General features: G+C 62.9%; 49 protein-coding genes, 2 tRNA genes and 1 riboswitch (1 of these 52 cut by a window edge). Of the genes, 31 read left to right on the top strand and 20 right to left on the bottom strand.

Annotation, left to right across the window (positions count from 1 at the left end):
• Window positions 1-199: 199 nt before the first annotated feature.
• From ACI2JX_RS00185 to purM, 3 genes are read right to left on the bottom strand one after another with little or no spacing between them, the layout of a single operon-like run.
• On the bottom strand, window positions 200-910 hold the full coding sequence (locus ACI2JX_RS00185) for a DUF3108 domain-containing protein (RefSeq protein WP_404689102.1): 711 nt from the start codon (window positions 908-910) through the stop codon (window positions 200-202).
• 8 nt (window positions 911-918) lie between these two features.
• Window positions 919-1,572 carry a phosphoribosylglycinamide formyltransferase gene (purN, locus tag ACI2JX_RS00190; protein WP_404689103.1) on the bottom strand — a complete coding sequence of 218 codons (654 nt, stop codon included), beginning with the start codon at window positions 1,570-1,572 and terminating at the stop codon, window positions 919-921.
• A complete protein-coding gene (gene purM, locus ACI2JX_RS00195; RefSeq protein WP_186554651.1) occupies window positions 1,572-2,630 on the bottom strand; it encodes a phosphoribosylformylglycinamidine cyclo-ligase in 1,059 nt (352 codons plus the stop codon). Before purM ends, purN begins: the two co-directional genes overlap by 1 nt.
• Window positions 2,631-2,971: 341 nt before the next feature.
• On the opposite strand from purM, the gene ACI2JX_RS00200 reads away from it, so the two are divergent.
• The 6 genes from ACI2JX_RS00200 (at window position 2,972) to ACI2JX_RS00225 (ending at window position 10,843) form a co-directional block, all read left to right on the top strand.
• Complete coding sequence (locus ACI2JX_RS00200; RefSeq protein ID WP_368972444.1) at window positions 2,972-4,042, top strand: DUF2066 domain-containing protein; 1,071 nt, start codon at window positions 2,972-2,974, stop codon at window positions 4,040-4,042.
• Window positions 4,043-4,057: 15 nt separating this feature from the next.
• Window positions 4,058-5,131 (top strand): AI-2E family transporter, encoded by a 1,074-nt coding sequence (locus ACI2JX_RS00205; protein ID WP_264235828.1) that lies wholly within the window; start codon window positions 4,058-4,060, stop codon window positions 5,129-5,131.
• 167 nt (window positions 5,132-5,298) lie between these two features.
• Complete coding sequence (gene hda / locus ACI2JX_RS00210) at window positions 5,299-6,003, top strand: DnaA regulatory inactivator Hda (protein ID WP_186554653.1); 705 nt, start codon at window positions 5,299-5,301, stop codon at window positions 6,001-6,003.
• Window positions 6,004-6,130: 127 nt separating this feature from the next.
• A complete protein-coding gene (locus ACI2JX_RS00215; protein ID WP_264235741.1) occupies window positions 6,131-6,769 on the top strand; it encodes a C40 family peptidase in 639 nt (212 codons plus the stop codon).
• Between the two features lie 135 nt (window positions 6,770-6,904).
• A complete protein-coding gene (locus ACI2JX_RS00220) occupies window positions 6,905-7,441 on the top strand; it encodes a C40 family peptidase (protein ID WP_368972445.1) in 537 nt (178 codons plus the stop codon).
• Window positions 7,442-8,281: 840 nt separating this feature from the next.
• Entirely contained in the window at window positions 8,282-10,843 is a 2,562-nt protein-coding gene (locus ACI2JX_RS00225) for a dermonecrotic toxin domain-containing protein (RefSeq protein WP_404689104.1), read from the top strand.
• Between the two features lie 6 nt (window positions 10,844-10,849).
• On the opposite strand, the gene ACI2JX_RS00230 is transcribed toward ACI2JX_RS00225, so the two are convergent.
• Entirely contained in the window at window positions 10,850-11,767 is a 918-nt protein-coding gene (locus tag ACI2JX_RS00230) for a LysR family transcriptional regulator (protein ID WP_264235744.1), read from the bottom strand.
• A 124-nt stretch (window positions 11,768-11,891) separates the two neighbouring features.
• On the opposite strand from ACI2JX_RS00230, the gene ACI2JX_RS00235 reads away from it, so the two are divergent.
• Complete coding sequence (locus ACI2JX_RS00235; RefSeq protein WP_186554658.1) at window positions 11,892-12,950, top strand: tartrate dehydrogenase; 1,059 nt, start codon at window positions 11,892-11,894, stop codon at window positions 12,948-12,950.
• An 81-nt stretch (window positions 12,951-13,031) separates the two neighbouring features.
• Window positions 13,032-14,342, top strand: coding sequence for a dicarboxylate/amino acid:cation symporter (locus tag ACI2JX_RS00240; RefSeq protein WP_404689105.1), 1,311 nt, complete (start codon window positions 13,032-13,034; stop codon window positions 14,340-14,342).
• A 39-nt stretch (window positions 14,343-14,381) separates the two neighbouring features.
• Here ACI2JX_RS00240 and ACI2JX_RS00245 read toward each other — a convergent pair whose 3' ends face one another.
• On the bottom strand, window positions 14,382-14,960 hold the full coding sequence (locus ACI2JX_RS00245; RefSeq protein ID WP_368972449.1) for a hypothetical protein: 579 nt from the start codon (window positions 14,958-14,960) through the stop codon (window positions 14,382-14,384).
• A 152-nt stretch (window positions 14,961-15,112) separates the two neighbouring features.
• Window positions 15,113-15,320: riboswitch (cobalamin riboswitch) on the top strand.
• 121 nt (window positions 15,321-15,441) lie between these two features.
• Between ACI2JX_RS00245 and cobO the strand changes: the two genes are divergently transcribed.
• The 15 genes from cobO (at window position 15,442) to ACI2JX_RS00320 (ending at window position 28,001) form a co-directional block, all read left to right on the top strand.
• Window positions 15,442-16,053 carry a cob(I)yrinic acid a,c-diamide adenosyltransferase gene (gene cobO, locus ACI2JX_RS00250; protein ID WP_392466188.1) on the top strand — a complete coding sequence of 204 codons (612 nt, stop codon included), beginning with the start codon at window positions 15,442-15,444 and terminating at the stop codon, window positions 16,051-16,053.
• Complete coding sequence (locus ACI2JX_RS00255) at window positions 16,050-17,345, top strand: cobyrinate a,c-diamide synthase (RefSeq protein WP_404689106.1); 1,296 nt, start codon at window positions 16,050-16,052, stop codon at window positions 17,343-17,345. Before cobO ends, ACI2JX_RS00255 begins: the two co-directional genes overlap by 4 nt.
• Window positions 17,342-17,992, top strand: coding sequence for a 5,6-dimethylbenzimidazole synthase (bluB, locus tag ACI2JX_RS00260; protein WP_264235749.1), 651 nt, complete (start codon window positions 17,342-17,344; stop codon window positions 17,990-17,992). The genes ACI2JX_RS00255 and bluB overlap by 4 nt, the downstream gene beginning before the upstream one ends.
• Complete coding sequence (cbiB, locus tag ACI2JX_RS00265) at window positions 17,989-18,897, top strand: adenosylcobinamide-phosphate synthase CbiB (RefSeq protein WP_404689107.1); 909 nt, start codon at window positions 17,989-17,991, stop codon at window positions 18,895-18,897. The genes bluB and cbiB overlap by 4 nt, the downstream gene beginning before the upstream one ends.
• Complete coding sequence (cobD, locus tag ACI2JX_RS00270; RefSeq protein ID WP_404689108.1) at window positions 18,890-19,882, top strand: threonine-phosphate decarboxylase CobD; 993 nt, start codon at window positions 18,890-18,892, stop codon at window positions 19,880-19,882. The genes cbiB and cobD overlap by 8 nt, the downstream gene beginning before the upstream one ends.
• Window positions 19,879-21,333 carry a cobyric acid synthase gene (locus ACI2JX_RS00275; protein WP_404689109.1) on the top strand — a complete coding sequence of 485 codons (1,455 nt, stop codon included), beginning with the start codon at window positions 19,879-19,881 and terminating at the stop codon, window positions 21,331-21,333. Before cobD ends, ACI2JX_RS00275 begins: the two co-directional genes overlap by 4 nt.
• 1 nt (window position 21,334) lies before the next feature.
• On the top strand, window positions 21,335-21,856 hold the full coding sequence (gene cobU / locus ACI2JX_RS00280; RefSeq protein WP_368972453.1) for a bifunctional adenosylcobinamide kinase/adenosylcobinamide-phosphate guanylyltransferase: 522 nt from the start codon (window positions 21,335-21,337) through the stop codon (window positions 21,854-21,856).
• Window positions 21,853-22,908 carry a nicotinate-nucleotide--dimethylbenzimidazole phosphoribosyltransferase gene (gene cobT, locus ACI2JX_RS00285; protein ID WP_404689110.1) on the top strand — a complete coding sequence of 352 codons (1,056 nt, stop codon included), beginning with the start codon at window positions 21,853-21,855 and terminating at the stop codon, window positions 22,906-22,908. Before cobU ends, cobT begins: the two co-directional genes overlap by 4 nt.
• Window positions 22,905-23,474, top strand: a complete 570-nt coding sequence (gene cobC, locus ACI2JX_RS00290; protein WP_404689111.1) for an alpha-ribazole phosphatase family protein — start codon at window positions 22,905-22,907, stop codon at window positions 23,472-23,474. The genes cobT and cobC overlap by 4 nt, the downstream gene beginning before the upstream one ends.
• Window position 23,475: 1 nt before the next feature.
• On the top strand, window positions 23,476-24,216 hold the full coding sequence (locus tag ACI2JX_RS00295; protein WP_264235757.1) for an adenosylcobinamide-GDP ribazoletransferase: 741 nt from the start codon (window positions 23,476-23,478) through the stop codon (window positions 24,214-24,216).
• Between the two features lie 163 nt (window positions 24,217-24,379).
• Entirely contained in the window at window positions 24,380-25,558 is a 1,179-nt protein-coding gene (locus ACI2JX_RS00300; protein WP_404689112.1) for a glycoside hydrolase family 5 protein, read from the top strand.
• Between the two features lie 53 nt (window positions 25,559-25,611).
• On the top strand, window positions 25,612-26,016 hold the full coding sequence (locus ACI2JX_RS00305) for a MarR family winged helix-turn-helix transcriptional regulator (protein WP_186554672.1): 405 nt from the start codon (window positions 25,612-25,614) through the stop codon (window positions 26,014-26,016).
• A gap of 64 nt (window positions 26,017-26,080) precedes the next feature.
• Window positions 26,081-27,283, top strand: coding sequence for an MFS transporter (locus ACI2JX_RS00310; RefSeq protein WP_264235759.1), 1,203 nt, complete (start codon window positions 26,081-26,083; stop codon window positions 27,281-27,283).
• On the top strand, window positions 27,280-27,402 hold the full coding sequence (locus tag ACI2JX_RS00315; protein WP_264082859.1) for a hypothetical protein: 123 nt from the start codon (window positions 27,280-27,282) through the stop codon (window positions 27,400-27,402). The genes ACI2JX_RS00310 and ACI2JX_RS00315 overlap by 4 nt, the downstream gene beginning before the upstream one ends.
• Before the next feature lie 47 nt (window positions 27,403-27,449).
• Entirely contained in the window at window positions 27,450-28,001 is a 552-nt protein-coding gene (locus ACI2JX_RS00320; RefSeq protein ID WP_264235830.1) for a glutathione peroxidase, read from the top strand.
• A 3-nt stretch (window positions 28,002-28,004) separates the two neighbouring features.
• On the opposite strand, the gene ACI2JX_RS00325 is transcribed toward ACI2JX_RS00320, so the two are convergent.
• Complete coding sequence (locus ACI2JX_RS00325; protein WP_186554674.1) at window positions 28,005-28,265, bottom strand: DUF2798 domain-containing protein; 261 nt, start codon at window positions 28,263-28,265, stop codon at window positions 28,005-28,007.
• Window positions 28,266-28,379: 114 nt separating this feature from the next.
• Between ACI2JX_RS00325 and ACI2JX_RS00330 the strand changes: the two genes are divergently transcribed.
• Window positions 28,380-29,324: a LysR family transcriptional regulator gene (locus tag ACI2JX_RS00330; protein WP_404689113.1), complete on the top strand. Its 945-nt coding sequence runs from the start codon at window positions 28,380-28,382 to the stop codon at window positions 29,322-29,324.
• A gap of 114 nt (window positions 29,325-29,438) precedes the next feature.
• On the opposite strand, the gene ACI2JX_RS00335 is transcribed toward ACI2JX_RS00330, so the two are convergent.
• The 3 genes from ACI2JX_RS00335 to ACI2JX_RS00345 all read right to left on the bottom strand — a co-directional run bounded on the left by ACI2JX_RS00335 (window position 29,439) and on the right by ACI2JX_RS00345 (window position 31,833).
• Complete coding sequence (locus ACI2JX_RS00335) at window positions 29,439-30,731, bottom strand: OmpP1/FadL family transporter (protein WP_186554676.1); 1,293 nt, start codon at window positions 30,729-30,731, stop codon at window positions 29,439-29,441.
• Window positions 30,732-30,877: 146 nt separating this feature from the next.
• Entirely contained in the window at window positions 30,878-31,360 is a 483-nt protein-coding gene (locus tag ACI2JX_RS00340; RefSeq protein ID WP_186554677.1) for a hypothetical protein, read from the bottom strand.
• Window positions 31,361-31,608: 248 nt separating this feature from the next.
• A complete protein-coding gene (locus tag ACI2JX_RS00345) occupies window positions 31,609-31,833 on the bottom strand; it encodes a hypothetical protein (protein WP_264235765.1) in 225 nt (74 codons plus the stop codon).
• Window positions 31,834-32,786: 953 nt separating this feature from the next.
• Here ACI2JX_RS00345 and ACI2JX_RS00350 point away from each other — a divergent pair.
• Complete coding sequence (locus tag ACI2JX_RS00350) at window positions 32,787-33,203, top strand: tetratricopeptide repeat protein (RefSeq protein WP_264235767.1); 417 nt, start codon at window positions 32,787-32,789, stop codon at window positions 33,201-33,203.
• A gap of 271 nt (window positions 33,204-33,474) precedes the next feature.
• Window positions 33,475-34,833 carry a DNA recombination protein RmuC gene (gene rmuC / locus ACI2JX_RS00355; RefSeq protein ID WP_368972466.1) on the top strand — a complete coding sequence of 453 codons (1,359 nt, stop codon included), beginning with the start codon at window positions 33,475-33,477 and terminating at the stop codon, window positions 34,831-34,833.
• Here the strand turns inward: rmuC and ACI2JX_RS00360 are convergent.
• The 5 genes from ACI2JX_RS00360 to bglX form a co-directional block, all read right to left on the bottom strand.
• Window positions 34,805-38,284 (bottom strand): NahK/ErcS family hybrid sensor histidine kinase/response regulator, encoded by a 3,480-nt coding sequence (locus ACI2JX_RS00360; protein ID WP_368972459.1) that lies wholly within the window; start codon window positions 38,282-38,284, stop codon window positions 34,805-34,807. The two genes, rmuC and ACI2JX_RS00360, sit on opposite strands and share 29 nt — an antisense overlap.
• 122 nt (window positions 38,285-38,406) lie before the next feature.
• Window positions 38,407-39,585 (bottom strand): MFS transporter, encoded by a 1,179-nt coding sequence (locus ACI2JX_RS00365; RefSeq protein WP_404689114.1) that lies wholly within the window; start codon window positions 39,583-39,585, stop codon window positions 38,407-38,409.
• Window positions 39,586-39,667: 82 nt separating this feature from the next.
• Complete coding sequence (locus tag ACI2JX_RS00370; RefSeq protein WP_264235770.1) at window positions 39,668-40,237, bottom strand: LemA family protein; 570 nt, start codon at window positions 40,235-40,237, stop codon at window positions 39,668-39,670.
• A 2-nt stretch (window positions 40,238-40,239) separates the two neighbouring features.
• Complete coding sequence (locus ACI2JX_RS00375) at window positions 40,240-41,349, bottom strand: hypothetical protein (protein WP_404689115.1); 1,110 nt, start codon at window positions 41,347-41,349, stop codon at window positions 40,240-40,242.
• Window positions 41,350-41,518: 169 nt separating this feature from the next.
• Window positions 41,519-43,786 (bottom strand): beta-glucosidase BglX, encoded by a 2,268-nt coding sequence (bglX, locus tag ACI2JX_RS00380; RefSeq protein ID WP_404689116.1) that lies wholly within the window; start codon window positions 43,784-43,786, stop codon window positions 41,519-41,521.
• 223 nt (window positions 43,787-44,009) lie between these two features.
• On the opposite strand from bglX, the gene ACI2JX_RS00385 reads away from it, so the two are divergent.
• Window positions 44,010-45,884, top strand: coding sequence for an MFS transporter (locus ACI2JX_RS00385; protein ID WP_404689117.1), 1,875 nt, complete (start codon window positions 44,010-44,012; stop codon window positions 45,882-45,884).
• 18 nt (window positions 45,885-45,902) lie between these two features.
• Here the strand turns inward: ACI2JX_RS00385 and sugE are convergent, their stop codons facing one another.
• From sugE to rdgC, 3 genes are all read right to left on the bottom strand, one after another.
• Window positions 45,903-46,220, bottom strand: coding sequence for a quaternary ammonium compound efflux SMR transporter SugE (sugE, locus tag ACI2JX_RS00390; RefSeq protein ID WP_186554686.1), 318 nt, complete (start codon window positions 46,218-46,220; stop codon window positions 45,903-45,905).
• A 171-nt stretch (window positions 46,221-46,391) separates the two neighbouring features.
• Window positions 46,392-47,357 carry a bile acid:sodium symporter family protein gene (locus ACI2JX_RS00395; RefSeq protein ID WP_264235773.1) on the bottom strand — a complete coding sequence of 322 codons (966 nt, stop codon included), beginning with the start codon at window positions 47,355-47,357 and terminating at the stop codon, window positions 46,392-46,394.
• 172 nt (window positions 47,358-47,529) lie between these two features.
• Window positions 47,530-48,450, bottom strand: coding sequence for a recombination-associated protein RdgC (gene rdgC / locus ACI2JX_RS00400; protein WP_186554688.1), 921 nt, complete (start codon window positions 48,448-48,450; stop codon window positions 47,530-47,532).
• Window positions 48,451-48,656: 206 nt separating this feature from the next.
• Here rdgC and ACI2JX_RS00405 point away from each other — a divergent pair.
• The 3 genes from ACI2JX_RS00405 to ACI2JX_RS00415 all read left to right on the top strand — a co-directional run bounded on the left by ACI2JX_RS00405 (window position 48,657) and on the right by ACI2JX_RS00415 (window position 50,687).
• A tRNA-Val gene (locus ACI2JX_RS00405) sits at window positions 48,657-48,732 on the top strand.
• Between the two features lie 13 nt (window positions 48,733-48,745).
• Window positions 48,746-48,822: transfer RNA gene (locus ACI2JX_RS00410), tRNA-Asp, on the top strand.
• Between the two features lie 158 nt (window positions 48,823-48,980).
• Window positions 48,981-50,687: an Hsp70 family protein gene (locus ACI2JX_RS00415; RefSeq protein WP_404689118.1), complete on the top strand. Its 1,707-nt coding sequence runs from the start codon at window positions 48,981-48,983 to the stop codon at window positions 50,685-50,687.
• Between the two features lie 39 nt (window positions 50,688-50,726).
• Here ACI2JX_RS00415 and ACI2JX_RS00420 read toward each other — a convergent pair whose 3' ends face one another.
• The 3 genes from ACI2JX_RS00420 to map all read right to left on the bottom strand — a co-directional run bounded on the left by ACI2JX_RS00420 (window position 50,727) and on the right by map (window position 55,116).
• Entirely contained in the window at window positions 50,727-53,384 is a 2,658-nt protein-coding gene (locus tag ACI2JX_RS00420) for a molecular chaperone DnaJ (protein ID WP_404689119.1), read from the bottom strand.
• The gene (locus ACI2JX_RS00425) at window positions 53,381-54,073 is read right to left on the bottom strand and encodes a DUF1266 domain-containing protein (RefSeq protein WP_186554691.1); all 693 of its coding nucleotides are present in this window, start codon (window positions 54,071-54,073) and stop codon (window positions 53,381-53,383) included. The genes ACI2JX_RS00420 and ACI2JX_RS00425 overlap by 4 nt, the downstream gene beginning before the upstream one ends.
• 242 nt (window positions 54,074-54,315) lie before the next feature.
• Window positions 54,316-55,116 (bottom strand): type I methionyl aminopeptidase, encoded by an 801-nt coding sequence (gene map / locus ACI2JX_RS00430; RefSeq protein WP_264235776.1) that lies wholly within the window; start codon window positions 55,114-55,116, stop codon window positions 54,316-54,318.
• Between the two features lie 343 nt (window positions 55,117-55,459).
• Between map and ACI2JX_RS00435 the strand changes: the two genes are divergently transcribed.
• A protein-coding gene (locus ACI2JX_RS00435; protein WP_404689120.1) for a molybdopterin-dependent oxidoreductase crosses the window boundary here: on the top strand, window positions 55,460-56,625 show its 5' end (the start). The gene runs 2,863 nt beyond the window's last position; 1,166 of the gene's 4,029 nt are visible here — the first part of the coding sequence; it begins with the start codon at window positions 55,460-55,462; its stop codon lies beyond the right edge, outside the window.

Here is a 56,625-nt window from a genome sequence, read left to right on the forward strand (position 1 = left end):
AAAAATTCGATTTTTTTTTTTTTTTTTTCGGGGTGGTTGTTGTTGGGGGGGGGGGGGTTGGCCCGGGTTTTGGATTACCACAATAACCCTTTGGGGGGGGCCACCCCCGCTCCCACGCGCCATGTATCACCCAATACCAAAGGCAAAAAAGAAACCCCGCGCGCGGCGGGGTTTGTGTGTCAGCAACAAGCCCAGGCGATCAGTTACCCTTCACCGACTTGCCATCGACCGTGCCATCCTGCAGCACGATCACGTACTCTTTGCCATCAGTTTCGACCTGACGCAGTTGCACCAGCAGGTAGTCCCAGTCCTTGGCGAACCACAACTCGGTGATGCGCTTGCTTTGGCTCGGGTCGCGCACGCGCTCGACCTTGACTGCATCGACCTGGCCGGTCTTGGTGCTGACTTTCTCAGTGCCCAGCACGCGGAAGTCGTAGGTGTCGATCTCGTCACCGTCGACCACCTGATAGGTCATGCTCTTCTTGCCAGCGGCCACATCATGCTGCAGCGCCAACTGATAGGACGACTTGTCCAGCACGCCGCGGTTGAGCGGCAGGCTGATGGCATCGCCACGGTCGCTACCGGTGACCTTCTTCGCGGTCCAGTCGAAGTCCAGATCGACTTTCTTCGCTTTGCCCAGGCCGCCACGCTCGAAGTGGTACTTCTGTGGCAGCAGGGTGTCGTTGTCCAGGCGCAGGGTGCTTTGCTCGGTGAGGCTGGCAATCATCATGGAAGCCATGAAATTAAGGTCCCAGGTACCATTGGCATTCTTCACCAGGCTACGTTCAGCGGTGCCGCTCATGGGCAGCTGCTTCCAGTCGGCGGTGTAGCTGGCCGAGAACGGCTTCAGATCGGCTGCCTGGAGGGGCAGGGCAAGCACGGCGAGAGCCAAGAGCAGGGCGCGACGCATAAATTCTCCTAGGGTCGAATCAAGTGACCGCTGGCCGCCAGCGGCTGGCCATCCAGTAATGCACCGTGTTCGCCAAGACGCAAGCGCCCTTGAGCGAACCAGCGCACCGCCAGCGGGTAGATCTGGTGTTCCTGATGGTGAACCCGGTTGGCCAGGCTTTGCACGGTGTCGTCTGGCGCTACCGCAACCACTGCCTGTACGACCAGTGGCCCGCCATCGAGTTCCTCGGTGACAAAGTGCACGCTGCAGCCGTGCTCGGTATCACCCGCCTCCAGCGCACGCTGGTGGGTATGCAGGCCCTTGTATTTGGGCAGCAACGAGGGGTGGATGTTGAGCAGGCGGCCCTGGTAGTGGCGCACGAAGTCGCCACTGAGGATGCGCATGAAGCCAGCCAGGACCACCAGGTCAGGCTGCATGCCGTCGATCAGCGCCATCAGCGCTGCATCGAAGGCTTGGCGCCCATCGAAACCCTGGTGTTGCAGCACTGCGGTGTCGATCCCGGCGGCCTTGGCCCGTTCCAGGCCATAGGCGTCGGCGCGGTTGGAGATCACCCCGCGAATCTGCACCGGGCTGTCTTGACCCAGGCTGCTGTCGATCAGCGCTTGCAGGTTGCTGCCGGAACCCGACAGCAGTACCACGACGTTGCAGGTCTTGCTCGGCATCAGTGTGCCTTGAGGTTTTGCAGCTCGACCTGGGCAGCGCCTTCGGCGGCATCGGCGATCTGGCCGATGACCCATGGCTGCTCACCCGCTGCGCGCAGCACGTTCAGGGCGTTGTCGACCTGATCCTGAGCGACGCAGATGACCATGCCAACGCCGCAGTTCAGTACGCGGTGCATTTCGTGCTCGTCGACGTTGCCTTTTTCCTGGAGGAAATCGAATACGGCCGGACGCTGCCAGCTGGCCACGTCGATGATCGCCTGGGCGTTCTTCGGCAGCACGCGTGGGATGTTGTCGAGCAGGCCACCACCGGTGATGTGGGCCATGGCTTTTACCGCGCCGGTGTCTTTGATCAGCTTGAGCAGCGGCTTGACGTAGATGCGGGTCGGGGCCATCAGCAGGTCAGCCAGCGGCTTGCCGTCGAGCTGGGTGCTGTCGATGTCGGTGTTGGACACTTCGAGGATCTTGCGGATCAGCGAGTAGCCATTGGAATGCGGGCCGGAGGAGGGCAGGGCGATCAGCGCATCGCCGCTGGCGACTTTCGAGCCGTCGATGATCTCGGCCTTTTCCACCACGCCGACGCAGAAGCCGGCCAGGTCGTAGTCTTCACCTTCGTACATGCCTGGCATTTCGGCGGTTTCACCACCGACCAGGGAGCAGCCAGCCAGTTCACAGCCAGCGCCGATGCCGGTGACCACGGTCGCGGCGACGTCGACATTGAGCTTGCCGGTGGCGTAGTAGTCGAGGAAGAACAGCGGCTCGGCACCACAGACCACCAGGTCGTTGACGCACATGGCGACCAGGTCCTGGCCGATACTGTCGTGCTTGTTCAGGTTCAGCGCCAGGCGCAGTTTGGTGCCGACGCCATCGGTGCCGGAGACCAGAACCGGCTGCTTGTAGCCGGCCGGGATCTCGCAGAGGGCGCCGAAGCCGCCCAGGCCACCCATGACTTCAGGGCGTGCGGTGCGCTTGGCCACGCCCTTGATGCGTTCGACCAGTGCTTCGCCGGCGTCGATGTCTACACCGGCGTCCTTGTAGCTCAGGGAGGGTTGCTTGCTCATTGATCCAGGCCTTTAGGAGGGAGGGATTCAGGAAAACGACCGCGACGGCCAAGGCCGGCTGTTGAAGCGGCGGCTGCCTGTTCGTCACTGGTCTGCGAAGGCGCGCGATTTTATCAGGGTTGCCGGGCAGCGGCCATCCTCAGGCCGACCGACTGGCCGGGAATCGATTAAAAAACCTTGTTTAGGCGTGCGCGACTGGTTGCCACGCCAGCGCCTGTATAAGGTATAGAAAAGGCGGCGGACTCTGATTGCTGGCGTGAAGGAGCGATTTTCTCACGCGGTGGTCTGAGCCGGCAGGCGCGATGTTCGCCGTCACTTAGCTCACTGGACAGGAATCCTCCATGCGTTTTCTCAACTACCTGGCCGCCGGTTGCCTGGCCCTGGTCGGCACTGCCGCCCAGGCCGAGGCGGTATCCGGGCTGTATCAAGTTCGCGAACCGCTGCAAGGGCAGGGCAGCGAAGCGCGTACCCAGGCCACTCGCCAAGCCCTGGATACCTTGGTACTGCGCTTGACCGGCGACCCCAAGGCGCCGCAGAGCCCGGCCCTGGCCGCGCTGCGTAGCGACCCGCAGCAGATCATCAATCAGGTCGGTAGCGATGCTGGCCCGCCGGAGAGCGTGCTGGTGGAGTTCGACCCCGGCAGCACCGAGCGCGCCCTGCGCAAGGCGGGCCTGGCCCTGTGGGGCAATAACCGGCCCGCGATTCTCGGCTGGTGGTTGAATGACAGTGTCGATGGCAGCAGCCTGGTCGGCGACGGCCAAAGCGCTGCCGAACCGCTGCGCCGCGCCGCCCAGCACCGTGGCCTGCCGCTGCGCCTGCCATTGGCTGATTTGCAAGAGCAACTGGTCGCCACCCCCAAGCAGCTGGAAGGCAAGGACCCGGCGCCGCTGCGCGAGGCCTCCGAGCGCTATGGCGCCGATGCCCTGCTGGCGGTGCACGCCCATGAAGCCGACGGCAAGTGGCAGGGCAAATGGCAGCTGTGGCTGGGGGATCAGCGCGAACAAGGCGATGCCGAAGGCACTGATCAGGCCGCGTTGGCCGATGCGGTCATGCTCGCAGTCAGCAACCGCCTGGCACCGCGCTATGTCACCCGCCCGGGAGCCAGCAGTGAGCTGCAAGTGCAAGTGCAGGGCATGAACCTGCAGCGCTACGCTGAACTCAGCCGTGTGCTCGAGCCCTATGGCCCGCGCTTGCAGATGGTCGATGGCGCCACGCTGACCTATGCCGTCACCGGCAATCGTGAGCAGCTGCGCGCCCAATTGGGCCTGGCCAAGCTTCAGGAACTGCCAGCCGAACAACCGGCCAGCCCGGCTAATCCGCCAGCGCCCGCAGCACAGCCTGGGGCCGAGCAGCCTGCGGCGGTTCAGGCCGCTGCGCCCAAGCCGTTCGACGGCCTGCGTTTTGCCTGGTAAGGATGCGTGCAAATGATGACTGACCCGCGTCGCTGGGTATGGCTGGGCGTGGCCCTGCTGATCGCCGTGCTGCTATATAGCCTGCACAACATTCTTTCTCCGTTTCTGGTCGGCATTCTCCTGGCGTATCTGGCCGACCCGCTGGTCGATCGCCTGGAACGCCTGGGCCTGTCGCGTACCTGGGGCGTGGTGGTGGTGTTCAGCCTGTTCACCTTGATCTTCATGGCCATGTTGCTGGTGCTGATCCCGATGCTGGCCAAGCAGTTGGTGCGCCTGTACGAACTGACGCCGCAAATGCTCGACTGGCTGCAGCATGTTGCGCTGCCTTGGGTACAGAGCCGCCTGGGCCTGGCCGACGGCTTCTGGAAGTTCGACAAGATCAAGGCCGCGGTCGGCGCGCACATGGGCCAGACCACCGACATCGTCGGCATGCTGCTGTCGCAGGCCACTGCTTCGAGCCTGGCGCTGATGGCGTGGCTGGCCAACCTGGTGCTGATTCCGGTGGTGGGCTTCTACTTGCTACGCGACTGGGACGTGATGATGGCCAAGCTGCGCAGTCTGCTGCCACGCCAGCGTGAGTCGCAGGTGATGGGCCTGGCGGGCGAATGCCATGAAGTACTCGGCGCCTTCGTGCGTGGCCAGTTGCTGGTGATGCTGGCGCTGGGCGTGATCTATTCCAGCGGCTTGATGCTGGTAGGCCTGGAACTGGGTCTGTTGATCGGTCTGTTGGCCGGGCTTGCGGCGATCGTGCCGTACATGGGCTTCATCATTGGCATCGGCGCCGCTTTGATTGCCGGGTTGTTCCAGTTTGGCGGCGATCCGTATCCGCTGCTGGGCATCGTCGCGGTGTTCATGATCGGCCAGGTGCTCGAGGGCATGGTGCTGACACCGATGCTGGTGGGCGATCGCATTGGCCTGCATCCGGTGGCGGTGATCTTCGCGATTCTGGCCGGGGGCGAGCTGTTTGGCTTTACCGGGGTGCTGCTGGCCTTGCCCGTGGCGGCAGTGATCATGGTGCTGCTGCGTCATGTGCATGACCTGTACAAGGAGTCGGACATGTACGGCGGCGAGGTCGATCCGGACCTGTGACACCGTCAGGGGCCGTGCAAAAGGCCCCTTTTTTTGCATTTTTACCGCGCAACTCATTGATTTTACTTGCGCTCTTGCGCTCGCCGATTGTGCCGCCCGCGCTGCGGGTATAGACTTTGCACACTGTTCACCAAAGGCCCCCGTGGTCCTCGCGACCGTCAGCCAGCATGAAACCGATCCAGTTGCCCCTGGGTGTGCGTCTGCGCGATGACGCTACCTTCATCAACTACTATCCGGGCGCCAATGCCGCGGCATTAGGCTACGTCGAGCGGCTATGTGAAGCCGACGCCGGCTGGACCGAGAGCCTCATTTATTTATGGGGCAAACAGGGTGTGGGCCGAACTCACCTGTTGCAGGCCGCCACCCACCGTTTCCAGCAACGCGGCGAACCTGCCGTGTACCTGCCGCTGGCGCAATTGCTCGAGCGCGGCGTAGAGCTGCTCGACCACCTCGAACAATACGAGCTGGTGTGCATCGACGACTTGCATGTGATCGCTGGCAAAGCCGATTGGGAAGAGGCCATGTTCCACCTCTTCAACCGCCTGCGCGACAGTGGCCGGCGCCTGCTCTTGGCGGCCTCCAGCTCGCCGCGGGAGCTGCCGATCAAACTGCCTGACCTCAAGTCGCGCCTGACCTTGGCGCTGATCTTCCAGATGCGTGGCCTGTCCGATGAAGACAAGCTGCGCGCCTTGCAACTGCGGGCTTCGCGCCGTGGCTTGCACCTGACCGATGAGGTCGGCCATTTCATCCTCACCCGTGGCGCGCGCAGCATGAGTGCACTGTTCGATCTGCTCGAACGCCTCGATCAGGCCTCGCTGCAGGCCCAGCGCAAACTGACCATCCCGTTCCTCAAGGAAACCCTCGGCTGGTAAGTCCTTGAAAACAGCGGGCCAGAGCGTTGCGTAGGAAAAGTCACATCTTTTTCGATAAAATTTGCAAATGGCCATGATAGAGGGCATAGTCTCACCCTTCTAAAGGATTACAGACACGGTCGTGCCCATGCTCAAGCGCTTCGCACCCCTCGTGCCACTCGCACTCGTGACCCTGCTTTTTGGCTGCGCGGCTCATGGCCCGGTTTCCCAGCCTCAGGATCAACCCCAGGTCGCCGCCCATTCCGCGGTCATGGCCAATGCTTCGGCCTCTTCGGTTTTCGCTGAAGAGCCAGTGGCCACTGAAGAAGACCTCGACGCCTTTTCCAGCACCAGCAAGCCGTACCAGTTGCCAGTCCTTGCCGACAGCATCCTGGAACGTGGCATGTCGCTGATCGGCACTCGCTATCGCTTTGGCGGTACCTCGGAGAAATCCGGTTTCGACTGCAGCGGTTTCATCGGTTATCTGTTCCGTGAGGAAGCCGGCATGACCCTGCCGCGCTCGACCCGCGAGATGATCAACGTCGATGCGCCCAAGGTTGCCCGGAACAAACTCAAGCCAGGTGATCTGCTGTTCTTCAGCACCAATGGCCGTGGCCGCGTCAGCCATGCAGGCATCTACCTGGGTGACAATCAATTCATCCACTCCAGCAGCCGCCGCAGCGGTGGTGTGCGCATCGACAACCTCGGTGACCGCTACTGGAGCAAGACCTTCATCGAGGCCAAGCGCGCCCTGGCCATGGCGCCGACCACGATCTCGCGCAACTGATAGCGAATTGCTATATTCTCTCGCGGCGGCGATGCTGAAAAGCTCGCCGCCGTGCGCATTTACAGAAAGCGTCTAATCTAATTTCTCAACTCTTTTCGGCTACGGTCGATCGGTCTCTGACAGGAAGTTTTGGCCATGGTGATGATGGCGCGCTTCGCATTACTTTCCCTGGTGGCGTTGCTGGCTGCCTGCTCCAGCCGCGCGCCTGCACCGGCGCCGGTGGTCAAGCCACAAACTACCTTCAATCAACAAGTTAGCGCCTCGCCGGTGGCGGAAGATGTGCTGTTCCGGGCGATTGGCTTGGTCGGTACGCCCTATCGTTGGGGCGGTAATACGCCCGATTCAGGGTTCGATTGCAGTGGCTTGATTGGCTATGTGTACCGCGATGCTGCGGGGATCAGTTTGCCGCGTTCGACGCGGGAGATGATCGTCATGCGCGCGCCTACCGTGGATCAGAAGGCGCTGCAGTCGGGGGATCTGGTGTTCTTTGCGACGAACGGTGGGTCGCAGGTTAGCCATGCCGGAATTTATGTGGGGGAGGGGCGCTTTGTTCATGCGCCTTCCACGGGTGGGACAGTGCGTCTGGATTATCTTTCCAATAGCTACTGGGCCAAGGCTTATTTGCAGGCCAAGCGGATCATCCCACCGGGGCATTTGGCGCAGAATCCCTGATTTGTATTGTTTGTTCTGGCCTCTTCGCGGGCAAGCCCGCTCCCACAGGCATCGCGCCGTTGTTCCGGTGGCGGTGAGTCTGTGGGAGCGGGCTTGTCCGCGAAAAGGCCAGAGTAGTCATTGCCGGCAAGGTCGGTTCTAACAGAAAGACAGTTGCTCCCACAGGCACCGCGCCGTTGTTCCGGTTGGCGGTGAGTCTGTGGGGGCGGGCTTGCCCGCGAAGAGGCCGGAGTAGTCATCGACGATTCCACTTTCGCACCAACTGGCTGGCGATGCCCGACTCAGCCGGGGGTTACGCATCCTTCGCCGGCAAGGTCGGTTCTCACAGAAAGACAGTTGCTTCCACAGGCACCGCGCCTTTGTTCCGGTTGGCGGTGAGTCTGTGGGAGCGGGCTTGCCCGCGAAGAGGCCGGAGTAGTCATCGACGATTCCACTTTCGCACCAACTGGTTGGCGATGCCCGACTCAGCCGGGGTTACGCATCCATCGCCGGCAAGGTCGGTTCTCACAGAATGACAGTTGCTCCCACAGGCACCGCGCCGTTGTTCTGGTTGGCGGTGAGCCTGTGGGAGCGGGCTTGCCCGCGAAGAGGCCGGAGTAGTCATCGACGATTCCACTTTCGCACCAACTGGCTGGCCCATCGCCGGGCCCTCCCATTAAAAAAAGCCAGTCCTGGGCATCGTCAACATGCCTGCTGTCCTCCAGCGTTGGTCTGCGTAAATTCAGGGGGCTGGCCGACGCTGCAGGTCATTTGGCAATTATGGGCACACACACATGTACCGCCTGATGCACACCTGACTGTCCATGATGGGCGCCTGATAATCAGGCCAGGAGGTGGCCATTGAACGGGATCAAGGACAAGAAACAGCGTCAACTACAGTCGCTGGATGTGGCGCGGTCGTTGATACAGGTGGTGGAAGATTTTTTGCGTGACTATCCCGACCCTTATGTATTGGCACGCAAGCATGCAGCGCGAATAGTGCTTAAACATACCGGCAAGGCGATCGACCCGCGCTTCGTCTGGTGGCACCGGTTCGAGACCTCCAGTTCCAGCAGCCGTAGCTTCAACGGCTGGCAGCACAGCGGCCCGCCAGTGAAATCTGTCACCCTCACCGAACTGGTTGTCGAGCGCTTCGAGCTACGTTTTCAAGATGCCAGTGACGAGTTGGACCTCTATGGCGGCTTCTACAAGCAAGGGCCACAGGCTGCTCATTTCGATGAACGCAACGAAGTGCGCATGCTGGGCAGTGCGGTACAGCAAGATCTGTGGGCATTGGATTTCGCCGAGGTGTACCGCGCAGAGGTCGCCCAGTTCTGGGCAACGCAGACTGTCAATGTACAGGTACTGGCCAAGATCAATCTGCTCGGCGAATGCGTCAAGGCCGTCCGCGCGGGGCGCATCAGTCCGGCGGATGCCACGACTTTGCGTGCCATGGCAGCTGACGGGTTGGAGTCCTCGGGACAACTGCCGAGCCTCTTGCAGTTACGCCAAGACAGCACCAGTGGCTCGCTGGCAGTAAGTCGGTACGCATTGGGACGTGGGGACAACGCTTGCATCTACAGTTTTCGCGCAGACAGTGGTCGCGTGCTGCTGTATCTGCCCTGGTCGACAGAGGCGCTGCGAGCGTTCGAGAGCGAACTGGCCATGGCTGGATGGTTGCGCGGCGAATTGAAGAGCACGCAGGGGCTGCAAGGGTTTCTCAGCAATCTGCTGACCAATCCACGCGACAAGTCGCTTGCTGAGTTGGTCCGAGTAACGCTTCGGGCAATCGCCAACACCCGTTCCGATCAGGCCGCCCTGGCGTTGCTGGCGCTTCAAGAGGTGCAGATCAGCCAAGACATCTTCGTTTACCTGGCCGCACAGGCCCGCGCCCAGATGCAGGACAGTGCAGCGATCATGCTGGATAACGCCGGGCTGCGCGAGGCGATGTGGAGTGGCTATCTTGCCGCGTTCCTGAATGTATTCGGTGGCTTCGCACCCCTGGGCTGGCCGGTGACCCTGGTGTTGCTCGGTGCTGCGGTGGCAAAACTTGGCCTAGGAGTGGACATATCCCTGCATGCGCCCGGTGAAGAGGCGCGCAAAGCCGCTTTGCGGGATGCGTTGCTCGACAGCCTGTTCGCCGCTTTGAATATGGCTGATCTGGGCTTTCAGTCCAGTTATGCCTCGTTGGCCTACCAGGCACCGTTCCACGAGGCCAATGCATCGCTGTCACAGTGGACTGTTTGCTCTACGCCCGACGCCGTTCTTGCGGGTAAAGAAAGCAATGCGCTGAGCAGCGGCGAGCATATCAGCAGTGGACGCTTGTCGGGGCTGCGGGTCACCCCTGACGGCGCTTGCTGGATTATGTTGCGTGGGTTGTCCTATCGCGTGCGTTATAGCCATGAATTGTCTGTCTGGCTCATCGTCTCAGCGGACAAGCCCTTTGCCTTTGGTCCCTTGCTACCGGTACGCCAGAATGATTTCGGTGAGTGGGAGTTGCTCGAGCCCCCCAGGCTGCTAGGCGGAAGCCCGCCGCCAGTATCGGGTATACCCAGCCGTACTTCAGCGCTGTGGGACGAGTACATGAAGACTCACGGCGTCCGCAGCAAGCACTTGTCGGCGCAAGCACGAGCACGTCACAAAAAAATTCTGCTTGCATCGGGCATCCCTAGCCTGAGCCCGGATGCGACGCTGGATGTCGACAGTCACGGATTGTCCTGCGTCATGCTCAACGGCAAACCGCAGTACTCGTTTCGCTACCAAGGCGGGGAGTTCGTCAACTTCCTGATCGAGTACTACACCGATGAGGAATCGCAGATCAATCAGGTTTTTCGCGAAGGGGTGCATCGCTACGACGACTGCGCAAGCTACATCGACGATCTGGCTGACACCCTCGAATCATTGCCCAAGAGCAATGCGGTGACGCTGTATCGCGGTGGCCATGGCGGGCGTGGCACCAGTGGTGAGCACTTTCGCCGTGGCCAGTTGAGTGTCGGTGATATATTGGTCAATACCGACCTGACGTCCTTTACCGAAAACCCCTACCTGGTGCGCCAGTTTTCCTCGTCAAGCACGGTCGGAGAAGCTAGCGGCCTGGATGGATCGTTCGACGATACCTCGGTGGTATTCGAACTGCCGGAAGGGCGTTATCAGAGCGGTACCCCGATCAGTGCATTTTCCATGTACTGGGATGAGGCAGAAACCTTGTTCTTGCCAGGGCATTACTTTCGTATCGACCAGCTGGAGCAAGTGTACGGTGATGGCTACCGGTTCATCCATGTGTCGCTGAGCCAGATCGACAAGCCAGCCGCCGGATCGGTGTACGACATGCGCACAGGTGAGCTGTTCGACCGCGCGGCCTACATTGCCAAAGTAAAATCCTCGGCATTGGTCGAGCGCTTTTTCCCAGTCGTTACCCAGTAGCGGTTGTTACTGGACATCCTCCAGATCCAGATGATCGATGCGCTCAAAACGTTCGATCAAAAAGTCGATCAGACGCCGAACCCGCGTCGAGAGATGTAACTGCTGCGGGTACACCGCATAGACGTCGGCGCGGCTAGGTGTCTGGTCTTCGAGTAGCAAACGCAAGCGCCCGCTACGCACGTAGCGGGCGATGTCCCATTCGGCGCGCAGCAGGATGCCATGCCCTTGCAACGCCCAGTTCAGCGCCACTTCACCATCGTTGCAGCTCAGGGCGCCTTGCACCTTGACGGTCTGCGTTCGCCCGCCGCTGGTGAAGCTCCACACGCCATAGGGCGACTCGTTCTGGCGCAGGAAAATGCAGTTGTGCTGGGCCAGGTCGGTCAGCTTCGACGGCGTGCCGTATTTGTCCAGATACAGCGGTGAGGCGCACAACAGGCGCCGATTGGAGGCGATCTTGCGTGCATGGAACGAGGCGTCGGGCAGGCTGCCAAAGCGGATGCCCAGGTCGAAGCCATGACTGGCCAGGTCCAGCGGATGATCGCTGATTTCAAGTTGCACTTCGATATCCGGATAACGCGCGTAGAAGTCGGCGAGCGCCGGGCCGATGTAGCGTCGGCCGAAGCCCAGCGAGGCGTTTACCCGGATCAGCCCCTTGGGCTCGGCGCGATGACGGCCAAGCAATTGCTCGACTTCATCGACCTGCACCAGGATCCGCGCCGCGTGGGCAAAGTACAGCTCGCCTTCAGCAGTCAGGCTCATCGAGCGAGTCGTGCGATTGACCAAGCGCACCCCCAGGCGCGCTTCCAAAGCGCTCAAGCGCTTGCTCACCGCCGGGGGCGTAACCCCCAGCTCACGGGCAGTCGCGGCCAGGCTGCCTTGCTTGGCCAGCAGGTGAAAAAAGCCCAAGTCCTGTGTTGGATTCATTGTTAACCCTGAGTTATCTATGTAGTAATCCAGGGTTAACTGCTGCCCTGATTTCACTACATATACTCGGCCCATACCCGTCAGGACAAGCCCGGCGGGGCACAACAACAATGGGAATCGAGACATGAGCAACTACAAGATCGCAGCAATCCCAGGTGACGGCATCGGCGTGGAAGTGATCGCCGCAGGCGTTGAAGTGCTCAAGGCGCTGGCAGCCAAGCGCGGCACCTTCGGCCTGGACTTCGAGCATTTCGACTGGGGCTCGGAGCGCTACCTGCGAGAAGGCCAGTACATTCCCGAAGGTGGCCTTGAGGCGCTGAAGTCCTTCGATGCGATCTTCTTCGGCGCCGTCGGCAGCCTGGAGGTAGCCGACCATGTCTCGCTGTGGGGCCTGCGTCTGCCGATCTGCCAGGGCTTCGATCAATATGCCAACGTGCGCCCGGCGCGGGTCTTGCCGGGGGTGACCAGCCCGCTGGCCAAGGGCAAGGCGATCGACTGGGTGATCGTGCGGGAAAACTCAGAAGGCGAGTACTCCGGCAGTGGCGGGCGGGTGCATCAGGGACTGCCGATCGAGGTCGCCACCGAGGTGTCGACCTTCACCCGCGTCGGCGTCGAGCGAATTCACCGTTTTGCCTTCGAGCTGGCCCGCAGCCGCCCGGCCAAGCACCTGACCCTGGTGACCAAATCCAATGCCCAGCGCCACGGCATGGTGCTGTGGGATGAGGTGTTCGCCGAAGTCGCTCAAGACTATCCGGACGTGCGCACCACCCGTGAACTGGTCGATGCGGTGACCACCACCATGGTGCTCAAGCCTGAGCAACTGGACGTGGTGGTGGCCACCAACCTGCATGCCGACATCCTCTCCGACCTGGCCGCCGCGCTGTCCGGCAGCCTGGGTATCGCGCCGACCGCCAACCTCAATCCAAGCCGCGATTTCCCCTCGATGTTCGAGCCAATCCACGGTTCGGCCTTCGACATCACCGGCAAAGGCGTGGCCAACCCCATCGCCACCTTCTGGACGGCGGTGATGATGCTCGAGCACCTGGGCGAAACGGCGGCGGCGGCTGAATTGATGTCCGCCATCGAAGCGGTGACCGAGAGCGGCCTGCACACCCCAGACCTGGGCGGCAAGGCCACTACCCGTGAGGTCACCGATGCGGTGCTGGCGCTGATCCGCCGCTGATTCGCGCGACTTGCGCTGCGGGGCCGGTAACCGCCAGGCCCCAAGGCACTCCTGAACAAAAACAACAATCAGGGCCAAATCATGAAACGCATGCTCAGCAAGCTGTACGTGCAAGTCCTGCTCGCCGTCATCATCGGTGCTATCGTCGGCGTGCTCTGGCCGCAGACCGGCGAGGCGCTCAAGCCGATTGGCGATGCCTTCATCAAACTGATCAAGATGCTCCTGGCACCGGTGATCTTCCTCACCGTGGTCACCGGCATCGCCCGCATGGAAAACATGAAAGAGCTGGGGCGGGTGGGCTTTCGCGCGCTGATCTACTTCGAGGTGGTGTCGACCCTGGCGCTGGTGATCGGCCTGCTGGTAGTGCAGGTGTTCCAGCCGGGCGCAGGCATGAACATCGACCCGGCGAGCCTGGATAGCGGCAGCATCGCCAGCTACACCGCCGCTGCCAAGCACAGCTCGTTCCTCGACTTTGTCCTGGGGATCATCCCCGACACCGTGGTCGATGCCTTTGCCAAGGGCAATATCCTGCAGATCCTGCTGTTCTCCATTCTGCTTGGCGTGGCCCTGGCCAAGGCCGGTCCGAAGGCGCAGCTGTTTGTCGACAACCTCGACAGCTTGATGCGCGGCATGTTCGTGGTGGTCAACATGGTCATGCGCCTGGCCCCGATCGGGGCATTCGGGGCGATTGCCTTCACCATCGGCAAGTACGGTTTCGAGTCGCTGTTCTCGCTGGGCAAGCTGATGGCCTGCGTGTACCTGACCTGCTTTGCCTTTGTGGTGGTGATCCTCGGGCCGATCTGCCGCTGGGCTGGCTTCAGCTTGTGGAAGTTCCTGCGCTTCATCAAAGAGGAGCTGTTCACCGTGCTCGGCACCAGCTCGTCTGAATCGGTGCTGCCGCAGATGATCGCCAAGATGGAACAGGCCGGGGTGTCCAAGCCCGTGGCAGGGATGATCATCCCCTCGGGGCTGACCTTCAACCCCGACGGCCAGGCGATCTACTACACCATCGCGGCGATTTTCATTGCCCAGGCGACCAACACGCCGCTGAGCTTCAGCGATCAGCTGATCGTGCTGGCGGTGTTGATGTTTACCTCCAAGGGCTCGGCTGGGGTGACGGGGTCGGGGTTCATCATCCTCGCAGCGACCCTGGCTTCGCTGGGCACCATCCCGGTGGCTGGGATGGTCTTGCTGTTGGGCGTGGACCGGTTCATGTCCGAGGCGCGGGCGATCACCAATACCATTGGCAATGGTGTCGGGACGCTGGCGATTGCCAAGTGGGTGGGGGCGCTGGACAAGGACAAGTTGCGCGAGGCGATGGAAGCAGAGTTGGCGGTGAAGCAGCAGGAGTCTGCTGCTGGCACCGTTCTTTTGCCTGAGCGATCGGTGTAAGGGGGCCGCTGCCAGGGGCTGCAATGCAGCCCCAAGTCTTCAGCCCTGCTTCACCATCAATGCCACCCCCGGAAAATACTGGCCCAGTTCGTTATGCAACTTGCGATACGCATACGGGAAATACCAAGCCACCACACACGCCGTGTGCTTTTGCAGATCATCCACCAGATCTTGCAGCTCCTCGGGGCTGGCATGCTGTCCCGCCTTCCACGGGCTGATGAACAACGCGCCGGCCTTGAGCTGACTGGGGTAGGCAATAGGCTTGGCCAGCGCCGTCGCCTCCTGCAGCGCCGCGTTCAAATCCAGCCGGGCAATCCGCGGCCAGCGCTGGCTGGCACGCAAATGAATCGACTCCTCAGCGTTGCTGATGGACAGATCGCAGCGCCCCTCACGCTCACCCTCATCACGCTGCTTCTTGCTCTGGTACTGCTCCAGCGCCACCAGTTCAGCCTGCCAGGCCGCCGCAGCCAGCATGCCGACGTTGGCCGCCGCGCCATGCCAGTAAGGCGCCTCATTGTCGCCCTGGACCTGATTGAAGCGGTCGATGCAATCGACCCAGCGCTCCAGTGCCGGGCGCAGGAACTCCAGGCGCGGGTTGTTGATGATCAGACCTTGCATGCTGCGCTCTCCTTATCGTTATTGGTCGCGTTCAGCTGAAAGTAATGGCTATGTGATATCACTGCTGACAGTCTGGCACAAGCTGCCGGATCGGCCATTGATCCAGGCCAAATCGGCCTTGTTTCATTGACGCTCCCGGTGCAACCCTCTAACCTTCGCGGCGTGTTTCAGGTGCCCTGCAGGCTGCGGTCTGGCGGGGTGAAACTGGGAAGCCGGTGGTATTCCGGCGCTGCCCCCGCAACGGTAGGTGAGTCAAGGTCGCGCATGGCCACTGGGTTGAATGACCCGGGAAGGCGCGCGGCGCAGAAGCCCGCGCTTCGCTCACGAGCCCGGAGACCGGCCTGTTACTGCCAATGGCATCACGGAGGGTGATGCGCGGTTGCCTGTGGCGTGGGTCACGGCGCCTGCGCGTTCTCCGTTTGCCTGCCTATCGATCTGTCGCCGCGCCCTTGCGTGCGTCGCCAGCCAGCGGAGAACCCTGATGAGCGAAACCCCCGAACGTGACGAACGCCACCTGGCGCGCATGCAGCGCAAAAAGGCGATCATCGACGAGCGTATCGCCAATTCCCCCAACGAATGCGGCCTGCTGCTGGTGCTGACCGGCAATGGCAAGGGCAAGAGCAGTTCGGCCTTTGGCATGTTGGCCCGGGCCTTGGGCCATGGCATGCAATGCGGCGTGGTGCAGTTCATCAAAGGCCGCAACAGCACCGGCGAGGAGCTGTTCTTCCGCCGCTTCCCCGAGCAAGTGCGCTACCACGTGATGGGTGAGGGCTTTACCTGGGAAACCCAGGACCGCCAGCGCGATATCGCCGCCGCCGAAGCCGCCTGGGCGGTCTCGCGCCAATTGCTGCAAGACCCATCGATTCAATTCGTCGTGCTCGACGAGCTGAACATCGCCCTCAAGCACGGCTACCTCGACCTCGATCAGGTACTGACCGACATCCAGGCTCGTCCGCCCATGCAGCACGTCATCGTCACCGGGCGTGCAGCCAAGCCGGAGATGATCGAGCTGGCTGACACCGTCACTGAGATGGGCATGCTCAAGCACGCCTTCCAGGCTGGCATCCGGGCGCAGAAGGGCGTGGAACTATGAGCCAAACCCGGCATTGTCCGGCGGTGCTGATCGCGGCACCGGCTTCCGGCCAGGGCAAGACCACGGTCACCGCTGCTCTGGCACGCCTGCACCGTAACCTTGGACGTAAGGTCCGGGTGTTCAAGTGCGGGCCTGATTTTCTCGACCCGATGATTCTCGAGCGCGCCAGTGGTGCCCCGGTGTACCAGCTGGACCTGTGGATGATCGGCGCCGAGGAAAGTCGCCGCCTGCTCTGGGAGGCAGCGCTTGATGCCGACCTGATCCTGATCGAAGGCGTCATGGGGCTGTTCGACGGCACCCCATCGAGCGCTGATCTGGCGCGCCATTTCGGTGTGCCGGTGCTGGCCGTGATCGACGGCACGGCCATGGCCCAGACCTTTGGTGCGCTGGCGCTGGGGCTGGCGCGTTACCAGGCGGATTTGCCGTTTGCCGGGGTGCTGGCCAACCGAGTCGGCAGCCTGCGGCATGCCCAGTTGCTCGAAGGTAGCCTTACTGAAGGCCTGCGCTGGTATGGCGGGCTGTCTCGTGAACGCGGGATCGAGCTGCCCAGCCGCCACTTGGGGCTGGTGCAAGCGAGCGAATTGAACGATCTGGACCTGCGTCTGGACGCCGCCGCCCAAGCACTGGGCTCGAGCTGTGATGCAGCGCTACCGCCGCCGGTAGCGTTCGACGCCCCTCAACGCGCCGCAGCAGTGCCTTCGCTGGCCGGCCTGCGCATTGGCGTGGCCCAGGATGAGGCGTTCGCCTTCACCTATGGCGCCAACCTCGACCTGTTGCGCGAGATGGGTGCCCAGCTCGAATTGTTCTCGCCACTGCACGACCGCCAGTTGCCAGCGGTAGACAGCCTGTACCTGCCAGGTGGTTATCCTGAACTGCATCATCAGGCCCTGGCCGCCAATGCGCCGATGCTGGAAGCGATCCGCGCCCACCATGCCCAGGGCAAACCGCTGCTGGCCGAATGTGGCGGCATGTTGTACTTGCTCGATGCACTGACCGATGTCGCTGGCGAGCGTGCGCCACTGCTTGGCCTGCTGCCCGGCGAAGCGGTGATGCAAAAGCGCCTCGCCGCCCTGGCCTTGCAGGCGGTCGAGCTGCCGGAAGGCACCTTGCGCGGGCATACCTATCACCACTCGCTGACCACCACCTCGCTCGAACCCATCGCCCGTGGCTTGAGCCCCAACGGTGGGCGTGGCAACGAGGCGGTCTATCGCCTGGGGCGCCTGACGGCGTCGTATGTGCACTTCTACTTCCCTTCCAACCCTGACGCGGCGGCGGCGCTGCTGCGACCATGAGCGAGCACGCCTTCAGCGCGGCCGAGCGCGCCGCAGTCTACCGAGCCATTGGGGAGCGTCGCGACATGCGCCACTTTGCCGGTGGAGAGATCGCCCCGGCGCTGCTCACACGCCTGCTCAACGCCGCTCACCAGGCGCCAAGCGTCGGCTTGATGCAGCCTTGGCGCTTCATTCGCATCAGCCAACGTGAACTACGCGGGCGCATCCAGGCCCTGGTCGAACAGGAGCGGGCGCGCACCGCCGAGGCGCTCGGCGAGCGCTCCGATGAGTTCATGAAGCTCAAGGTCGAGGGCATCAACGACTGCGCCGAAGTGTTGGTCGCGGCATTGATGGACAACCGCGAGCCGCACATTTTCGGCCGCCGCACCTTGCCTGAAATGGACCTTGCCTCACTTGCCTGCGCCATCCAGAACCTGTGGCTGGCGGCGCGTGCCGAAGGCCTGGGAATGGGTTGGGTGTCGCTGTTCGACCCGCAGGCACTGGGCGAACTGCTGGGCATGCCAGCCGGTGCCAAGCCAGTGGCGGTGCTGTGTCTGGGCCCGGTACAGGCGTTCTACCCAGCGCCGATGCTGGTCATGGAAAATTGGGCCGAGCAACGCCCGTTAAGCGATATGCTCTATGACAACCAATGGGGAGTGCGCCGATGAGCGTGGCTTTGCTGACCGTGGCCGGGGTGGCCGTGGACGCTTTGCTGGGTGAACCGCAGCGCCGCCATCCGTTGGTGGCCTTCGGCAATTTCGCCTCGCGCCTGGAGCAGCGGCTCAATGCCGGCGGCAGGGGCTGGCGCAGTCATGGCGTTAGTGCCTGGTTCCTGGCGGTGGTGCCGCTGACCCTGCTGGCGCTGATCCTCTCTTGGTTGCCCTACCTCGGCTGGCTGGTCGAGGTGCTGGCGCTGTACTGCGCGCTCGGCCTGCGCAGTTTGGGCGAGCACATGCTGCCAGTAGCCGAGGCCTTGCGCCGTGGCGATCTGGATGAGGCCAGAAAGCGCGTGGGTTATCTGGTCAGCCGCGAGACCCGTGAGCTCGACGAGCCCGCTGTCGCGCGCGCAGCCACCGAGTCGGTGCTGGAGAATGGCAGCGATGCGGTGTTTGCCGCGTTGTTCTGGTTCATCGTTGCCGGCGCACCCGGTGTGGTGCTTTATCGCCTGAGCAATACCCTCGATGCCATGTGGGGTTATCGCAATGAGCGCTTCGAGCGCTTCGGCTGGGCCGCAGCGAAAATCGATGATGTGCTCAACTATATTCCCGCACGGCTGGTGGCCCTGACCTACGCACTGTTGGGCAAGACCCGCCTGGCGCTCAGCTGCTGGCGTCAGCAGGGGCCGCTGTGGGACAGCCCTAACGCCGGGCCGGTGATGGCCGCCGGCGCTGGTGCGTTGGGGGTCGAGTTGGGTGGCCCTGCGGTGTACCACGGCGAACTGCACGAGCGTCCGCGCCTGGGCCAAGGCCCGATGGCCGATGCCGATGCCATCGAGCGTGGCTGGGGCCTGGTGCAGCGCGGCGTCTGGCTGTGGCTGCTGGTGATCTGTCTGGGAGGCTACCTCAATGCTTGAACACGGAGGCCGCTTGCAGCGGGCCGTGCGTCACTACGGGATTGCCCGCGAGCAGTGGCTCGATCTGTCCAGCGGCATTGCCCCCTGGTCCTACCCGATCCCGCCCATTCCCATTGAGGCCTGGGCGCGCTTGCCTGAGACCGAAGATGGCCTGGAACAGGCGGCGCGCCGTTACTACGGGGCCGAGCACCTGTTGGCGGTGGCTGGCTCGCAGGCGGCGATTCAGGCGCTGCCACACTTGCGTGCGGCAGGTCGGGTCGGGGTGCTGGGGCCTTGTTATGCCGAGCACCCGTACGCTTGGCAACGTGCGGGCCACCAACTGGTGGAGCTTGACGATGAGCAGGTCGAACAGGCGCTCGACCGCCTGCAGGTGCTGCTGCTGGTCAACCCGAACAACCCCACTGGACGCACTGTACCGCGCGAGCGCCTGCTCGACTGGCATGCCCGCTTGGCCCGCCGTGGCGGCTGGCTGGTGGTCGATGAAGCGTTCATGGACAACACCCCAGAGCACAGCGTGGTCGACTGCGCCGAGCGTGCAGGGTTGATCGTGCTGCGTTCGTTCGGCAAGTTTTTCGGTTTGGCCGGGGTGCGCCTGGGCTTCGTCATGGCTGAGCCGAGCTTGTTGCTGCGCCTGGCCGAGCTGCTTGGGCCGTGGACCGTTGCCGGTCCGACCCGAGTGCTGGGCCAAGCGTGCCTGGCCGATGAGCAGGCTCATGTCGCGCAGATCGTCAGTTGTCGGCAGGCCAGCCAACGCCTGGCAAGCCTGTTGAATGATGCAGGCCTGACGCCAAGTGGCGGTTGTGACCTGTTCCAGTACATCCGTGGCGAGCAGGCCGCGCGCCTGCATGACTTTCTCGCCCAGCGCGGCATCCTCGTGCGCTTGTTCGAGCACCCTGCGGCGGTGCGCCTCGGCCTGCCTGCCAGCGCGGCGGACGAACAGCGCCTGCGCTTGGCGCTCGATGATTACCAGAAGGAATCGGCATGACCACCCTCATGGTGCAAGGCACCACTTCCGATGCCGGCAAGAGCACGCTGGTCACCGCCTTGTGCCGCTGGCTGTTGCGCCAGGGCATTGCCGTGGTGCCGTTCAAGCCGCAAAACATGGCCCTTAACAGTGCGGTCACCGCCGACGGCGGCGAGATTGGCCGCGCCCAGGCGGTGCAAGCGCAGGCCTGTCGGCTGGCGCCACACACCGACATGAACCCGGTGCTGCTCAAGCCCAATAGCGATACCGGCGCCCAGGTGATCATCCACGGGCGGGCGGTCACCAGCATGAACGCCGTTGCCTACCACGACTACAAAGCCATCGCCATGCAGGCCGTGCTGGCCTCGCACCAGCGGCTGGCGGCTGCGTACCCGGTGGTGATGGTCGAAGGTGCCGGCTCGCCTGCCGAGATCAACCTGCGCGCTGGCGATATCGCCAACATGGGTTTTGCCGAGGCGGTCGACTGCCCGGTGATCCTGGTGGCCGACATCAATCGCGGCGGGGTGTTCGCCCACCTGGTCGGCACCCTGGAGCTGCTCTCGGCCAGCGAGCAGGCGCGGGTCAAAGGCTTTGTGATCAATCGTTTTCGCGGTGACATCGCCCTGTTGCAGCCGGGCCTGGACTGGCTCGAACAGCGCACCGACAAACCGGTGCTGGGCGTGCTGCCGTATGTCACCGACCTGCACCTGGAAGCCGAGGACGCCATCGACGTGCGTCAGCCGAGCAAGGCCGAGCAGGTACTCAAGGTGATCGTGCCGGTGCTGCCGCGGATCAGCAACCACACTGACTTCGACCCGCTGCGCCTGCATCCCCAGGTCGATTTGCAGTTCATCGGGCCCGGCCAACCTATCCCGCCCGCCGACCTGATCATCCTGCCGGGCTCCAAGAGCGTGCGCGCCGACCTGGCGCAGTTGCGCGAGCGTGGCTGGGACAGCGCCATCGCGCGCCATCTGCGCTACGGCGGCAAGCTGATCGGCATCTGCGGCGGCTTACAGATGCTCGGTGGCGAAGTGCGAGATCCGCTTGGCCTGGAAGGCCCACCGGGTACCAGTGCCGGCCTGGGCCTGCTCGACTACGTCACCGAGCTTGAGGCCGAGAAACAGCTGCGCAACGTCGCTGGCACCTTGCAGTTGGAGCAGTCGGCGGTTGCCGGCTATGAGATCCACGCGGGGGTGACCCGAGGCCCGGCCCTGGAGCAGCCTGCCGTGCACCTGGCCGATGGCCGCTGCGACGGCGCGATCAGCGCCGATGGGCAGATCCTCGCCACTTATTTGCACGGCCTGTTCGAAGGTAGCCAGTCGTGCGCCGCGCTGTTGCGCTGGGCCGGCCTGCAAGCGGTGCAAAGCATCGACTACGAGGCCCTGCGCGAACGCGATATCGAGCGCCTGGCCGACCTGATCGAGCAACACCTGGACACCGCGCACCTGCGCCAATTGTGTGGAGTCGCCTGAGATGCGCAACCTGATCCTTGGCGGTGCCCGCTCCGGCAAGAGTCGCCTGGCCGAACAACTGGCCCAGGACTCGGGCCTGGCGGTGACCTACATCGCCACCAGCGAGCCGCTCGATGGCGAGATGAATGCGCGGGTGCAGCTGCATCGCCAGCGCCGCCCCGATCACTGGGCGCTGATCGAACAGCCGCTGCAGCTGGCCGCGGTACTGCGCGCCGAGGCGGCGCCAGGACGCTGCCTGCTGGTGGACTGCTTGACCCTGTGGCTGACCAATCTGTTGATGCTCGACGACGACCAGCGCCTGGCGCAAGAGCGCGATGCGCTGCTCGACTGCCTGCAAAGCTTGCCGGGCACGATCATTCTGGTCAGCAATGAAACCGGCCTGGGCGTGGTGCCCATGGGCGAACTGACCCGCCGTTATGTCGATCTGGCCGGCTGGCTGCACCAGGCCGTAGCCGAGCGCTGCGAGCGCGTGGTGCTTACCGTCGCCGGCCTTCCTCTGATGCTCAAAGGACCTGCTCTATGACCCAATCGTGGTGGCGTGATGCCTGCCAAACTGTCGATAACGCCGCCATGGACCAGGCCCGCGCCCGTCAGCAGCAACTGACCAAACCCACCGGCTCGCTCGGTCAGCTAGAGGCCTTGGCAGTGACCCTGTCTGGCCTGCAAGGGCGTGAACGGCCGAGCCTGGAGCACGTTGCGATCAGCATTTTCGCGGGCGACCATGGCGTGGTCGAGGAGGGCATTTCGGCCTATCCGCAGGCGGTGACCGGGCAGATGCTGCGCAACTTCGTTTCTGGCGGCGCGGCGATCAGCGTACTGGCGCGCCAGCTCGAAGCGAGCCTGGAAGTGGTCGACCTCGGTACCATCGATCCCACCTTGCAGCTAGCGGGCGTACGCCATCTGCGTCTGGGCGCCGGTACGGCCAATTTTGCCCAGCGTCCGGCGATGACTGACGAGCAACTGCGGGCGGCGTTGCAGGCCGGTCGTGAAACGGCATTACGCGCTGCCGAGCAGGGCGCCCAGCTGTTCATCGGCGGTGAGATGGGCATCGGCAATACCACTGCGGCCGCAGCCGTGGCGAGCACCTTGCTCGGTTGCCCGGCACGTGAACTGAGCGGTCCAGGCACGGGTTTGGACACAGCAGGGGTGCGGCACAAGGCTGAGGTCATCGAGCGTGCCTTGCTCCTGCACGGGCTGCGTGCCGATGACCCATTGCAGGCGCTGGCGTGCGTCGGCGGCTTCGAAATCGCCGCACTGACGGGCGCCTACCTGGCCTGTGCCCAGCAGGGTGTGGCGGTGCTGGTCGATGGCTTTATCTGCAGCGTCGCCGCGTTGGTCGCGGTGCGCCTGAATCCGCACTGCCGTGCCTGGCTGCTGTTCGCCCACCAGGGCGCAGAGCCTGGACATCAGATGCTGCTCGCGGCCCTTGAGGCCGAGCCGCTGCTGGCCCTCGGCCTGCGCCTGGGCGAGGGCAGCGGCGCCGCGTTGGCGGTGCCATTGATGCGCTTGGCCTGTGCCCTGCACGGGCAGATGGCGACCTTTGCCGAAGCTGCGGTGGCGGACCGCCCGGCATGATCATCGACCTGCTGCGCCATGGTGAAACCGAGCTGGGTGGCGGCCTGCGCGGCAGCCTTGACGACGCCCTGACCGAACGGGGTTGGGCGCAGATGCGTGCGGCGGTCGAACAGGCCGGGCCGTGGCACGCGCTGGTCACTTCGCCGTTGCAACGCTGCGCGCACTTTGCTGACGAACTCGGCGCCCGCCTGGCGTTGCCGGTGCAGCTGGAAGCGGGCATCCGCGAGCTGCACTTCGGTGACTGGGAAGGGCGCAGTGCTGCGCAGATCATGGAGGATCAAGCCGATGCGCTTGGGCTGTTCTGGGCCGATCCCTATGCCTTCACCCCACCGGGCGGCGAGCCGGTCGAGGCCTTCGCTGACCGGGTGCTGACGGCCATCGAGCGTCTACACCGCGAGCATGCTGGCAAACAGCTGCTACTGGTGACCCATGGCGGGGTGATGCGCCTGCTGCTGGCCCGTGCGCGGGGGCTGCCCCGTGAGCAATTGCTACAGGTCGAAGTCGGCCATGGCGCGCTGGTGCGTCTGCAACTGGAAGAAAACGGACAACTGCGGGAGCTGCCCTGAGATGCTGCCACTGTGGATCGCCTTGCAGTTTCTCAGCAGCCTGCCGGTCACCCTGCCGGGGATGCCTGAACCGCGTGAGACTGGCCGCTCACTGTTGTTCTATCCGCTGGTAGGCCTGCTGTTCGGCCTGTTGTTGTGGGCGGCCAGCCATTTGCTGCACGGCACTCCAGCACCGTTGCATGCCGCCTTGCTGCTGACCCTATGGGTGCTGCTCAGTGGCGCCTTGCACCTGGATGGGCTGGCCGACAGCGCTGACGCCTGGCTGGGCGGCTTTGGCGATCGTGAGCGCACCTTGCTGATCATGAAAGATCCGCGCAGCGGGCCGATCGCCGTGGTCACCCTGGTGTTGGTGCTGTTGCTCAAGTTCTGCGCGCTGTGGGTGTTGGTCGAGCGCGGCGTCGGCGCCTGGCTGGTGCTGGCGCCCGTGGTTGGGCGGGCGGCGTTGCTGGGGTTGTTTCTCTGCACGCCCTACGTACGTCCCGGTGGGCTTGGGCAAGCGCTGGCTGAGCATCTGCCCAAGCGCACGGCGCGCTGGGTGCTGCTGGCAAGTGCACTGGCCTGTGTGGCGTTGGGCGGCTGGGCGGCGCTGTGGCTGGTGCTGCTGGCGGGCGTGGTGTTTGCCTGGTTGCGTCAGCTCATGTGTCGAAGGCTGGGCGGCACCACAGGGGATACCGCCGGGGCGATGCTTGAGTTGTTGGAATTGGCAGTGGTGTTGGGGCTGGCGTTGCTGCCTCTTACGTGATTGCTGCATGGCCGTAGCTCGGTGCAATACGTGGGAGCGGGCTTGCCCCGCGATTGAGCCTTGGCGGTCAGTCGCAATCTCCAGCAATCCTTGAGGCAATACTCCCCTGGCAGAGCAGGCGTACCCTTGAGCGCTTCTCAAGCCTGCCAAGGAGGCGCCGAGCATGCGCCACTGGATACTCACCAGCCTGTTCCTGCTCGCCATTCAATCAGCCCATGGCGCCGATCTGATCGAGTTCTGGAATACCCCCCGCCACGGCGGCAACAGCTTCAACCGGCTGCCACCGAACCAAGCCTACTTCCAAGCCCTGCAAGGCTATGGCGCCACTTGGGTGCGGCTGTCCTACGACAAATGGCAACCTGAGCAACGCGACTTCCTGCTGGGCAATGCCGATGCCTATCGGGGGCTCGCCACAGCCGACCTGGCCCAGCTCAGGCAGGTCCTCGACCATGCCCATGGCGCAGGCCTGAAAGTGGTGATCGCACCGCTTTCGCTGCCGGGGATGCGCTGGTCGCAGAACAATCACGACCAATTCGATGATCGCCTCTGGCAAGACAAACATTACTGGGCGCAAGCCACCGCCTTCTGGCGTGACCTTGCCCAGGCGCTGAAGGATCACCCGGCAGTCGCCGCCTACAACCTGATCAACGAGCCCGCGCCGGAGAAACTCGGCGGTTTGGCCGAACACGCAGACCCACAGCGGATGCAGCAGTGGTACGCCGCCCAGCAGGGCGGCCCCCGCGATTTGCCTGGCTTGTACCAGCAGTTGTTGGCGGCGATCCGTGAGGTCGACCCTGACACGCCGATCATGCTCGACCCCGGCTGGTACGCGGCAGCGGATGCGTTCGCCTACTGGCCAGCAGCGCTGAGCGATGAGCGGGTGCTGTATAGCGTGCACATGTACGAACCCTACGCGGCTACCAGTGCGCCAAACATGACCCGTAAAAAGCCCTTTGCCTATCCCGGGCCGGTGCCTTTTGCCGGGCGTACCGAGCAATGGAATGCCCAGCGGGTAGCGCAGTATCTGCAAGCGCCGCTTGAGTGGTTCGACCGAGTGAAACTGCCCCATTCACGGCTGGTGGTCGGAGAGTTCGGCTGCATGCGACGTCTGCCCGGTTGCCAGCAGTACCTTGAAGATGTGCTGACGGTGTTGGACAAAAACGCCCTGCATTGGGCTTTCTACAGTTTTCGTGAGGACAGCTGGGATGGCATGGACTACGAACTGGGCACTGCCAAGGTGCCGTGGCGCTACTGGCAGGCGATCGAGCAGGGCGCCGAGGATCCGCTCAAGCGCGCGGCCACGGCGGCATTCGAGCCAATCCGCAAGCGCTTGCAGCAATGATCCGCGTTTGAAACGTCTTGCAACATCGGTGATGCGGGTATATACACGTATCCATGCTGACCAGTGAATGTATCTGTACCCATCTGCGTCGAGCCGCCCGCGGGGTGAGCCGACATTACGACGAGGCCCTTGCCGGCTTCGGCATCAATGTCGCCCAGTTTTCCCTGTTGCGCCATCTACAGCGGCTCGATCAACCGAGTATCACCAGCCTGGCTGAAGCCATGGGCCTGGATCGCAGTACCCTGGGGCGTAATCTCAAGGTGCTCGAGGCCGACGGCCTGGTGGCCCTGGCCGAGGGGGCAGACCAGCGCAATCGAGTGGTGCTGCTGACCGAGGCTGGTAAAGCACGCTTGCAGGATGCCGGTCCGGCCTGGGAGCGCGCTCAGCTGACGTTGGTCGAGCAATTGGGCGAGGGGCAGCGCGATGAACTGGTGCGCTTGCTGGAGCGTTTGGCTTGACCGCGTACGATGATAAGCGGGTATATACCCGCATTAACCTTGCGATGTGCTGGAGACAACAACAATGACTTCCGTTTGGCGAACCAGTGGATGGGTACTACTGGGGGCGGCGCTGATTTTGGCGTTGTCTCTGGGGGTGCGACATGGCTTCGGGCTGTTTCTGGCGCCGATGAGCGCCGATTTCGGCTGGGGGCGCGAGGTGTTTGCCTTCGCCATTGCCTTGCAGAACCTGATCTGGGGGCTGGCCCAACCGTTCGCCGGCGCGCTGGCTGACCGTTTCGGCGCAGCCAAGGTGGTGGTCATCGGTGGGATTCTCTACACCGCAGGGTTGATCACCATGGGCATGGCCGACTCGGCCTGGTCGCTGTCGCTGAGCGCCGGCTTGCTGATCGGTATTGGCCTGTCCGGAACATCCTTCTCGGTCATCCTCGGGGTGGTTGGGCGCGCCGTGCCAGCAGAAAAACGCAGCATGGCCATGGGCATCGCCAGTGCGGCAGGCTCGTTTGGCCAATTCGCCATGTTGCCGGGCACGCTCGGCCTGATCCAGTGGCTGGGCTGGTCGGCGGCCTTGCTCGTACTGGGCCTGCTGGTGGCGTTGATCGTGCCGTTCGTGGGCCTGCTCAAGGATCGACCGCTGCCGAGTCATGGCGCTGAGCAGACCCTGGGCCAGGCACTGCGCGAAGCGTGTTCGCATTCGGGCTTCTGGCTCTTGGCACTGGGGTTCTTCGTCTGTGGCTTCCAGGTGGTGTTCATTGGCGTGCACCTGCCGGCCTACCTGGTCGACCAGCACCTGCCGGCGACCATCGGCACCACCGTGCTGGCGCTGGTCGGATTGTTCAATATCGTGGGTACCTACACCGCCGGTTGGCTCGGTGGACGCATGTCCAAGCCGCGCTTGCTGACGGCGCTGTACCTGCTGCGCGCGGTGGTGATCGTGTTGTTCCTGTGGGCGCCGGTGACCCAGTTCAGTGCCTACCTGTTCGGCATTGCGATGGGCCTGCTGTGGCTGTCTACAGTGCCGCTGACCAATGGCACGGTGGCCACCTTGTTTGGCGTGCGTAACCTGTCGATGCTCGGCGGCATCGTCTTCTTGTTCCATCAGCTGGGCGCCTTCCTCGGCGGTTGGCTGGGTGGGGTGGTCTACGACCGCACGGGCAGCTATGACCTGGTCTGGCAGATCTCCATCCTGCTCAGTCTGCTGGCTGCCGCGCTCAACTGGCCGGTGCGTGAGCGTCCGGTCGCCCGTCTGCAGGCGCAAGCGGCATGAACCGCTACCTGGGCGCTAGCCTGCTGGCAGCCGCAGCAATCGTGCTGCTGGCGTTGGCCTGGTGGGGCTGGCACCGGGGAGGCTTGGCGTTGATGCAACTGGGCATGAGCCTTTGTTAGGCGCTACCCTGCAAGTTCAAGGACTGTCTTGCAGGGGAACTACCATGATGCATGCACGCTGGCTGGCGATACCTTTCCTGGCCCTGGCGACACTGGCCTCAAGCTGGGCCGCAGACTGCCCGGCCGTGTTGAAGGGCAGCCTGCCGGAGCTTAGCGGCAAACAGCAGATCGACTTGTGCGAGCGCTTTGCCGGCAAGCCGCTGGTGGTCGTCAATACTGCCAGCTACTGCGGTTTCGCCCCGCAGTTCGAGGGGCTTGAGGCGCTGTACAAGGAGTACCAGGGGCAAGGTCTGCAGATGCTTGGCGTACCTTCCAATGACTTCAAGCAGGAAGACCCCGACAGCGAGAAAACCGCCAAGGTCTGCTATGCCAATTATGGTGTGACCTTCGCCATGAGCAAGGCGCAGCACGTGCGTGGCGATGATGCGGTGCCGTTGTTCAGCGAGCTGGCCAGGCAGAGCAGTGCGCCCAAGTGGAATTTCTACAAGTACGTGGTGGATCGTCGCGGCAAGGTGATCGCCAACTTCTCCAGCCTGACCAAGCCTGACGATCCTGAGTTCAAGGCGGCGATCGAAAAAGCCATTGCTTCCCAGCCCTGAGGCTTAGTGGGGGTGCACGGTCAGGGCCACCAGGCGCACGACCACAGGGCGCACCATCAACACGCAGACAAAGGCCACCGGCATTGCCAGCTGGTAGGCCTTGAGCACGTTGGCCAGATAGTCGGGGGTAATCCCGGCATTGGCTGCAGTGATCACAAAGCACATCAGCAAGGCCATGATGGCCGACATATACAACGCGAACACATAAGGCGTGGCACCTGGGCGCAAGCGCCGCCGGCTACGGGTGGGAGACAGTTCGCTCATCGATGACCTCCAGCAGTGGGTGGAGGCGCAGGTTAACAAGCGGGCAAGGCGGGCTGTAGACCGTCGCGGCTGAGTTCTTTATAAAGAGATTCTTACGAATTATCAGGGCTCGCCATGGATCTGCTCAACACCATTCGCAGTTTCATCAAGGTGGTCGAGGCGGGCAGTATCGCCGGTGGCGCGCGTCTGCTGGGGATCAGTCCCGCGGCTGTCAGTCAGAACCTGGCCCGGCTTGAGGCGCACTTGCAGGTGCGGCTCGTGTCTCGCACTACCCGCAGCATGACCCTGACCCCAGCGGGCAGCCTGTATTACCAGCGGGTCAGGCAAATCGAGCATGACCTCGCCTTGGCCGAGCAAGCGGTGAGCACGCCTGACAGCGAACCGCAGGGGCGCCTGTGCATTGCATCGACCTCGGCATTCGGCCGGCATGTGCTGGCGCCGTTGATCCCTGCCTTCAGTGCACGCTACCCGCAGCTTTCGATAGAGTTGATTACGACTGATCGCAAGGTCAACCATGCGCGCGAGGAGGTCGATGTCAGCCTGCGAATTACCCCGCAGCTCGAAGACCACCTGATCGCCCGGCATATCGCACGCATCCCCTTCATCTGCTGCGCATCGCCCGGCTATCTGGCGAGCGCTGGCCTGCCGCCTACGCCGCAGTCGCTGCGTGACCATCGTTGCCTGGTGTTCCGCTATCCGGTGGATGGGCGTTTCTTGCGCTGGGGCTTTGTGGGGGACGGCGTGCGTTTCGAGGCCCAGTTCGGTCAGGTGCTGATCAGCGACGATATCGATGCCCTGACGCAGATGGCGCTCAACGATGGGGGGATTGCCCGGTTGGCCGAGTTCATCGTCCGGCCGTATCTCGACGCTGGGGCGTTGGTGCCTTTGTTCGAGTGCTCCGAGGCTGGTCTGGTTTATGCGCAGACCGAGCCGATGGATGTTTTCCTGTGCGTGGCTGACCGCTTTGCCATGACAGCCAAGGTGCGGGTATTCATGGATTATCTACAAGAGTGCCTGGGGCAGCGGTGGGGCGTGCAAGCGGATTCATCTGTTTGGTAGTGGCTGGTGGGCCGGAAAGTGCTTACGCAAAACTCAAAAAAAACCGCCACGAGGGCGGTTTTTTCATGCAGCGTGGCTTACTCAAGAGCGGCTCAAGAGCGGCTCAAAAGCAGCTCAGAAGCGGTAGGTCAGCGAAGCACCTACCCCGTGAGCGCTGTTCTCGTACTTGGCTTGGTACGAACCTTTCAGCGCGCCTACAGTTGGTGAGTCCGGCTGATTGTTGACTTTGGTGTCTTCTTCCCACAGGTAGGAATAGGCCACGTCGATGGTCATGTCTTCGGTCGGGCTCCAGCCTGCGCCAACACTGAAGATCTTGCGATCGCCAGTCGGAATGCGTGGCGAGCGGTCATGGTTGTTGGTCGGCGATTGATCGACCGAGAAGCCGGTACGCAGCGTCCACTCCTTGTTGACCTTGTAGGACACGCCAATAGCGTGAGCCCAGGTGTCATGCCAGTTCTGCTCTTCGCTGATGGTGCCGAAGGAGCTACCGATCGGGCTACCTGCCAGCGCAGCAGGCAGCTCGTTATTGACGGTGATGGCCTCCAGGCGGCTCCAGCGGGTCCAGGTGCTACCCGCGTAGACGGTCCACTGATCATCCAGCTCGTGGGTGATCGAGAAGTCCACCGACTCGGGGGTCTTGATCTTGAGCGTGGCATCGAACTTGTTGCCATCGAACGGGCCGAGCAACGGGCTGCTGACGCGAGTCTTGCCTTCGAGTTTGTAGTCGACCATCGAGTGATAGGTCAGGCCCAGACGAGTCTGATCGGTGGCCTGTACCAGAATACCGATGTTGTAGCCTACGGCGGTGTCGTCACCCTTGATCTTCACCTCGCCATCACCCTGACCGATGAACGATTGGTTCAGGTTGGAACCCAGCTCACCCTTGATCCGGTTGAAGGTAGGGCCGAAACCGATCGATACCTTGTCGTTGAAGGCATAGCTGACGGTCGGCTGAAAGGTGATGACTTCTACGTGGCTTTTCTTGCCCCAGTAACGTGCGGCGTCGTCTCCACCGTAGTCGGTAACCAGACCGAACGGCACGTACACGCCAAAACCTACGCTCCAGTGATCATCGATTGGCTTGACGTAGTAACCCATCGGTACGCCAACCACAGGGACCATGTCACCGTCAGTTTCCCCCCCATAGTTGCTGCCTGGGCCCGAGATGTCGGATTTTGCGATAACGGCGGCGCCACCCACGGTGATCTGTTCACGCTTGAGGCGCGACATGCCAGCAGGGTTGCCAAACACGGTGCTGGCATCTTCGGCAGAAGAAGAACGACCCGCGAAACCTGTCCCCATGCCGCTGATGCTTTGCTCGTTAAGGGCAAAGCCGCTGGCCAGCAATTGGCTGGAAGCGAGAGCAACGGCGACGCCGAGGGAGGTTTTGAGCATTACTTTTTTCATTATTGTGAAACTCCTTGGGATCTCCGGGGCGAAAAGCTACCAACAAATCACGCGCCGCGCCATAGCCTCAAACGCAGGAGATAGAGCGGTTTTGTAGGACAATCCGACCAAAATTCCCTTTTTTCCGGTTTTTTGTAGGATGACGCTTAGGAGGCTTCCGACAGGATTGGTTCAATGCAGGTGTGCCAAGCGTGAGTGAAGTCACGCAGGCGTCCCTGGGGTTGGAAGATTTGCCGCCAGATTCGGGCAAGCCCAAGCAGATCATCGGGCGCGGGGAGGGCGGTGGATTGCTGTTCGATGAGCATCCAGGCGATGGCGGTGGAGTAGCGCAGGTTGACTGTCAGCTCCAGGTGCGGCCCGCCCAGGAAGGCGTGCTGGCTGGCAAGGCCGCGGACCAGGCTGGCCAGGTCCGGATCGCGGGCGAGGTAGTCGTCCCACAGGGCCTGGTGACGTGTCTCACCGATTCGGTAAAGACCGTGTCCGCGCCGGTCGTGCAAGGCTGAACCGAGTGCCGATTGGCTGGCGGCGACACCGAGTAGCAAGGCCTCGGCGCTGGCGCAATGACGGTTCAGGTAGACCAGGGTTGGTCGGATCACATACTGACACAATTCATTCGCAGCGATACCCATGATGCCCTCGTTCTATAAAGGGCCGACGGGCGCTGGAGCTTGGCAGCTGGTGAAGGATCAGGCCCGCCGGAAGCGGCTTGCACCACTCGAGTTGAAGTGTAGTGTGATAATCGCGGCGTAAAGGCCTGTTTTTAAATCGATTGCTGCCTGAGGTCGTTCGCCATATGCCATACAGCAATTAGGCCAAGAACCAACAGGCAGCAGGGAAATGCGCCGATTCAACCCATGAATGGGCTGGCATTCGCCAATCACGCGGTCAGCGATTGGCGGGCCCGATCGATGACCGCTTGCAGCGGTTCGGCGCGGTTGTACTGCTCGGGATACAGGCGCTCGCTGTGGCAAGCGATACCGTGTTCGTCGACCAGGGTGAAGCTGAAGCTGCCCTTGCGTGGGGCAACGATGAGGCACTTCAGTGGGGCGAAGGCCTGAGAGAGAGTGCCGACGGCACGCTGAAACTGATGATGATTTGTCATTATGTGGAGGTTCCTGCATTAGTCATGGAATACGATCCATGCATCTTAGAAACGTTCCAGTGACGCCTTTATTAAGGAGGCGTTGAACCTGACTGGAACAGGGCAGCCAGAGGTGGCGCATTCAATAGGTAGGCGCTGGGCTGACTGGTAGGTACGTCAAAAGTCGGGCAGGCACACCGAGGCGAAGGTTCAAGGCCTCTGGGTGAAGATCCCGATCAATCTGCGAGGTGATTCGTGCTTGAGCAGCGTTGGCTGCCGAGTGAATCATCGAAAGGGCCGGTCCTGTTTCAGCAGGTGCTGCTCTTGGGGGGAGCTGGACGCTGCAGGGACCTTACTGGCCAGAATTGATTTTCAGCTGGGTACTAACGAGGCGCACCCTACAGGAAAAAAACAGAGAGTGCAAGTATCACTGCTTTTTAGCCGCGAAGCCGACCAGTATGTCTGTTCTTTGCCCTCTTGTGAAGTGGGGTAGCAACCAGGCCGATCGGTCGCATGGACTAATTTCGTGCATCCAAATGCGGGGTTTCGGTGCACTTGTACACATTTGAGGCGTAGCTTGTAACAGCACTGCAACAACCGCCGATGGCTTCGCCAATGCCTTGACTGCAAGCTTAAGTCAATGAAAAAAAACACTAATTTTAGCTGGTGAAAAAATCGACAGTTTGACTGTAGGCCCCATTTCATGGGGGTTTGAAGGCAACATGAAGTGGTTGTCCACCGAGTTATCCACAGGATCTGTGGATTGTCCCGAGCGCTTGCTCTAGGACGGGCGTGCCAGCAATATTCATAACTGTCCGACAATCGTCGTGAATCGCCTGGGTGATAAATGCCGGTGAGAAAACGTCAAGAAAAGATCATCGAATTTTTTTGAAATTTCATCAAAAAACGCTCAGGCCATCGCGCAAAAAATGGAGTAGAGTGGCGCGCCTCACGAATTGCCTTCGCTGTCAGTCATGAATTTTCGCGGTAAAAACTTCGCTCAACCCCCCGCATCGTCCGAGCCTGTTCCCAAGCGCTTTTCCCTGAAAGTAGCCCTGTGGCTGCTCGACAGCCCGCGCCTGGGTGACAAGCACAGCGTCAAGCACCTGGCTGGGCGCTTGCTCAAGCAGCCGGCGCGCCAGGGTGTGGTGGTGGCACAGAGTCGTCTGGGGCAGATGCTTTGCCGCGACTGCGGTAATGCCCGGGATCGGCGTATTGGCCATGAACTGCTGCGCCAAGCGGCGCGGGCGGGGGATCGTCGTGCGCAACTGGAATATGGCCGCTTGTGCCAGCGCAGCGAGCCGGAGCAGGCGCGCTATTGGCTGGAGCTGGCGGCAGGGCAGGGCTCGCAGGAGGCGGGGCGGTTGCTCAAGCAGATGTCCTCTACCTGACCATTGTGGGCCATCGCAAGCACAGCCAGTTGCTACAGGCCCCGCAGTCACTGTAGGCGCAGGCTTGCCTGCGCTGGCCCGCAACGCGGGCCCGAGGACCGAACAGCCTGCGTACTGTTAAGCTCCATCCACCGAAATCGAACTAATTGGGGTAGCTATGGCAGTAGATCTGGCCAGCATTCTGCTGGGCATCGTGGCGGCGGCAGTTCCCTGCCTGACCTGGATCCTGCAGAACCAGCGTCGCCAGTCGGCCCGGCAGAACGCGTTGGCGCTGCTCGAAGAGCGCCTCAGCGCGGCCCTGCTCGCCCACGAAGGCCTACAGGCCCAACTCGACGCCAGCCGCGACGAAATCAGCGACCTCAGCGAAGCCAACGGCGTCAAGCAAGCCAACCTCGCGGCCCTCGGCCGTGAGCTGGAGTTGCTCCAGATCGACCGCGACAACGCCCGCGACGCCGCCCATGCCTGGCAACTCGAACGCACCAGCCGTGAAGCCGAATTACGCCGGCTGGAGGCCCAGTCAGCGCGTCTGGAGGCTGAGCTGCGCGAGCAGCAGGAAAGCCACCAGCAGCGTCTGGAAGACTTGCAGCAAGCCCGTGACACCCTGCGTGCGCAGTTCGCCGAGATGGCCAGCAAGATCTTCGATGAGCGCGAACAGCGCTTCGCCCAGACCAGCCAACAGCACCTGGGCCAACTACTCGATCCGCTCAAGGAACGCATCCAGGCCTTTGAAAAACGCGTGGAAGAAAGTTACCAGCAAGAGGCCCGCGAGCGGTTCTCCTTGAGCAAAGAACTCGAGCGTCTGCAGCAGCTCAACCTGCGCCTGTCCGATGAAGCGACCAACCTGACCCAGGCCCTCAAGGGACAGAAAACCCAAGGCAACTGGGGCGAGCTGATCCTGGAGCGAGTGCTGGAGCATGCCGGCCTGGAAAAGGGCCGCGAGTACCAGACCCAGGTCAGTCTGAAAAGCGCCGACGGCGAGCGTTATCAGCCCGATGTGCTGATCATGCTGCCCGGCGACAAGCAGGTGGTGGTCGACGCCAAGGTCAGCCTCACCGCCTACCAGCAGTTCGTCAGTAACAATGACGAAGCGGCGCTCAAGCAACATGTGCAATCGCTGCGCAGCCACGTCAAAGGCCTGTCCAGCAAGGACTACAGCCGCCTGGAGGGGTTGCACAGCCTCGACTTCGTGCTGCTCTTCGTGCCCATCGAAGCGGCCTTCTCAGCCGCGCTGCAGGCCGAACCCAACCTGTTCCAGGAAGCCTTCGACCGGCAGATCGTCATCGTCAGCCCCACCACCCTGCTGGCGACCCTGCGGGTCATCGACAGCCTCTGGAAGCAAGAGCGCCAAGGCCAGAACGCCCGCGAGATCGCCGAGCGCGCCGGTTGGCTATACGACAAGTTCGTGCTGTTCATTCAGGATTTGGACGAGCTTGGCGCGCGCTTGCAACAAGTCGACAAAGCCTATGCGGCGGCCCGTAACAAACTCTGTGAAGGGCGCGGCAACCTGATCAGTCGTAGCGAGCAGCTCAAGCTGCTCGGCGCTCGCGCCAGCAAGAGTCTGCCGGCCGAGCTGCTCGAGCGCGCCTTGAGCGACGAAGCGCTTACTGAACCAGGCTCAGATGCCGATTGAGCAAGGCGCGTAACGCTGCGGGCTTGACTGGCTTGGCCAAGTAATCAAGGCCAGCGGCATGGACCATGGCGATGGTCTCGTTGCGCCCATCGGCGCTGATCACCACCCCTGGCACCGGCTCACCCAGGCGGGTCCGTAGCCAGGCCATCAGCTCGGTACCGGTGTCGCCATCGTCCAGGTGATAGTCGACCAATGCCAGGTGTGGGCGCATGCCTTGGGCCAGCAACGCTTCACATTCCTCGCGGTTGCGAGCGGTCCAGACCTGGCAGCCCCAACGGCTGAGCAGGCTGTTCATGCCGATCAAGATGCTCGCCTCGTTGTCGACGCACAGCACGTGCAGGCCAGCCAGCGGTTGCCCGGGCTGCTGCTCGGCAGGGGCACTAGGCGCGGCTGTTGCGGCGCTGGCGATTGGCACGCTGACGCGGAACACGCTGCCCTTGCCTGGCCAAGAGCGCACCTCAAGCGTATGCCCCAGCACACGGCACAGGCCATCGGCGATCGCCAGGCCCAGGCCCAGGCCTTTCTCGGCGCGCGTCTGGTGGCTATCCAGGCGCTTGAACTCCTGGAAGATCACCTGCAGCTTGTCGTCGGTAATGCCCGGCCCGCGATCCCATACCTCTAGCCACAGGCGCTCGCCCTGGCGGCGTACGCCGAACAGGATCGGGCTCTTGCCATAGCGCAGGGCGTTGGTGAGGAAGTTCTGCAGCACCCGGCGCAGCAGCTTGATGTCGCTGTTGACCCGCAGGCGACTGCCGCGCAAGCGGAACTCCAGGCCTTTTTCCGCCGCCAGCACTTTGAACTCGGCGCCCAGCGTGTCGAACAGGTCGCTGAGGGCGAAGGGCTTGATGTCCGGGGTGATCTTGCCGTTTTCCAGGCGCGAGATGTCCAGCAGGTCGCTGATCAGCTCTTCGGCAGAGCGCAGCGAGCTGTCCATGTGCTGGACCAGTTGCTGGGCCTCGTCCGACATGCCTTCGGCCTGCTGCGACAACGCCGCGGAGAACAGCCGGGCGGCATTGAGCGGTTGCATCAGGTCATGGCTGACTGCCGCCAGGAAGCGGGTCTTGGATTGGCTGACTGCCTCGGCGCGGCTCTTGGCCTCGGTCAGTGCCTGGTTCAACTGAGACAGCTCATGGGTACGCTCGGCGACCCGCTGCTCCAGCCCTTCGTTGGCTTCTTTGAGCGCCTGCTCAGCCTCGCGGAACGGGGTGATGTCGGTGAAGCTCATGACGAAGCCACCGCCCGGCATCGGGTTGCCGATCAGCTCGATGACCCGGCCATTGGGGAACAGCCGCTCGGAGGTGTGCGCCCGGCCTTGGCGCATCCAGTGCAGGCGCCGCGCCACGTGCACCTGGGCCTCGCCAGGTCCGCACAGGCCGCGCTCGGCGTTGTAGCGGATGATGTCGGCAATCGGCCGGCCCACGCTGATCAAGCCGTCCGGGTAGTTGAACAGCTCCAGGTAGCGGCGGTTCCAGGCCACCAGGTGCAGGTTCTGGTCGACTACGCTGATGCCCTGGTTGATGTTCTCGATCGCTCCTTGCAGCAGGGCGCGGTTGAACTGCAGCACCTCGCTGGCCTCGTCGGCGATGCGCACCACGTCTTCAAGCTGCATGTCGCGGCCTTCGATGGCGGCCTTGACCACTGCCCGGGTCGAGGAGGTGCCGAGCACCCCGGCGAGCAAGCGTTCGGTGTGTTCGATCCAGTCGCCGTCGGCATTCTGGTTAGGGTTGAAACCCTTGCCCTGGCGGTAGGCGAAGCGGATGAAGCTCTGCCGCGCCCGCTCCTCGCCGACGAAGCGCGCCGCGAGCTTGAGCAGGTCATCGATCTGCACCGCCAGCAGCGAGCGGCTGTTGGGCCGGGCGCTGGTCTGCTGGCCGATGAAGCGGCCGGCCTGCCAGTGTTCCGACACCCGTGTGCGCGACAGGATCGATACCCAGGCGAACAGGGTGAAGTTGCCCGCCAGCGACAGCACCACGCCTTGGGTCAATGGGGTGATCGGCAGGTTCAGAGGGTTGCCATGCAGCCAGGCCAAACCTGGGAACAGTTCCAGCGACCAACCCAGGCTATGCGCGGTAATCGGCAGCACCAGGGTGTAGAACCACAGGAAGATACCGGCGGCCAATCCTGCGAACACGCCGCGGCGGTTGGCCTGCTTCCAGTACAGCGCGCCGAGCATCGCTGGGGTCAGTTGGGTGACGGCGGCGAAGGCGATCTGGCCGATGGTCGCCAGGCTTGCGGTAGAGCCGAGCAGGCGGTAGCTGACATAGGCCAGCAGCAGGATGACCACGATAGTCACCCGGCGTACCGAGAGCATCCAGTGGCGGAACGCCTCGAACGGCCGTTCGGCATTCTTGCGCCGCAGCAGCCAGGGCAGCAGCATGTCGTTGGAGACCATGGTCGACAGCGCCACCGCCTCGACGATGACCATGCCGGTGGCGGCCGAAGCGCCGCCGATGAACGCCAGCAGCGCCAGGCTCGGATGGGCTTCAGCCAGCGGCAGGCTGATGACGAACGAGTCGGAGATCACCGTGCCCGGCAGCAGCATCTGCCCCGCCAGGGCAATGGGCACCACGAACAGCGCCGCCAGCACCAGGTACATCGGGAACACCCAGCGCGCCATGCGCATGTCTTGGGCTTCGATGTTTTCCACCACGGTCACATGGAATTGGCGTGGCAGGCAGATGATCGCCATCATCGCCACGCCGGTCTGGACCACCATCGACGGCCAGTTGATGGTCTCCTGCCAGTAGCTCTCCAGGTGCGCCGACTGGCGCGCCTGGGTGAACAGGTCGTCGAAACCGTCGTACAGGTTGAATACCACGAACACGCCCACGGCCAGGAACGCCAGCAGTTTGACCAGCGCCTCGAAGGCAATCGCCAGGACCATGCCGCGATGGTGCTCGGTGACGTCCAGGCTGCGCGTACCGAACACGATCGAGAACAGCGCCAGCACCAGCGACACGACCAAGGCGGTGTCCTGTACGCGGGTACCGGTGGCGTCGGCGTTGGCGCCAATCAGCAGGTTGACCCCGAGCACGATGCCCTTGAGCTGCAAGGCGATATAAGGCAGTACGCCGACCAGGCAGATCAGCGCCACTACCACTGCCAGGCTCTGCGATTTGCCATAGCGCGCGGCGATGAAGTCGGCAATCGAGGTGATATTCTGCTGTTTGCTGATCAGCACCATCTTCTGCACCACTTGCGGCGCGAAGATCAGCAACAGTACCGGCCCCAGATAGATCGGCAAGAACGCCCACAGCTGTTCGGCGGCCTGGCCGACGGCGCCAAAGAAGGTCCAGCTGGTGCAATAGACGGCCAGCGACAGGCTGTATACCCAGGCACGCAGGCGCGGCGGCAACGGCGTGCTGCGGCGATCGCCATAAAAGGCGATGGCGAACATGATGGCCATGTAGGCCAGGGCGACCACGGCGATCAGCCCGCTGGATAACGACATGAAGACTCCGGAGCAAAAAAAACCTACGCGGTCCCGATCAACCAGTCTGGCACGCTGCTCGGGCTTCGTCAGCGCCGACCATGGTCGCAGTGGCAGGACGTCGCAGGGCCCTGAGCCGATATCTAGTGCTTTTGCGTGCCCAGGTAATAAAACACTGCCGCCAGTATCACCGACAACACCAGCAGGTAGAAGGCCGCCACCGGCACCCACTGCCCCAAGGCAAACCCGACGATCACCGGCCCTAGCGCCGCGCCGAGGTTTGACAGGTTCTGCGCGCCATAATAGACCCCGCGCAGATGCTCCGGCGCAATCAGGTCGATGAACATGTATTCGGCCGGAATGACGATGATCTCGCCCAGGGTGAACACCAGCATCGCCAGGCACCAGGCCAGCGCCGAATCAGCCAGGGAGAAGCCCAGCAGCCCGGCGATGAACAGCCCCATCCCGGCCAGCAGCCAGGGCATCAGGCGTTGGCGGCTGATACGCCGGCCAATCAGGTACTGAAGCGCAATCACGGTAACGGCGTTGGTCGTCACCAGGTACCCCACCAGCCGCGCCGCTTCGGCGGGGCTGGCGGTGACCACCAGGTACTGCGACAGGTACGCGGTGAACTGGCCGAACACCACTGCGCTGAGCACCCCACCCAGGGTAAAGCAGACCAGCCGTCGATCCCGCGCCAGGCGCAGGGCCACCTGGCCAAAGCCGGCGCCTGTTTGTCCCGGACTGCTCGCGCGCAACTGCCGATCGCCCAGGCGCGCATAGCAAAGGCACATGCCCAGGCCGATCGCTGCCGAGACCAGAAACGGCAGGTGATCGTCCAGCTCGATCAGCGCCACGCCCAGCAGCGGGCCGATGGCGTAGCCGATATTGCTCAAGGTGTACTTGATGGCGAACACCTCGGCGCGCTCCTCGACCGGCAGCAGCGCGCAGAAGCCCGCTTTGGCGGCAATGTCGACCACCGCCAGGGCCAGGTTGATCAGCACCAGGCAGACGAAGAACAGCAACGCCGAGCGGCTGGCGATAGCCACGCCGAAGGCCAGCGCGAACAGCAGCGTGGCGCTGATTACCAAGGTGTGGTTGCGCAGGGTGTCGACCAGGTGCCCGCCGTACAGACTCAGCAGCGACGCGAGCATCAACGCGCCGCCGATCAGCAGGCCGATCTGGCTGACTGCGAGCTGGAAGTTGTCCGCCAGGTAGACCACCAGGTAGGGCAGGGTAATCGCACGGGCCAAGGTCAGGACGAAGGTGGTCAGCAGCAGCAGGTTGACCGCAGGGGGATAGCGCTTGAGTGCAGCGAGCATTGCCACGTCCTTGTCGTCGGAGTACCGCAGGAAGCCCAGTATAGGTCTCAGTCGACGCCGCCCTCGGCGACGTCTGCATTGCCTACAGGTTCGGTCGGTACGAGAAACCCTGCGCAGCCTGTGCATCGGTAAACGGCGTGATCGTGGACTTCTTGTTCAGCACGCCATTGACCAGGGAACCTGGGAACATCTGGACGGTATTGTTGAAGCGTTCGACCTCACCATTGAAGATGACGATGGCTGCGCCGACGTTTTCCTGCTGTTCGGTAATTTCGCGCATCAGATTGTTCAGCACCTCGGACGCCTTGAGGTCCGGGTAGGCTTCGAAGGCGACCCGCAGCCCGCTCAACAGCGCCTGGGTCGCCTGTTCGGTCTTGGCCAGCGAGTTGCCATCGGCCGCAGCCGGCAACTCGGCAATGGCGCTGCGCAGGCGGGTGATCTCGCCAAGCAGGCTCTGCTCGTACCCTTGATACTGGGTGACTTGCTCCTGCAGGGCATCGAGCACCTTGGTCTTCTGCCGTTCATAGGTCAGCACATCGGCCCAGGCGCGTTGCGCGCGGTTGTGCCCGCCGATGATCGAGTTGTACAGGCCGATCACCGTCAACGACACGATGACGGCGATGACCAGCCCGATGATGACCGGGATATCCATTGTCAGTTCTCCATATGAGGGGTTGCCTGGCGAGGCAGGTTGAAGTTGTCGTCATGCTGCTCGGCAAGCGTGTGGATCGCTTCGAGCAGTTGGGTAAGCGCGGGCAGTGGCACTCCAGCGTCGATCAATGCGTAGAATTCGCTGGGCGAATGCAGGTCGCACGGCAGCTGGAAGCCAAGCAGGTCGCTGTTGTCGAAGCTGATGCACAACCCGCCCTGGTTCAGCGAGAACTCAAGGTTCAATTGGCTGAACCTCGGCTTGAGGCCAAGCAGATGCACAACTGTCACCGGCTTGGCGAAGCGCGCGCAAGCCATGGCGCTGGCACCGGTCAGGGTGAAGGCGCGGTTGAAGTCGGTCGAAGAGGTCTGGTGCTTGTGCTCGAAGTCGATAGCGCTCGGCCCGCCCGAGCGCACGGCAATGCCCTCGATCCAGGGGAAGTCCAGCACCAGGCTGAAGCGATCATGATGGTCGTAGACCACGCGGGTTTGCTGGCGCGTACCGCCTTTGCCGTCCGACACCTCTTCCTGTTCCAGGCGTCTGACCACGTAATGCAGCTGGTAGTAGGCGTATTCGAAACTGTGCAGCGGGCCTTGATAGCGCCCCCGTAGCGCACGGGTAATATCGCGGCTGTGGTTGCCGCGTTGATAATCTTCGAAGTGCTCGCACAGTTGCTCAAGGATCAACCCAGGTGGGCTGTCGATAGGGCTCAGTCCGGCGCTGAACAGGCTTGAGCGTCTGGCCAGGTCAGTGGACAGACCTGACAGCAGGTTGGCCCGCTTGAAGATCGCGCGCAGGCTGAGCACGGTCAGGGTCAGCAACCCTCCTATCACGGCCAGCAACAGCAGGTGGGCTTTGTCCGGGGTGACCTTGGCGGCCCACGTGGTTGCCTGCATGGGGTACTGGTAGCAAAGACCAACGACAACCAGGGTTAGGCTGGCAAGCAGCAGCGTCAGGCACCAGGGCAGGGTATTGTCGAAGCGTAATGGGCCTTTGAAGTCGCGGATCGCCTGCACTGCATGCAGAAGATCTTGTTTGCTGCTGGCGCTTTGCCCAGTCTGGGTAGCGAATTCAATTACGCCCTTCAATTGAGCGTTGTGCGTGCGATTACCCATCGATCCCTTCTGTCATCCTTGAATAGCGCCCGCTACTTGCGACGGGGCTGGCGTCCAGTGCGCGCAGTTTGCCTCAGCCTCCATTTAGCTGCCAGCGTTGCGCGCTACGGATATCAAGCGCGAAGCTGTCGGGCAACTGCAAACCTGACGGCGCAGGTGCAGGGCAATGCTAGCGTGAGGCTTCCAGTAGCTCGAAACGGGCATGCTCGAGGTGCTGCGAGTCCAGGCCGATCATCACGTCGAACTCGCCAGGCTCGGTGATCCATTGCAGGTCCTGGTTGTAGAAGCCCAGCGCGGTCTGGTCGACAGTGAAGGTGATCCGGCGAGATTCACCTGGGGCGAGCAATACCTTCCTGAAACCCTTGAGCTCCTTGATCGGCCGGCTGACTGAGGCTACCCGGTCGCGTAGATACAGTTGCACCACTGTCTCGCCGCTGCGCGAGCCCTGGTTCTTGACGGTGATACTCGCTTGCAGTGACTGACCTGGGGGCAGCTGGTGCGTGGAGAGGCGTAGGCTGGACAAACTGAAGGTGGTGTAGCTCAAACCATAGCCGAACGGGTACAGCGGGGTGGGGTCCAGGTCGAAGTAGCGCGACTTGTATTTGCTCGGTCGCTCCTTGATGAACGGCCGACCGGTATTGAGGGTGTTGTAATGCACAGGCAACTGACCGACCGTGCGCGGAAAGCTGATCGGCAACTTGCCGGAGGGGTTGTAGTCGCCCAGCAGGACATCGGCGATGGCGTTGCCGCCCTCGCTGCCACTGAACCAGGTTTCCAGCACCGCATCGGCCCACTGGCTTTCCTCGACGATGGACAGCGGGCGGCCGTTCATCAACACCAACACCAACGGCTTGCCGGTCATTTTCAAGGCGCGCAGCAGTTCACGCTGCTGCTGGGGCAGGTCGAGGGTGGTTTTGCTGGCGCCTTCATGCGACATCCCCCGCGGCTCGCCGAGTGCGGCGATCACCACGTCAGCCTGCCTGGCAATTGCCAGCGCTTCTGCCAGCAAGGCCGATGGCGGTCGCGGGTCGAGCACTACCTGGTTGTCGGCCAAAAGGTCGAAGGCGGTTGGATTGTCATGAATGTTCGCCCCCAAGGCATACAGCAGCTGTGCACGATCACCCAATGCTGTACGCAGACCCTGGTAGAGACTGACTGCCTGGCTGGGCTGGCCGTTGCCCGGCCAACTGCCAAGGATATCTCGCGAATTGTCAGCCAGCGGGCCGATCAGTGCGACGGTGCCCTGGCGTTTGAGTGGCAGGGTAGCGTAGTCGTTCTTCAGCAGTACCAGCGAGCGTCGTGCAATAGCCCGTGCCTCGCTGCGATACAGCGGATGGCTGAACTGGACAGGTGCAGGCTGCGCGCCTTGCAATCGGCGAAACGGATCCTCGAACAGCCCCATGTCGTATTTCACTGAAAGCACCCGGCGCACCGCCTCATCCAATTGGCTGCGGGCTTGCGCGCTGTGTTCGGTGAGCGTCGGCAGTGCTTGCAGGTAGTAACGGTCGGACATGCTGATCTCGGTACCGGCATCGAGCGCGCGCTGCGCGGCCTGGGCGCCGTCGCCGGCAACCCCGTGGCTGATCAGTTCTTCGACTGCGCCGTGGTCGCTGATGACCAACCCGGTGAAACTCCAGTGCTGGCGCAGCAGGGTTCGCAGCAGCCAGCGGTTGGCCGTCGCTGGCACGCCATTGAGGCTGGTCAGCGCCGTCATCATCGCCCCAGCGCCGGCATCGACAGCAGCTTGGTAGGGCGGTAGATAATCCTGATACAAGCGCTGCGCACTGAGGTCGGTGGTGTTGTAGTCACGGCCTCCTTCAACTGCGCCATAGGCGGCAAAATGCTTGACGCAGGCCATCAGGCTGTCGACTGCGCCGGGCTGCCCTTGAAAGCCGCGGACCATTGTCGCGGCGATGCGCGAGGTCAGGTATGGGTCTTCGCCAAAGCCCTCGGAAATTCGCCCCCAGCGTGGATCGCGGCTGATATCCACCATCGGCGCGAAGGTCATGTCCAGGCCATTGCCAGTGGCTTCGCGCGCGGCCACCCGGGCACTCACGCTAATGGCGTCAAGGTCCCAGCTTGAGGCCAGGCCCAGGCCGATCGGGAAGATCGTGTGGTGACCGTGGACCACGTCGCCCGCGAAAAACAGCGGAATGCCGAGACGGCTGTGCGTCACGGCGTACTCCTGGAAACTGCGCAGCTGTGCCTGTGTCGCCGCAGGGTGGGTGAACATGCTCCCTACGCGCCCTTCGGCCACTGCCTGTAGCGCAGTTGGCGGCGGCAGGTCAGCCCCGGCAAAGCTCATGCGCAACTGGCCAACCTTCTCTGTCACGCTCATGCGTGCCAGCAGGTTGTCGATGAAGGTTGATTTAGCCATGGTGGGTAAAGCGCTGGCTTCGCAGCACGAGGGACTTGCCAGCGCCAGATACAGACTCATCGCCCACGCCAGGAACCTTGTCCCTGTGGCGCCGATCCGTGCCAATCGTCCATCCATCCCTGGGTTTCCAGTCACTGCCCGCAGTCTGCCACAGCTTGGCTAATGTACCTTTGCGCTGCCACTGGTAAAAATCGCAGTTGACAAGCTGGATGTGGCTTTCAACCCTATGCACGCATTCTAATAAGGCATAAGCCCTCCGCGGCTCTATTCAGGGATACGATTGATGAGTCACCCCTCGCAATTCACCTTGCTCGGCAAGCGGCGCTTTCTGCCGTTCTTCATCACCCAGTCGCTGGGCGCCTTCAATGACAACCTGTTCAAGCAGTCGCTGATCCTGGCGATCCTGTACAAGCTGAGCCTGGAAGGTGATCGCTCGATCCTGGTCAACTTGTGCGCATTGCTGTTCATTTTGCCGTTCTTCCTGTTCTCTGCGCTGGCCGGGCAGTTTGGCGAGAAGTTCGCCAAGGACGCGCTGATCCGCATGATCAAGCTGGCGGAGATCGTCATCATGGCCATCGGCGCGGTCGGTTTTGTCAGTAACCACCTAGTGCTGATGCTGCTGGCGCTGTTCGCCATGGGTACTCATTCGGCGCTGTTCGGTCCGGTGAAGTATTCGATCCTGCCGCAGGCCCTGCGCGAAGAAGAGCTGGTCGGTGGCAATGGCCTGGTGGAGATGGGCACCTTCCTGGCGATCCTGGCCGGGACCATCGGCGCCGGGGTGATGATGTCGTCGAGCAACTACGCCACGGTGGTGGCTGGCGGCATCGTCGGCACCGCGGTGCTGGGCTACCTGGCCAGCCGCTGGATCCCGCGCGCGGCAGCGTCGGCGCCAGAGATGAAACTGGACTGGAACATCTTCAAGCAGTCCTGGTTCACCTTGCGCCTGGGCCTGGGGCAGACGCCGGCGGTGTCGCGTTCGATCGTCGGCAACTCCTGGTTCTGGTTCGTCGGCGCCATCTACCTGACGCAGATTCCGGCCTATGCCAAAGACTGGCTGCACGGCGATGAAACCGTGGTGACGCTGGTGCTGACCCTGTTCTCGGTCGGCATCGCCGTGGGTTCGCTGCTCTGTGAGCGGCTAAGCGGACGCAAGGTGGAAATCGGCCTGGTGCCGTTCGGCTCGTTCGGCCTGACCCTGTTCGGCTTGCTCTGGTGGTGGCATTCGGGCGACGTGCCGAGCGGCGCTGTCGCGCACGACTGGCTGGCCCTGCTGGGCATGCACCAGGCCTGGTGGATCCTGGTCTCTATCGTTGGCCTGGGGGTGTTCGGCGGCTTCTATATCGTGCCGCTGTATGCCCTGATCCAGGCGCGCACTGCCGAGGGCGAGCGGGCGCGGGTGATCGCTGCCAACAACATTCTCAATGCGCTGTTCATGGTGGTCTCGGCGATCCTTACCATCGTTTTGTTGAGCCTGGCCGAGCTGAGCATCCCGCAGCTGTTCCTGGTGGTATCGCTGCTCAATATCGCGGTCAACACCTACATCTTCCGCATCGTGCCTGAGTTCACCATGCGCTTCTTGATCTGGCTGCTCAGCCACTCGATGTACCGCGTCGAGCACCGTGATCTGCAGCGCATTCCCGATGAAGGCGCGGCGCTGTTGGTGTGCAACCATGTGTCGTTCGTCGATGCGCTGCTGATCGGCGGCGCGATCCGGCGCCCGGTGCGCTTCGTCATGTACTACAAGATCTACAACTTGCCGGTGCTCAACTTCGTCTTCCGCACTGCTGGGGCGATTCCGATTGCCGGGCGTGGTGAAGATGAAGCGACTTACGAGCGGGCCTTCGCGCGGATCGCCCAGTACCTGGCGGCGGGCGAGGTGGTATGCATCTTCCCCGAAGGCAAGCTGACCGCCGATGGCGAGATCGATGTGTTCAAAGGTGGGGTCAATCGGATTTTGCAGGAGACCCCGGTGCCGGTGATCCCCCTGGCGTTGCAGGGCTTGTGGGGCAGCTTCTTCAGTCGCGATCCGGGCAAGGGCTTGTTCAAGCGGCTGTGGTCGCGGGTGACCCTTGTGGCGGGCGCCGCCATCCCGGTGGAGGCGGCGCAGCCGGAAGCGCTACGCGAGCAGGTCAGTGCTCTGCGCGGCGATCTGCGTTAACAGGTTGGAGGGGGGAGGTCAGCTGGCGCTGACCTTCAGGCCGACCAGGCCGGTGATGATCAGGGCAACGCTGAGCAGGCGGACCAGGGCCATGGATTCACCGAACAGGATGATCCCGGCAATCACCGTACCGACTGCACCGACTCCGGTCCAGATGGCATAGGCAGTACCCAGTGGCAGTTCTTTCATGGCCAGGCCCAACAACCCAAGGCTGATCACCATGGCGCCGACCGTGAGCACGGTCGGCAGTGGCCGGGTGAAGCCGTCGGTGTATTTCAGGCCTACCGCCCAGCCTACTTCAAACAGGCCGGCAAAAAACAGAATGATCCAGGACATGAGTGTGTCTCCATCGTTTGAATGATGGGGCCGTCCCCTGATTGGTCACGCGGTGCGTCGTGAGGTCGTCCTCACAGTGCGCAGTATATTGCCCAATTGCAGGGGGGATGTCCATAGCGCCTTCATCGAGGGGCCCGAGGGAGCAGGTCTGCGATGAAGCTTTTGAAGGCATCAAGGGTTGGCGGGTTTAGCCTCGGCTTCTACTGTTACAGGCTCTTGCATGCGCCGGAACCAGGTCGACAGCAACGCCCCAGAGATATTGTGCCAAACGCTGAACAGCGCACTGGGCACCGCCGCCAACGGCGAGAAATGCGCCGCCGCCAACGCCGCGCCCAGCCCCGAGTTCTGCATGCCCACCTCCAGCGCCAGCGACTTGCGCTGGGCCAGCGGCAGTTTGCACAGCTTGCCGGTCAGATAGCCCAGCAGATAACCAAAGCTGTTGTGCAGCACTACCACCGCCATGATCAGCAGGCCTGACTCGGCGATCTTCGCCTGACTCGCCGCGACCACCGCACAGACGATCATCACGATACTCACCACCGACACCAGCGGCAGCACCTGCACCGCCAGTTGCACCCGCTCACCCAGCAGTTTCTGCGCCACGACACCAAGCACGATCGGCAGCATCACCAGCTGCAGGATCGACCAGAACATGTCCATGAAGGACACCGGCAACCAGGCCGAGGCCAGGAACCAGATCAGCGTAGGGGTGAGCAGTGGCGCCAACAGCGTGGTCACTGCGGCAATCGCCACGGCCAACGCCAGGTCGCCCTTGGACAACCAGACCATCACGTTGGACGCCGTGCCGCTCGGGCAGCAGCCGACCAGGATCACGCCGACGGCGATCTCCGGCGGCAGGTGAAACAGCTGGCACAGCAACCAGGCCATGCCTGGCATGATCACGAAGTGCGCCACCACACCCAGGGCCACGCGCCAGGGTTGGCGGGCGAGGGCGGCGAAGTCGTCGAGTTTGAGGGTAAGACCCATGCCGAACATCACCAAGCCCAGCAGCGGCACGATGGCTACTTTCAGGGCGATGAACCATTGCGGCTGAAGGAAGGCCAGGCAGGCGAACAGCAGCACCCAGATGGCGAAGGTGTTGCCGACGAAGCGGCTGAAAGCGGCGAGGGCACGCATGGGTAGATCCTTATTCTTTTAATCGGCGTAGTTGGGGCTGCTTTGCAGCCCTTCGCGGGCAAGCCCGCTCCCACAAGGACCGCGCCGTTCTGAAGGGCAGCGTAATCCCTGTGGGAGCGGGCTTGCCCGCGAAGGGCCGCAAAGCGGCCCCAAAATGCTACTGCGACAACGCTCAGACCCCTTGCGGAATCTCTTCGCCACCCAACGCCTCGAACAGCGCCGGCAGGAACTCGGTAAAGGTCATCATCATCAGCAGGAAGCTGGCATCGAACTGCTGCTGCGCTTCATCACCGCCATCCTGCTCGGCCTGCTCTTGCAGCAGCTCCTCGAACTTCAGGCGCTTGATCACGGTCTTGTCGTCGAGTACGAACGACAGCTTGTCCTGCCAGGCCAGGGCCAACTGAGTCACCACCTTGCCGGTGCCCAGGTGCAGTTGGATCTCGTCGCTTTTCAGGTCCTGGCGCTTGCAGCGAACGATGCCGCCGTCTTCATGGGTGTCACGCAGTTCGCACTCGTCCAGCACATAGAAGTCTGGCGCGGCGGCTTGCGACTTGACCCAGTCGGTCATGGTCGCGCTCGGGGCGATCTTCACGGTCACCGGCCGCACCGGCAGCGAACCCATCACTTCGCGCAGGGTCGACAGCAGGTCTTCGGCGCGCTTGGCGCTGGCCGAGTTGACCAGGATCAGGCCCAGGCGCGGGGCGATGGCGGCGAAGATCATCGAGCGGCGAATGAAGGCACGCGGCAGGAAGGTCTGGATGATGTCATCCTTGATCTGGTCGCGTTCCTTCTTATAGACCTTGCGCATCTGCTCGGTCTCGATTTCCTCGACCTTCTCTTTGACCGCGTCGTTGACCACGCTGCTGGGCAGGATGCGTTCTTCCTTGCGTGCGGCGATCAGCAGGAACTCACCGCTGACATGCACCAGAGGAGCGTCTTCGCCTTTGCCGAACGGCGCGACGAAACCGTAGGTGGTCAGCTCCTGGCTGGCGCATGGGCGGGCCGGCTTGCTGGCCAGGGCGGCTTCCAGTGCCTCAGGCTCGAATGGGACTTCCTGGGTCAGGCGATAGGTCAGCAGGTTCTTGAACCACATGAGGGTAGATCTCTCCTTAATGCATAAGGCGGGCATTATTCTCCGACTGGTGCCATGCGGCCAACCCTGTCAGAGCGCCATCAGCCACTTATTAGTAAGGAAAAGGGCGGTTGCGCTAGGTCCTTGAAAGCCCTGCAAAAAATTTTTAAAAAAGTGCTTGCCAGGGTGGTACGTCCTCCGTAGAATGCGCGCCACACCGAGACGAAGGGTGATTAGCTCAGCCGGGAGAGCATCTGCCTTACAAGCAGAGGGTCGGCGGTTCGATCCCGTCATCACCCACCACTCGATGTATAGCGCAGCGGTAGTTCAGTCGGTTAGAATACCGGCCTGTCACGCCGGGGGTCGCGGGTTCGAGTCCCGTCCGCTGCGCCATATTCAGCTTCAAGGGCCCACTGAACACCCTGAAGCAACAGAGAAAGCGACCTTAGGGTCGCTTTTTTTGTTTCTGGCATTGCGTCAGAATGCCCCTGTCCGCCGGAAGCGGCCAGCAGGTTCCGCTCCGGCTCTTCACCGCAAGCAAGAGACCGACCATGCAGGATGCCAGTACCTCTCACTCCCCCGCAGTTGCCACGCCATTGCTGGGCATCGACCTGGGCACCACCAATAGCCTGATTGCCGTCTGGCAAGACGGGCAAGCGCGGCTGATCGCCAACGCCTTGGGCGAGGTGCTGACGCCGTCGGTGGTCAGTGTCGATGACGATGGCAGCATTCTCGTAGGCAAGGCCGCCAAGGCGCGCTTGACCACCCACCCGCAGCGCACGGCCGCCGCGTTCAAGCGTTTCATGGGCAGCGACAAGCGCTTCGAGCTGGGCGAGCATCGCTTCACCCCTGAAGAGTTGTCGGCACTGGTCCTGGGCGCGCTCAAGCAAGATGCCGAAGCCTATCTGGGCTGCCCTGTGAGTGAGGCGGTGATTTCGGTGCCCGCCTACTTCAGCGACGAGCAGCGCAAGCGCACGGTTTTCGCCGCCGAGCTGGCTGGGTTGAAGGTACAGCGGCTGATCAACGAACCGACCGCTGCGGCAATGGCCTATGGGCTGCATGAGCAGAAATTCGAGCGCACCCTGGTGTTCGACCTGGGCGGTGGCACCTTCGACGTCACCGTGCTGGAGTACGCGCTGCCGCTGATCGAGGTGCATGCTTCCACCGGCGACAACTACCTGGGCGGCGAAGACTTTACCGATGCCTTACTGCTGGCGTGCTTGCGCGATTGGAATCTCAAGCTGGACGACCTGCAGCCGCAGGCGCTGGCCAGCCTGCATGACGCCATCGAGCAGTTCAAACATGAATTGGGCGAGGGCTACTGGACCCTGAGCTGGAACGGCGATGCGCAGCCGCGCCAATGGCAACTCGATGAACTCAAGCTGCAAGCGATCTGGGCGCCATTGCTGGCCCGGGTGCGTGCGCCGATCGAGCAGGCCCTGCGTGACGCGCGCTTGAGCCCCAAGGAGCTGGACAGCCTGGTACTGGTCGGTGGCGCGACGCGCATGGCGCAGGTGCAGCAGCTGGTGGCCAAGTTGTTTGGCCGGTTGCCGTATCGGCACCTGGACCCGGACACCATCGTCGCCCTCGGCGCTGCCAGCCAGGCGGCGTGCAAGGCACGAGACGAGGCTATCGATGAGCTGATTCTCACCGATGTCTGCCCCTACACCCTGGGCATCGCCGCCCAGCGTGGCGGGGAGAGCAGCGGGGCGTTTTCGCCGATCATCGAGCGCAATACCGTGATCCCGACCTCGCGGGTCGAGCGCTTCTATAGCAGCCATGCCGATCAGAAAGTGGTGCGCATCGCTGTGTATCAGGGCGAGCGGCCTTGGGTGCGCGACAATATTCTGGTGGACAGCTTCGAGATCCCGTTGCAGCAGACCGGGCAGATTCAGTCGCTGGATGTGCGTTTTAGCTACGACATCAATGGCTTGTTGGAGGTGGATGTGACCTTCCAGGAAACCGGTCAGAAGCACAGTCACAGCATCGACCGTAGCCCGACCGGGTTGGATGAGCCGGCGCGCCAGGCCAGCCATGAGCGGCTGTCGCGGCTGAAGATTCACCCGCGCGATGCGCTGCCCAATCGCACCTTGTTGGCGCGCTTGGAGCGGGCGTGGATGCAGAGCCTGGGCGAAGAGCGGGAGTTGATTGGCAGTTGGCTGGATGCGTTCAATACCGTGCTGGCGGGGCAGCAGGCCGGGGAGATCAGTCGCCAGCGCCAGCAACTGAGCCAAGCGTTGGATGAGTTGCGCTATTGACAGTGTTGGGGCCGCAACGCGGCCCCCGCTGCTCATCGTTCAACCGTTCAAACGCCGCAACGTCGCCTGCAACCCACCGTCCAGCTGCTGCGCCTTACCCGGCGGCGGCCCATAACGATTGGGCAGCTTGTCCCCCGGCAGCCCCAGCAACATCAGCGGCAACACCGGCAACACCCGGCTGACCACCAGCAGCAACAGCAGCGCCGGCACCCCTTGGCCAATGTCACGCAAGCGCCTGAGAAAGCCGCTAACCAACAGCAACCCCATCACCACCACGATCATGGGCGCAGTCAGCATGAAGCTTCCGCACAACGCAATCGCGCCCAGGTGCAAGGCAAAGCCTGTGCGGTTGAGCCGGCTCTTGAGCTTCCACACCGCCCAGAACGGCGCGGGTGCCTGCTTGAGATCGTTGCGCAGCATACGCTCGCTCCACGACAGCAAGGCCATGATCGCGCAGCGCAGGCCTGGATCGAGCTCGGCGTCGTCCTTGGCTTTTTGCAGGGCGCGCAGCAACCGGGTCTTGGGCGGGGCGCAGTGGTTGAGCAGGCTGTCCAGCGCATCCAGGGCCTCGTTGAACGGGCGGCTGGCGACGCCCTGCTTGTGCAACAGGTCAGCCGGCGGATGCTTGGTCTTGCCCTCGACCAGATTGCGCCGCAGCGGTTCGTACCCGTAGTCCTCGATGTACAACGCCTCGATGCGGTTGCGCAGGCGCGTGCGTTGCTCCTCGTCCAAGCTGCGGTCGTGATAGAGCACCGCGCAGAACAGCAGTTTGCCCAGCGGGTAGTCGTCGAGCACGTTGGGCTCGTTTTCCAGGCTTGCCAAGAGCTGCGCGGCGCTGGGCAGGTGGGCACTGTCGAGCAGCGTGCGCAAGGTCAGCATCTGGTTGGCCACTAGCGCTTGTGCCGGATCGGCGCTGTCCAGCGCGCCGAACAGGCCGTTGCTGCCGTCTGGGCTGGCCAGGGTTTGCAGCAGCACGCCATGCAGCGGGGCGAATGGATGCTCGGCGGGGTAGTGCAGTTGGCCGGGCAACTGCGCCGGTATCAAGCTCAGCCAGCGCGTCGGGTGTTCGAGCAGGGCGAGCATGAACAATTGCTGGCGATGCCAGTTCCAGGCGGCTTCGCCATCAGGCATCGGCGGCAGCAACAGGCCGCGCTCGGCGAGTTTGTCCTGTGTTTGCAGGGCGAAGGGGACGGTGAACATGCGCCGCATCTCGAAGTTGCGGTTGAGGCTGTGCAGTGCTGGTGCGCCGTAGTTGCGCATGCGCCGCAGCCACTCGCGGCACGCCGGGTGCAGCTGTTGCGTGGCGAGCGCCTCCGGCAATGACGCGGCAGGGTCTTCACGCTGGCAGAACTGCACCAGGGCCTGCACCACCGGTGCCTGTTGCAACCAGTGCAGTTGTTGCTCGGCCTGGCGTTGGAAGCCTTCCAGGATCAAGGCGTCGAGGGCATCTTCGCCGGGCGTTTGCGCAAGGATCTGCCGTAACAGCTCGGCTTCACCGCGCTGCAAGGCCCAGGCATACCAGTACAGCCGGTGCAGGGCGCGGTCTTGCGCCTCTGTCGGTTCATCCAGCAGCAGGGCCAGCAACGGCAGTTCATCGTCGCCGTCCAGGCGCCAGTCGATGAACTGGCTGGCGATACCGCCCAGCTCCAGGCGCGAGGCTTGCAGCCAGCGCGCCAGGGTTTGCGGGTTTTGTGCCGGGGTGCCCAGCAGCTGCGCAGGATCGGCTAGATCCTCGGGCCAGGAAACGGGCTGCGACACACTGTCGAAGGCCTGGATCAGCAGCGGCAGGCGTTGCGACTGGTACTGCGTGCAGAACTCGATCAGCCAGCGCTCGGCCTGCGGATGGCGGTGTTCGCGCCACAGCTGCAGCCAGCAGTCCATCGCCTGCTGCTTGGCACCCAGGGCGTCGGCCTGGCAGGCCAGCAGGTAGAGCAGGTCCTGGTCGTCCGGGGCCTGGCGTTGACGCTCTAGCAGCAGCGCATGCAGGGTTTGGCTGGCGACCCCTGCCTGGCTGAACTGCACCAGCAGGCGCTGGATCAAGCCCTGATCGTCGGGGAAGGCCAGGCAGGTGTGGGTTTGGGCGAACTGTGCGTACTCGAACAGCGGCCGTTGCTGGAAGCAGTACTCCAGGCTGCGGAAGTACCATAGCGCCTCCAGCTGCGCCGCCGGCGGCCAATCGCGCATCAGTCCGGTGTCGAATGGATCGGGTTGCTCCAGGCGCTGGAGGAAGGCTTCCACCTCGTGTGGATCTTCCAGGCGCAGCAGTTGTTCGGCCCAGCCCAGGCGCTGGGCCAGCAGGCCGACACAGCGGTGCGAGATCGGCCCGCAGTTGCGCAGTTCGTGCAGCAGGCGCCAGCTCAGCGCTTCCAGATCGTCCAGCGGCAACTCGTCGAGCTCGGCGATGTATCCCTGCCAGGCGACCGGATCGAAGCGCAGGGCAGGCTCTTCCAGCAGGCGGTGGAAGGCCTGCAACGCAGGGTGTGGTGCGTCATCCCGGGCCGCGGCGTCAGGTTCGGAGGCGGCGCTCGATTCACCTTCGCGGGCCAGGCGCAGGGCCTCTTCATAGGCCTCGCGCAGTGCTTGGAAACCTTGCGGGTCGGTTTCTGGGTGGTGCGACGGCAGCAGGCCACGGTAGGCCTGGCGGATGCTGTTCAGGTCCTGGGTCGGTTCCAGGCCCAGGCGTATCCAACAACTCATGACCAGCAGTCCTCTTCCAGTGAGGCAGGGCGTTGCGGTTCGGGCAGCTCCAGGTCCCACGGCAGGCTGGCCAGCAAGTCGCTGGCGCCGTGGCGCAGGTTGAGCACGATGCAGCGGTTCCAGTGTTCGCTACCTTGGCGTTCGAGTTCGGCGGCCAGGGTGTCGTCGCTGCTGTCGGAGGCATTCCACAGCGCCTTGCCGATCAGGTAGCCGGCCAGGTAACTGTCCCAGCGGTTGTAGTAGTGACGGGCGCGCAGGGCCAGGCGGTAATGCAGGTAGAGGCTTTCATCGAGTGTGATGAAGTCCTTCTTGAGCCCGGCCCGCAGCAGAAAACTCATCCGCCCCAGGTCCCACGCGCGGGTGCCACCGGGGCCGCAGTCGGGGAAGGTGCGGGCGGCGTATTCGTGCTTGATGCGTTCGCGCAGTGGCAGGCTGGCCAGCAGCGCCTGCCACTCGCTCGGCAGGCGGCGCTGGAATTGCCAGTAGGCTTCGGTCAGCTCGGTGGCGTGGCCGTTATCGGCCATGCCGAGCATGTCCAGCAATTGCGCCCGGTTGCTGATGCCCCACCAGCGTTCGAGGTCAGTCTGATCGTCGCCTTCGAAGTACTGCGCGGCGGTGTAGCTGGCGCCATTGAGGGCGGCCATGGGGGCGGACAGGGCATGCAGCCAGTGCTGCGCGGTTTCTTCCATGAGGGGGCTCCTGGGCCGGCTCGAAACAGAAAAGGCGGCCGGCCTTGCTGGGGGCGATTGTAGAGAGCGAGGGGTGCGGGGGCAAATGTCGCTGGTTGGCTTTTGGGGTGGCTGTGCCGGCCTTATCGCGGGGCAAGCCCGCTCCCACGGGAGTGGCATTGTTTGTGGCCTATCACCGGGCACACTGGGCAACGCGCAATCAGTGCAGAACCCTGTGGGAGCGGGCTTGCCCGCGAAGAGGTCTAGGCGATTTGACTGGCTGAAACGAAACGCCCCAACTCTTCATCGCGCAAGGTCAGCACTTCAAAGCCGTCGGCAGTCACTGCCACGGTATGTTCCCACTGCGCCGACAAGCCGCCATCGCGGGTAATCACTGTCCAGCCATCTTTGAGCGTGCGCGTGCCACGCGCGCCCTGGTTGATCATCGGCTCGATGGTAAACACCATCCCTGGCTTGAGCTTCAGGCCCATGCCGCGCTGGCCGTAGTGCAGCACCTCCGGTCCTTCGTGCATCTGTTGGCCAATGCCGTGCCCGCAGTATTCGCGCACCACGCTGTAGCCGGCGGCCTCGGCATGGCTCTGGATGGCATGGCCAATGTCGCCCAGGGTGGCGCCGGGGCGCACTTGCTCGATGCCTTTGCACAGCGCGTCATAGGTTGTGTCGACCAGGCGTTGGGCGTCTTCGCTGATCGCGCCGATGCGGTACATCTTCGACGAGTCGGCGATGTAGCCCGCTTGCTCCAGGGTGATGTCGACGTTGATGATCGAGCCTTCCTTGAGCACTTCGTCAGCCTTGGGGATGCCATGGCACACCACGTGGTCGACCGAGGTGTTGAGCGAGTAGGGGAAACCGTACTGGCCCTTGCTTGCTGGCCGGGCGCGCAGGGTCTGGACGATGAACGCCTCGGCGCGGTCGTTGATCTGCAGGGTGGTGACGCCGGGGCGGATGAAGCCGTCGAGGTCGGCGAACACCTGGGCCAGCAACTGGCCGGCGCGGCGCATCAGGTCGAGTTGCTCGGGGGTCTTGAGGATCACCTGGGACATTGGGGCTATGCGAATCTCGGTTGAATAGGCGTTTACAGCATATCCCCAGGCTGGTTGCCGGTGCTACCGGTTGGTGCGCAGCTCACCAACTCGGTGCAAGGCCGCTGCCAGGGCTGCACCCACTAGGAGGGTGGCGGCGCCGCAAATCCAGGTGGGCAGGGCGGGTATGGCAGTGTTGGCCTGCGCGAAACCGCAACTGGCCCAGGATTTGCTCAATCCCCTGTACCCGGGTCGTCAATGCCGATGGCCCACCTCTTTTCACGACAAAGGCGCCGTGTTGCCCCGCTTGCTTAGGCAAGCCCAGGGCAGCCGGCGCCTTTTTCGTTTTTGCCGGGAGAAGCCGATGGCCACTAGCCAAGTGCGCAGCGTTTGCCCTTATTGCGGGGTAGGGTGCGGCATCGTCATGTCGGTGGAAAATGGCCAGGTGCAGAAGATCGCGGGCGATAAACAGCACCCCGCCAACTTTGGTCGCCTGTGCACCAAAGGCCTGACCGCGCACCTGCCGCTAACCGCCGCTGGGCGCATGGCCAATGCCTACGTCCGTCAGCAGCGCGCCCAGCAGCCGGTGCGCAGCAGCTTGGACGCGGCGATCGAGCAGGCCGCCGCGCGCCTGCGCGCAATCATCGACGAGCATGGCCCGGATGCCGTGGCGCTGTATGTCTCCGGGCAGATGTCGCTGGAGGCGCAATACCTGGCCAACAAACTGGCCAAGGGCTTTATCCGCACCCGCCATATCGAGTCCAACTCGCGCCTGTGCATGGCCAGTGCCGCCAGCGGCTATAAACAATCGCTGGGCGCCGACGGCCCGCCCGGCAGCTATGAGGATTTCGAGCAGGCAGAGGTGTTTCTGGTGATCGGCGCGAACATGGCCGATTGTCACCCGATCCTGTTCCTGCGCCTGCTCGACCGGCTCAAGGCCGGGGCCAAGCTGATCGTCGTCGACCCGCGGCGCAGTGCCACGGCCGACAAGGCCGAGCTGTTCCTGCAACTGCGTCCCGGCAGCGACCTGGCCCTGCTCAATGGCTTGCTGTACCTGTTGCACCAGAACGGCCACACCGATGCCGAGTTCATCGCTCGCCACACCGAAGGCTGGAGCGATCTGCCCAGCTTTCTTGAGGACTATCAACCCGAGCGCGTGGCGGCCCTGACCGGGTTGTCCGAGGCTGACATCCGCCAGGCCGCACAGTTGATCGGCAGCGCCAACAACTGGATGAGCTGCTGGACCATGGGCCTGAACCAGAGCATTCACGGCACCTGGCACAGCAATGCACTGTGCAACCTGCACCTGGCAACGGGCGCCATCTGCCGCCCCGGTAGCGGACCGATGTCGTTGACCGGTCAGCCCAATGCCATGGGCGGGCGCGAGATGGGCTACATGGGCCCGGGCCTGCCGGGCCAGCGCTCGGCGTTAGTGGCCGCAGACCGGGCGTTTGTCGAGGTGCAGTGGCAACTGCCCGCTGGCAGCCTGCGCAGTGAGGGTGGCGAAGGCACGGTAGCGCTGTTCGAGCA

The sequence above is a fragment of the Pseudomonas sp. NPDC088890 genome, from assembly GCF_044900155.1.
GTDB classification, from domain to species: domain Bacteria; phylum Pseudomonadota; class Gammaproteobacteria; order Pseudomonadales; family Pseudomonadaceae; genus Aquipseudomonas; species Aquipseudomonas urmiensis.

Bases quoted from the DNA above. Each gene is read 5' to 3' on its own strand.
- ACI2JX_RS00185 (WP_404689102.1), bottom strand. From the start codon at position 910: ATGCGTCGCGCCCTGCTCTTGGCTCTCGCCGTGCTTGCCCTGCCCCTC.
- purN (WP_404689103.1), bottom strand. From the start codon at position 1,572: ATGCCGAGCAAGACCTGCAACGTCGTGGTACTGCTGTCGGGTTCCGGC.
- purM (WP_186554651.1), bottom strand. From the start codon at position 2,630: ATGAGCAAGCAACCCTCCCTGAGCTACAAGGACGCCGGTGTAGACATC.
- ACI2JX_RS00200 (WP_368972444.1), top strand. From the start codon at position 2,972: ATGCGTTTTCTCAACTACCTGGCCGCCGGTTGCCTGGCCCTGGTCGGC.
- ACI2JX_RS00205 (WP_264235828.1), top strand. From the start codon at position 4,058: ATGACTGACCCGCGTCGCTGGGTATGGCTGGGCGTGGCCCTGCTGATC.
- hda (WP_186554653.1), top strand. From the start codon at position 5,299: ATGAAACCGATCCAGTTGCCCCTGGGTGTGCGTCTGCGCGATGACGCT.
- ACI2JX_RS00215 (WP_264235741.1), top strand. From the start codon at position 6,131: ATGCTCAAGCGCTTCGCACCCCTCGTGCCACTCGCACTCGTGACCCTG.
- ACI2JX_RS00220 (WP_368972445.1), top strand. From the start codon at position 6,905: ATGGTGATGATGGCGCGCTTCGCATTACTTTCCCTGGTGGCGTTGCTG.
- ACI2JX_RS00230 (WP_264235744.1), bottom strand. From the start codon at position 11,767: ATGAATCCAACACAGGACTTGGGCTTTTTTCACCTGCTGGCCAAGCAA.
- ACI2JX_RS00235 (WP_186554658.1), top strand. From the start codon at position 11,892: ATGAGCAACTACAAGATCGCAGCAATCCCAGGTGACGGCATCGGCGTG.
- ACI2JX_RS00240 (WP_404689105.1), top strand. From the start codon at position 13,032: ATGAAACGCATGCTCAGCAAGCTGTACGTGCAAGTCCTGCTCGCCGTC.
- ACI2JX_RS00245 (WP_368972449.1), bottom strand. From the start codon at position 14,960: ATGCAAGGTCTGATCATCAACAACCCGCGCCTGGAGTTCCTGCGCCCG.
- cobO (WP_392466188.1), top strand. From the start codon at position 15,442: ATGAGCGAAACCCCCGAACGTGACGAACGCCACCTGGCGCGCATGCAG.
- ACI2JX_RS00255 (WP_404689106.1), top strand. From the start codon at position 16,050: ATGAGCCAAACCCGGCATTGTCCGGCGGTGCTGATCGCGGCACCGGCT.
- bluB (WP_264235749.1), top strand. From the start codon at position 17,342: ATGAGCGAGCACGCCTTCAGCGCGGCCGAGCGCGCCGCAGTCTACCGA.
- cbiB (WP_404689107.1), top strand. From the start codon at position 17,989: ATGAGCGTGGCTTTGCTGACCGTGGCCGGGGTGGCCGTGGACGCTTTG.
- cobD (WP_404689108.1), top strand. From the start codon at position 18,890: ATGCTTGAACACGGAGGCCGCTTGCAGCGGGCCGTGCGTCACTACGGG.
- ACI2JX_RS00275 (WP_404689109.1), top strand. From the start codon at position 19,879: ATGACCACCCTCATGGTGCAAGGCACCACTTCCGATGCCGGCAAGAGC.
- cobU (WP_368972453.1), top strand. From the start codon at position 21,335: ATGCGCAACCTGATCCTTGGCGGTGCCCGCTCCGGCAAGAGTCGCCTG.
- cobT (WP_404689110.1), top strand. From the start codon at position 21,853: ATGACCCAATCGTGGTGGCGTGATGCCTGCCAAACTGTCGATAACGCC.
- cobC (WP_404689111.1), top strand. From the start codon at position 22,905: ATGATCATCGACCTGCTGCGCCATGGTGAAACCGAGCTGGGTGGCGGC.
- ACI2JX_RS00295 (WP_264235757.1), top strand. From the start codon at position 23,476: ATGCTGCCACTGTGGATCGCCTTGCAGTTTCTCAGCAGCCTGCCGGTC.
- ACI2JX_RS00300 (WP_404689112.1), top strand. From the start codon at position 24,380: ATGCGCCACTGGATACTCACCAGCCTGTTCCTGCTCGCCATTCAATCA.
- ACI2JX_RS00305 (WP_186554672.1), top strand. From the start codon at position 25,612: ATGCTGACCAGTGAATGTATCTGTACCCATCTGCGTCGAGCCGCCCGC.
- ACI2JX_RS00310 (WP_264235759.1), top strand. From the start codon at position 26,081: ATGACTTCCGTTTGGCGAACCAGTGGATGGGTACTACTGGGGGCGGCG.
- ACI2JX_RS00315 (WP_264082859.1), top strand. From the start codon at position 27,280: ATGAACCGCTACCTGGGCGCTAGCCTGCTGGCAGCCGCAGCAATCGTG.
- ACI2JX_RS00320 (WP_264235830.1), top strand. From the start codon at position 27,450: ATGCATGCACGCTGGCTGGCGATACCTTTCCTGGCCCTGGCGACACTG.
- ACI2JX_RS00325 (WP_186554674.1), bottom strand. From the start codon at position 28,265: ATGAGCGAACTGTCTCCCACCCGTAGCCGGCGGCGCTTGCGCCCAGGT.
- ACI2JX_RS00330 (WP_404689113.1), top strand. From the start codon at position 28,380: ATGGATCTGCTCAACACCATTCGCAGTTTCATCAAGGTGGTCGAGGCG.
- ACI2JX_RS00335 (WP_186554676.1), bottom strand. From the start codon at position 30,731: ATGAAAAAAGTAATGCTCAAAACCTCCCTCGGCGTCGCCGTTGCTCTC.
- ACI2JX_RS00340 (WP_186554677.1), bottom strand. From the start codon at position 31,360: ATGGGTATCGCTGCGAATGAATTGTGTCAGTATGTGATCCGACCAACC.
- ACI2JX_RS00345 (WP_264235765.1), bottom strand. From the start codon at position 31,833: ATGACAAATCATCATCAGTTTCAGCGTGCCGTCGGCACTCTCTCTCAG.
- ACI2JX_RS00350 (WP_264235767.1), top strand. From the start codon at position 32,787: ATGAATTTTCGCGGTAAAAACTTCGCTCAACCCCCCGCATCGTCCGAG.
- ACI2JX_RS00360 (WP_368972459.1), bottom strand. From the start codon at position 38,284: ATGTCGTTATCCAGCGGGCTGATCGCCGTGGTCGCCCTGGCCTACATG.
- ACI2JX_RS00365 (WP_404689114.1), bottom strand. From the start codon at position 39,585: ATGCTCGCTGCACTCAAGCGCTATCCCCCTGCGGTCAACCTGCTGCTG.
- ACI2JX_RS00370 (WP_264235770.1), bottom strand. From the start codon at position 40,237: ATGGATATCCCGGTCATCATCGGGCTGGTCATCGCCGTCATCGTGTCG.
- ACI2JX_RS00375 (WP_404689115.1), bottom strand. From the start codon at position 41,349: ATGGGTAATCGCACGCACAACGCTCAATTGAAGGGCGTAATTGAATTC.
- bglX (WP_404689116.1), bottom strand. From the start codon at position 43,786: ATGAGTCTGTATCTGGCGCTGGCAAGTCCCTCGTGCTGCGAAGCCAGC.
- ACI2JX_RS00385 (WP_404689117.1), top strand. From the start codon at position 44,010: ATGAGTCACCCCTCGCAATTCACCTTGCTCGGCAAGCGGCGCTTTCTG.
- sugE (WP_186554686.1), bottom strand. From the start codon at position 46,220: ATGTCCTGGATCATTCTGTTTTTTGCCGGCCTGTTTGAAGTAGGCTGG.
- ACI2JX_RS00395 (WP_264235773.1), bottom strand. From the start codon at position 47,357: ATGCGTGCCCTCGCCGCTTTCAGCCGCTTCGTCGGCAACACCTTCGCC.
- rdgC (WP_186554688.1), bottom strand. From the start codon at position 48,450: ATGTGGTTCAAGAACCTGCTGACCTATCGCCTGACCCAGGAAGTCCCA.
- ACI2JX_RS00415 (WP_404689118.1), top strand. From the start codon at position 48,981: ATGCAGGATGCCAGTACCTCTCACTCCCCCGCAGTTGCCACGCCATTG.
- ACI2JX_RS00420 (WP_404689119.1), bottom strand. From the start codon at position 53,384: ATGAGTTGTTGGATACGCCTGGGCCTGGAACCGACCCAGGACCTGAAC.
- ACI2JX_RS00425 (WP_186554691.1), bottom strand. From the start codon at position 54,073: ATGGAAGAAACCGCGCAGCACTGGCTGCATGCCCTGTCCGCCCCCATG.
- map (WP_264235776.1), bottom strand. From the start codon at position 55,116: ATGTCCCAGGTGATCCTCAAGACCCCCGAGCAACTCGACCTGATGCGC.